We start from the raw sequence: 48528 nt of genomic DNA, 5'->3' as shown, positions 1-48528 counted from the left end.
CAGCCCCACACCCACTCAGCCCGCCCCAACGGGGCTTGGTCATCTGTCATCCATTCCCTATTTTTGATCCATGAATGAGGTGATTTTGACATTGGTTGTGTAGTATTTTTGGTGCTAGTCTGTCTTAAGGGATCGTTCGATGCAACAGCTCCTCAACCAATTACTTGGAATTAAAAAACACATTATCCGGTTTATTCTACCGCTGCTAATCGCTATTGTAGGTTCCTCGCTGTTGGCTTTACCTGCATTCGCTACAGGCGTGTATCAAATGCCAAGTCTCGTAGCTGGCAATACCACTTGGGTATTGGATGAAGGTGACGTTATCAGCCGCTTGAATGAAGGTAAAATTAGCAGTGCCTTGGATGACTTGGCAAAAAAAACTGGCAACGAAGTCAGATTTGTTACTGTTCGCCGCCTCGACTATGGAGAAACACCAGAAAGTTTTACTAAAGCGTTGTTTAAAAAATGGTTTCCGACAAAAGAAGCGCAAGCCAATCAAACTTTGTTAGTCCTGGTTACAGTAACTAACGGTACTGACATAATTACCGGGGATAAAGTCAAGTCTGTGTTAACAGACTCGATTGCCGAGAGTGTGGCTTCTGAAACATTGGGTGCACCTTTACGGGATGGAAACAAATACAATCAAGCATTTCTAGATGCAAGCGATCGCTTAGTTGCTGTTCTCTCTGGAGAACCCGACCCCGGCCCACCCGAAATTGTTGACAAAGTGCAAGTAGAAGGCACATTCAAAAAAGCAGAAGAAACCGACCAAGGTAATGCCACTGCTTGGGTAGTAGGACTTTTAATTGCCGCCACCATTATCCCGATGGCGACTTACTACATTTACCAAATCAATCAACCATCATCTGGTGGATAAATTTAACTGTTGACTGTTGACTGTTGACTGTTATAGCAAAGTGCTGAGTGCTGAGTGCTGAGTGCTGAGTGAAAACCCAGTTGCTTGGTGGCTTTGAGCTATCAATACTGTCCTAATCTATATGACTACGGCTATATCAGTCATCAGTCATCACTCTTAACTTTAATCTTGAACATACTCTTGTCCTGTTACTAAAGCTACCTCAGCGCGGACAAATTCCCGACCTAAATAAGCTGCGTGGTCTAACTGAGTAACTACACAAGACCGATCTTCAAAGATTTTTACGCACAGTTCCTTTGCCGTCCTCCCACTAAAAATTGTTGTGTGAGTGCGTTCTACTTTTCCCTTTGCAGGAATCACCTTTCCTGTCTCTGGATCTACAGCCAAACCACGTTCGTCAATCACATTTGTGAAATGTTTGGCATAAATTAAACCAGCTGCTCGATCCAGGTAGATAATGAAATATCCACTCGGATCGAGGTCTATATGGCGCTGAGAAAGTTCGCGATCGATTTTTGCTAAATCTTTAACCATCAAATCCATAAGCATTATAAAAAGTAAATTTCTTTCTTCAGGATTTTTACACTCTATATCAAGTGTAATTCCTATATTCTTAGCTTTATTTATATATTGAAGATTTTTCTGATTACTTATAAGAAAAGGGGTAAGGATACTTTTTAAGTATTTATCCTTACCCATTAAAATCAATATTGGTGTAGTTATACCAACAGCTCGACCTACAAAGAATTCATAAATAACTGTACCTTTTCTAGCAGTGTCTCATATTCAATTTCTCCAGCTAATTCTTGGGCGTTTTGATAGCACGATCGCGCTAACTTTTTGCGTTTTGTTGTAGCGTAAAGGCTTCCCATATTCAGCAATGTTGAAATTTCTCCCAGCCGATCGCCCAGTTCTCGATGAATGGCAATAGCTTTTTTGTAGAACTTCAGTGCTTGTCTGTGCTGCGCGAGGTGACTGTAAGTGTAACCGATGTTGTTCAGGGTTGTTGCTTCACCAGAGCGATCGCTTAATGCCCGACGCGTCAACAGAACTTGATGATAGAGTAATAGCGCTTGTTGAGGTTGTCCTATATCGCTATAGATAGAGGCTATGTTGTTCAGGGTTGTTGCTTCACCAATCAAATTCCTGACAGCTCGTTGAATTGGTAGCGCATCTTCAAGAAATTGTAGAGCTTTCTCAAATTGGCCTAGGGTGCTGTATGCAAATCCAATGCCATTTAACGTTGTGGCTTCACCAGAAAAGTCTCCTAAAAATCGCCGCATTGCCAAAATTTGATGATGTAATAGCAATGCTCGTTTTGGTTCTCCCAGTTTGGTATAAATTAGTGCTACATCGTTGAGAGTAGAAACTTCGCCTTGAGTGTCCTTTAATTGCCTGAAGATTTTGGCGGCTTTGTCAAAATACTCTAACGCTTGCGAAAATTGTCCTAGTCGGCTGTAAGTAGAACCTAGATTGCTAAGTGTTGTAGCCTGCGCTATTGCGTTATCAAGTTCAATAGCAACTATCAGCGCCTGATGAAAACATTCTAGTGCTGTTTGAAGTTCCCAGCAACCGAGGTAAGCTAAACCAATGTCGTTTAATGTATGACCTTCTCTAGCTCGATCTGGAATAGCTCTAGCTAACTGTAGGTTCTTTGTTGCTAGCTCTAAAGATTCTTGAAATTTTCCACGCTGGTAGTAGCGATTGGCTTCATAACGACGTTGTTCCCACACTTTGACTTGATTTGAAGGTTGCGTCATTTGACCTCGGTTGCACTAGAGATAAATAGCTATCTTCTTGGGAATGAACCCTTTTATGGTTTCCCAAATTTGAATTAAACATTATTTTCTACCTTTAGATAGAAGATGTAAATAGTTAAACCTACCGTTGGATATAAGACCCAGATAAAATATTATGGTAAAAATTTTACTCAAAATTTGAGATATCTCACCTCAAAACAATATGAGATGTCAAGCAGTCTGCTAACCCAAAATTGCTGAGTGAGGGGAAGCTGGGGGAGAAAAGAATTGGATTTTTTAGCATTAACCTAGCAAAGTAGTCTAACAGGGCAACTTTGCTAGTGGTCTATCGCATTAATTTTGCTAGCTTTAAAATTCTCCGCGTCCCCGCGTCCCCGTATCAGCCCTAACCATTTCCTGGCAGCAGCTACGACTAATGACTAATTTGCCACATTCTAATGGTTTTATCAGAACTGCCACTAGCGAGAAACTTCCCGTTTGGGCTAAGGGCAACAGAATTTACTGTTTGTGAATGTCCGGTGAGGGTTTGCAGCAGTTCACCTGTAGAAAGCTGCCAAATTTTGATGGTTTTATCGGCACTGCCACTAATGAGGGTTTGTCCGTTGGGACTAACAGCTAAAGATTTCACTTCGTTGACGTGCCCAGTCAGAGTATAAAGAAGTTTACCTGTAATTAGATGCCAAATTTTGATGGTTGTGTCAGCACTGCCGCTAAAGAGGAGTTGTCCATCAGGACTTATGGCAATTGATTTTATCTCTCCATCGTGACCGTTGAGCGTGCGTAATGGATCGCCACTGCGTGGGTTCCACAATCGAATTTTGGTATCAGAACTACCACTAGCAAGAATGGTTGCATCGGGGTTGATAGCTACAGCATGAACGGCCGATGAATGCCACAGAGTACAAATGCGATCGCCTTTATAAAGATGCCAAATTTTAATTTTATTACTGCCACTAGCGAGAATCTGTCCGTCTGGGCTGATTGCTACAACGTTGACTGGTTTTTGATGTCCTAGGAGTGTGTGGAGTAGTTTACCTGTTTTCAAATGCCAGACTTGAACATTACTTTTGGGGTGTTCGCAACTACCAACGACGAGGAAATTGCCATCGGGACTAACGGCAACGGATGAAACTTCTCCTACATTCCCTGTCAAAGTACGAATGAGTTTACCAGTGTTAATATTCCATACATTGATAGTTTTATCTGCACATCCACTGACTAAAATCTCACTATCAGGACTAATGGCAACAGATACAACTGCATCTAAATGTCCAGTTATGGTGTAGCTGACATCTGGAGATTCTAGGGTACGTTTGTATTTGAGAATGGCGATCGCATCTAAAAGTTTTTCTACATTCAGAATATTTTGGCGATCGCCTACTATCAGAAAATATTCTTTTAATTTTTGAATATATTCTTCATCTTCTATTTTGATGGCTGATTGCATCGCCTCTAAAGGGTTAGCAAATTCTTGTGCAGAGATTTGACGCAGTTCCAACCATGTGGATAGAGAGTATTCTATTTGTTCGTTTGCCCAAGCGCGATCGGCTAAATTAGATAAACTTTGAGCTAACTGCAAAGCTAACTCTGGAATCCAGTAACGTCGCTCGTTTTCTAAAGCTTGGTAGACTTGTTTGTAACCTGTAACAATTGCTTGCACTGATTGTAAATCAAGTGCATTTTTGAGCATACTTGGTAGCAACTTTGGCAGCAAGGGAGGCACATCATAATGCACTAAATGATATGTATCCGCTACCCAGGCTGCAACTAGACAGTGACAGGCAATTAATACTTGGCAAAGTTTTTCAAAATCTTGACGATCTACTTGGTATTGTAAAGACAGTTTACTAACATCAATACCTTGATGCTGCCATTTTTCTAATTTTTCTAAAATTGCCAAATTATAGACATTATCTCTACCTAATAAATTAATTTCTTCTAAGTTTTCTCCTAGTGCTAAGAGTTCATCTCTAATTTTCTTCCATTCTAAAGCGCGAGTTTTCGCAGATTCTTGAATTATTTCTTTATAAGGTAAACGAGCAATAGTTTGGTAGTAATATTTGTCCTGTCCCAATCCCCAATAAGCAATACGGAAATTGAAATAATCTCCATCATTTTCTGATTCTAAAATTAAAACAGGCTCTGTCTTCAATGCGCCAAACAAAGCTTTTATACTAGATTCGCTATGAAAACGCTTACTATCCCAAGCTCCTGCTAATAATTCTGTTGGTCTGCTTGGAGATTGCAGCGAATAATACTTGTTAATAAATTCTCGTATACCTTCAGCCAATATTAACTCTATTTCCGAAGCTCCTTCAGTCCTGCAAGCGAATTGGTCAAAATGCACTTGCGGAGGAGCAAGAAAAATTTTTAGCGGGGTGCGGTCAGAACTAGCGCTATCTAAAATTTGTGAAGGATATAATCTTAAAGGCCAGCTATCAAGAATTTTGTGAACTTCTGGTAACTTGAGTGCCGTATCTCTTTTTTGGTTGACTATTTGTAATTGTGTTTCCCGGTGGTAGATTGCTAATTGCTTTTGTAAGAGTTTTTCTTGTTCAAATCCTCCGGACAGATAATTATTGATATTAGTTGAGATATTTACAGATTGGGCAAATTCTTTGATTGCTTTGGGAAATTGGTAATTAGTTGTAGCTAAACTTTCTTCCGTTCTCTTTTGGATGAGAGATACAATTACAGGAGTGAACTCTAACACCAGTTGAAGAAGTAATCTTAACCCTTGCTCCATAAGGAGATTCCTGTTAAATAACACTAATACTACGCCACAAAGATAAATAGGAATTTATCGCTAGCCACTACTTAGACTATTCCCTTGTAACTTGTTTACCTTTGCAGTTCATTAATAAAATTACTAAACATTGCTCATGGTACTACTTTAAGGGTACATCTTTGGGGAGAAAAAAATAGTCAATATAGGAAGTATGCTAAACAAAAGTATAAAAGTTAGCATCTAACAATGTTCTTAATTAACTCTATTGCTTACCTTACACTTAATTGCACAATATTATATAGCAATCCTAAGTCATTCATGAGAAATCTGGAAATAATTAGCCAATATAGAATTCGTTACTACACAAGTAAAATTTACCTACGGAGACTTCATTAAATAACCCACGCAGGCGGTGAGTCCACTATTGCAAAGAGAAGTTGCTACAAAAAGCTAGTTGCTGGGGGTTGTTCCAATTGCAAGCGAGACACCTTCGCACAGTGTATAAAGTGGCATAAAGCAACTTGCAATCTTTGCAATGTTAGTATTTATAAAACCTCATACAAAGAAGTTTTGCCTGTATAGCTGCAATTACTAATTACCTCGTACAAAATCTCTTTTTTTGCTTTAAGTACATTAACTTATTGACAAAATCTGTAATTTCTTAGAAATTTTGGCATTAATTGGTTTCGCTCTAACCGCTCATCTGAATTAATTTTAAATAGTGAATATTCTCCTAAGCTAAAATAAATACATTCCAGCTTTATCAAAGCTTATTACATATATTTATACAAGATTTAACTATTTTTAATATTTATTTAATAATATCTATCTAATAGTTGTAGTTTTGGTGGTAAAACTCTATCTAATAGTTGTGGTTGAGATAGTAAAGCTCTATCTAATAGTTGTGGTTTAGGTAGTAAAACTCTATCTAATAGTTGTGGTTGAGATAGTGAAATTCTATCTAATAGTCCTATTTTAGGTAGTAAAACTACCCTAAATTTAAGTAAATCCTGATGCTAACAACTGAATTATTACCATTGCGAAAGTTCTGATAGAACTGGAGAATCACTCACCATGTCCTTACCAACAGAGCCTAATTTTGTTGATTATGCAACTGCTGAAAGTCTGAAATCGAACAGCCCTGAGTTAGAACTTGACGATGTCGATAGTAAAGACAGTTCATTAGTAACTGCTATTTTTTCGGAAAGAGACTATTTAGAATTTGATGATGCCAATATTAAAGATATTTCATCATTAACTACTATTTTTTCGGAAAGAGACTATGAAGATGTTTACTATTTCAAAGACATTTCGATTGAAGGAAAAATCAAGCGAATAAAATTCGGTGATGCTGTCAGCAAACATGTCGTTAATCATCCAATATTTTTAGAAAATTTAAAACGAGGAACTAAAAATTGGACAAAAATTAACTATGCGACAAGTCTAGAGATTGCCGCTTATATGAGTGCCGAATCTATTAACAAAGGTGAATCGATTGATGTAATTGCAAGTGTTCTAACTCCAGGAGACATCAAAATCGAAGTTTATAGGTTGGGGTATTACGGAGGTGTAGGTGCAAGATTGGTCAGCACAGTTGATAATATTGCAGCAATCAATCAACCAACATCTAACGAGAAAGTTGACGATAAAACCAAGCTAGTTCGTTATGACTGGGTGAAAACTTATAGCCTTGCAACCGATGATACTTGGGTTACTGGTTGTTATATGGTTAAACTCACCGATAAAATAACAACTAAACAATGTTTAGCATTCTTTATTCTGCGAGACGATTATCTCAAATCTGATATTCTTTATAAGTTTGGGTTTGCAACTCACCTTGCTTACAACAGCTTTGCATACGATAAAGCCAACAGAAAATCAACATATTCAATCGAAGAAAGGGCACTACAAATTACCCACGATCGCCCGTGGGAAGGTAACTGTTATAATCCCAAAATGGTGAATAGCAATCCCCTACGCTGGGAAGCTAATACTATTCGTTGGTTAGAAAAGAATTGCTATCGAGTTTCTTACTGTTCTGGTCAAGATATCGATAAAAAAGGCTCAGATTTTGTCAAAAAATATCGCGTTTTTATGAATAGCGGTCATGATGAATACTGGAGCTTCAAAGAATATAAGGCAATAAAAGAAGCAGTAGAAGGTGGCGTACATATCCTTTCATTGTCAGCGAACACTTGTTACTGGAATATCAAATGGCATGATGACTATAGAACCGCCGATCTTTATAAACTGAACGATCCAATGGCCGGCGGTGTTATCTCTAACTATGTAGAAGACACAGTTAATTTTCCCCCTACTTACCGTTTTCGCGACCCAGATTTACTTGGCCAAACATTCGATGGATGCAAAATAACAGGTGAGTGTGGTTTATTTGGTGTTGGTTATATCGGGGATATTGGAAATGCTTTTGGAGGCTACGATCTCACGGTCAAAAAAGACCATGATGTTTTCAGGGGAACTGGCTTAACGGCAGGTTCTAAATTGACTCAATTACTTGGTTATGAATGGGATCATGTCGATCCAGATCCTCGCGCACAGCCTCTAACCAAACCAGGTACGCCCAAATTTTTGGACTGTATTATTTTTGAATCAAATATCCCTAATCCTATTCCTGCGACTTCTAATGTTTCTCAATCATTTGTCGGTACTCTACCGATGAACGCAGTGCAAACATCGCATGGTGTATATTTTACGGCTCCTAGTGGTGCTAGAGTTTTCGCTGTTGGTTCAATTCAATCAGTTTGGGGGTTGGATTCATGGAATGTATTGCCTGCTAGGGAATCGAAGCCTTATCAGCGATTAATTTACAACGTACTTGAGGATATGGGAGTATGGGGAGGATATGACCCTATATCTGTTCGTGTTACACAAAGTGATGTGTTGAAATCAGGCTGGAATCATTTAGTCTATTTGAGTAGTTCGGTTAATACTTCCAGCAAGGCATTTGGCTATCGTCTGTTAAATTATCTAATCAGACATATTCGACCTCAAAAAGTCAGAATTTAGGAGTTAGAGTCCAGAATCTAGACCACTTCTAACTCCTAATTTATGCTTTCATAACTAGGTAGGCGTGTAACAGAAAATTCAATATTAAATTATTACTCCCTTGACTATAAAACAAGTAAAGGGAGTAACATAATTCTTTGTGAGTAAATTTAGCCGATCGCTTGTTGCAATGTCGCAGTGAAGTTGGGATAGGAAATGGCTGCTGCTTCTGCGCGGTGAATTGTCGTAATTCCCGTGGCAACTAAAGCAGCGATCGCTAGACTCATGGCAATGCGATGATCTGTATGGCTATCAACATCAGTACCCGCTAAAGGAGTCCCGCCAGTAATTTCCATACCGTCGGGTAATTCAGTCACTTTCGCTCCCATTTTATGCAGTTGTTGTGCCATTACGGCGATGCGATCGCTTTCTTTAACTCGCAACTCTTCTGCATCCCGAATAATTGTTGTACCTTCGGCAAACACCGCCGCCACTGCCAAAATGGGAATTTCATCAATCAATCTCGGTATGATCTCCCCCGCAATCGTGCAGCTTTTTAAGCGACTAGAACGTACTCGCAGATCGGCCACTGGTTCGCCAGCAACTTCTCGCTGATTTTCCAGTTGGATATCTGCTCCCATTAAATCCAAAGCTTCTAAAATGCCTGTACGGGTAGGATTCACGCCGACATTCTCAATTACCAACTCCGAACCTGGGACAATTGCCCCAGCCACTAACCAAAAGGCAGCGGAACTGATATCGCCTGGTACAATTACCTTTTGCCCGAACAGTTGAGCGGGGCCATTAATAGTAACGCTTTTGGCTTCTGGGTCTGTGGTCAGGTCTGCACCAAACGCCCTCAGCATCCGTTCGCTGTGGTCGCGGGAAATAGCAGGCTCTATAACAGTGGTTTGTCCCTCAGTCAATAGACCTGCAAGTAATATACAGGATTTAACTTGGGCTGAGGCAATGGGGGAATTGTAGTGAGTGGGTTTAAGAACTTGTCCTTGAATTGCAAGTGGTGCTAAAGAATTGCCTTTACGTCCCCAAATTTGCGCCCCCATTTGTTGCAAAGGTTTCACGACACGGGACATCGGACGCGATCGCAAAGAACTATCGCCTGTGACTGTAAAAAAGCGCCCCGAATGAGATGCCAAAATTCCTAACATCAGCCGCAGCGTTGTACCAGAGTTACCAGCATTCAACACATCAACTGGTTCTTGCAAATTCCCCAAACCAATGCCTTTAATCCGCACTAATTCTGTATTTAATTCAGAAATTTCCGCGCCCAAAGCTTGAAAACAGCTAGCAGTGCTGCGGGGGTCTTCTCCTAACAGCAGACCTTGGATCTCAGTTTCCCCTTGAGCCAAAGCACCCAACATCAGAGCGCGATGAGAGATAGATTTATCTCCCGGTACTCGGATGCTGCCTTGTAAAGATAGCCCAACAGCGGGTTGTTGGATAATTAACTTGTGAGAAAGGTCTTCTTGAGTTTCTACGGTTATAACAGAAGCCGACATTAGGATACACTGACTTTTAAATATACTGATTTTTGATATATCGGGAGTTCATTAGTGAGTTATGCAGCCACCGATGACTTCCTCTCTAGTATGGTATCGCTTTTCATTCTATGAAATTTCATCAAATCTATTAAAAGTGATTCTGATGTTCGGTTATTCTTTCATAAGACACTATTTTAGGTGTCTTATGCTTCTCCAAAGACTTCTGCTGTCTTGATGCTCTCATCTGAATTATTCACAAAAATTTAAGTATTCACTAGCTTTACTTATAGCTTTACTCTCCGTAGAAAAAGTATCGTTTTTACTGTTTATTTATTAATATTTTACTTTTCATTTGTATCTATCTAGCTTACTAAATAAGCATATTCAGTTAATATTAAGCATGTTTTACTATTTAATTGCTTACCATGACCTGCTAGAGATACTTGTGTTGAGTTAACTTGTTCATTAGCTTTTAGCCCTTATCGCTCCCATGCTGACCCATCACCGCAAGCCCGTGTGCTTATCACTTATTTCTACCGATCTGCCATTCTGGTCTGTTGTTGAAACGGCCGGGACGCTGTATCAAAAAGACGTTGACCGATTTCATTTACTGTTGACTGCACCTCCTCTAATTACCTGCGAAGTGGGTAGTTCCTTCAATTGCGAGGATGAGAAGACTCTGACTCCAAAAATCAGCAAAGCTTATGCGCCTAACAGTCCCAGAATCTTATGGCTGGAAATTTCCCCTTACCGGGTAATCATGACTATGCAAGGTAACGGTCAAGTCAGTTACCGTCACTTCTGGGAACAAGGCGTTTATGGCGTTAGCCGCTACTGGTTGCCAACTGAGTCATTGCAACCTAGCGATCCGATTCGCTTACGCAATTTTACAACTAACTTGTCGCTAAACGGACATTCATTACCAGAGCATCTACGGCTGGAATACGAATTATGGGGAGAAAAAGTCCAACTCGGATGTTACATCCTCAATTTAGAAATTAAACATTAATAGATAGCAATTTAAATTCTCCCCTACCCATCATCTATGTTGAGTGGGGGAGAATTTTAATTTTGTTATCAAAATAGAATTCAGGAGTCAGAAGCCAGAATTCAGTATGAATTGGAGTGCGAAGCTGCGGATGAATAAATGGTGAAACACTACACCAAATTGAAAGTATAGATATAATATCAACCAAAATAACTGGGTGCGTTCTCAGGTTTCCATTTAATATTGCAACCAACACTTGGCTTTTGTTCGTCCGTCACGGGTTTATTCGCTAACACTGCGTCAATAGCGGCACGTAAATCTGCACCTGTTACGGGTTTACCATTACTGGGGCGACTATCATCCAATTGTCCGCGATAGACAAGTTTTCGTTCTGCATCAAAGACAAAAAAATCAGGCGTGCAAGCTGCTGTATAAGCTTTCGCTGTTTCCTGAGTTTCGTCGTAGCATAAGGTAAAAGTAAATCCTTGTTCTGTGGCAAATGCCTTTAATGACTCTGGCGCATCATCGGGATAATTTTTAGCATCATTAGCACTGATGGCAACGATCGCTAAATCGCTTGTGAAATAATCTTTACCTAACTGCGCTAATTCTTGTTGCACGTGCTTTACAAACGGACAATGCCGACAAATGAACATTACCAACAGTGCTTTTTTGTCTGCAAAAGTAGCAAGTGTAGTTGTTCTCCCAGATACTACTTCTGGTAGATTAAAATCTGGGGCTTTTGTGCCTAACGGCAACATAGTTGAAGTTGTTAAAGCCATGATTCACCCTATATCTAGACTCGGAAAACGGCTTTTATTATTACTATGTTTTCAACATATCACTAAAAATTTGATAAATTAACGTAAGTTTGATGTTTTAGGCATGAGTGCCTATACTTCTAAGCAGTTGATAGTTTAGGTATTTTTCACTGAATTATACTTGAAGCGCCAGTATCTGATTTTTGCGATCGCTTTGTGTACCTCTGTGTGATTATATCAATAATTTTTCAACCGCAGAGGCACAGAGAGCGCAGAGAAGAAAGTAAAAAGCTAGTCTTCTATACAAACTCTTTTTCTCTCCGTACCAGCATTTTGATAAGTTAGTACATAGTCTGAAACAATAGCAGTTAACGCAAACAGAAGAGGGGATTTACGTTGAGTCACCATCCAGATGCCATTGCACCGCACGGTGGACAGTTAATTAATTGCATCGCCACACCCGAACAAAGGGAAGAATTTCTCTCAAAAGCCGAGTTTTTGCCGCGAGTGCAACTTGACGAACGAGCGGTTTCGGATTTAGAAATGATTGCGATCGGCGGTTTTAGTCCACTCACGGGTTTTATGAACCAAGCAGACTACGAGCGCGTGGTTACAGAAATGCGACTGGCCAACGGTTTTGTGTGGTCAATTCCGATTACACTTTCGGTAGCAGAAGAAGTTGCTGCTTCCCTAAAAGAAGGTAGCTTAATCCGTCTAGATAACCCCAAAGGTCGGTATATCGGAGTTTTGCAACTCACGCAAAAGTATAGTTACGATAAGACCAAAGAAGCAATCAATGTCTATCGCACCGATGATGCTAATCATCCAGGCGTGCAAGTCGTTTATAACCAATGTTCTGTACATCTTGCTGGTGATATCTGGCTACTGCAACGCGATCCCCATCCCCAGTTTCCTGCCTACCAAATAGATCCAGCCGCCTCCCGCCAGATATTCCGCGAAAATGGCTGGAAAACCATTGTTGGTTTCCAAACCCGTAATCCCATCCATCGCGCCCATGAATATATCCAAAAGTGTGCCTTGGAAACAGTTGATGCTTTATTTTTGCACCCGTTGGTAGGGGCAACCAAAGATGATGACATTCCCGCCGATGTGCGGATGCGCTGCTATGAAATTTTGCTGGAACACTATTATCCCCACGATCGCGTGATTTTAGCAATTAATCCGTCGGCAATGCGTTACGCTGGGCCTCGTGAGGCAATTTTCCATGCTTTAATCCGCAAAAATTACGGTTGTACTCACTTTATTGTCGGGCGGGATCATGCAGGTGTTGGTAACTACTACGGCACTTACGATGCACAGTACATCTTTGATGAGTTTGAGCCTGCTGAATTGGGGATCGTGCCCATGAAATTTGAACACGCTTTCTACTGCACGCGCACCAAACAAATGGCGACAACCAAAACTAGTCCCAGCAAACCAGAAGAACGCATTCACCTGTCGGGAACAAAAGTTAGAGAAATGCTGCGTCGTGGTGAATTGCCACCACCAGAATTTTCCCGTCCGGAAGTGGCAGCAGAACTGGCGCGGGCAATGCAAATACCAGTCTTGGTTTAGGATAGTCTATGAGGAGGAGTCAGTATTCAGAATAACCCCAAAAATTCAGGGGTTTCAATTTAGTTAAGTTTTAAGGCTTGTCTTCTTCTCAATAGATAAATCCCCTTTCTTTGCCACCAATCACATAGAATTCATCCTGAATTCTTCTTAGTCAATAGGCAATAAGTATAAATTTGAACTTTACACACAGATTTCAGCCCTTTCAGCTGTTAGCTGACGGGCTAATAACTGATGGCTAATTATGAAGCGTCGGACTTTTTTACAACGGATTGGCTCGATACTCGCGGTGTTGGGTGTAACTGAGGCTGAGTGGTTAACTTTAGGCGATCGCTATTACCAAGCTTTAGCACAACCTAATCCGCGCAAATTAGCATTACTAGTAGGCATCAATCAATACCAAAAAAGTCCATCTTTGAGTGGCTGTCTCACCGATGTGGAACTGCAAAAAGAATTGTTGATTCATCGGTTTGGCTTCCAAGCCTCAGATATTTTGACTTTAACAGAGGAACAAGCTAGCAGAGACTTTATTGAGGCAGCTTTTTTAGATCGTCTGGGTAAGCAAGCAAAATCCGACGATGTAGTTGTTTTCCACTTTAGCGGCTGCGGTACTCGCATCCAGTTAGAATCTTCAGATACACTGCAAAATGCTTTAGTTCCAGCCAATGAAAATCAAGACGAGAAAATAGTTGACTATTTGTTGGAAGAAACTTTGCTGCTGTTGTTGCGATCGCTCCCCACGGAACGCGTTACAGCAGTATTAGATACTAGCTACTATACTCCCGATCCAGTCCCGCTAGCAGGATTGAAAATTCGTTCCCGCCCAGAACTATTAGCAGCACAGCTAGCAACAACAGAACTCGAATTCCTCCAAAAACTGCAAACTCAGAATTTATCCAGCAATCCGATTGTGCTGTATGCTACTTCCAACCCGAAGCAGTTCGCCAGAGAATTACAATTTTCGGGTTTTAGTGCGGGGTTATTTACCTACGCCTTAACGCAATACCTTTGGGAAACTACGCCAGCAAGGACAATTCAAGTTAGTCTATCCCATGTGGGAAGTTCGATGTCCAAGCTGGGTAGCAAACAGCAGCCAGGTTTGTTGACTAGTAAGAAAAATCAACAAGAAGTAGAGACGTTACCTGTCACTTCTCTATTTTTAGACAATAGCGTTAGTTCAGAAGGCACGGCGATCGCTATTGAAGAAGAAAAAACAGCTACTCTGTGGTTGGGGGGGCTACCTCCCCAAGTACTGGAACACTACGGAGTCAATTCCCAACTGAGTTTATTAACAGGAGAGCGGTTAGTATTGCGATCGCGTACTGGGTTAACAGCTAAAGCTCGAATTTCTAAAGTTGAAGGCGCAAATCCTCCACAAATCGGACAATGCCAAGAAGCAGTTCGCGTGTTACCTCGAAATATTAATTTAATAGTTGCCCTAGATACCGGACTCGAAAGAATTGAGCGAGTAGACGCGACAAGTGTCTTTGCTGGAATTGCCCGCGTTTCTACTGTAGTAGCGGGAGAACAAGCAGCTGATTACGTGTTTGGCAAACTTCCCCAAACTACCAGTCGCTATGGTTTATTTACATTGGGCGGCGAACTAATTTCCAATACTGCTGGGGAAGTTGGAGAAGCAGTAAAAGTCGCAGTACAACGATTAGTGCCAAAATTGCCAACCCTGCAAGCAGCCAAGTTATGGCGACTCACAGAAAATGAAGGTTCTTCCCACTTACAAGTTAAAGGAACCCTAGAGATAATTAGCGGTATATCGCCTCGCGTAGTCATGCAACGCGAAACAGGGCGAATTACTACTGAAAGGACAACTAAAAAACTCAGTACTCAGCACTCAGCACTCAGCACTCCCATTGTGCCTATCGGCAGCCGGATGCAATATCGAGTGCAGAATAATGGCGATCGCCCAGTATATTTAATGCTAGTGGGATTAAAGAACAATAGGACAGCGATCGCATTTTATCCTTGGCAAACTCCCCAAGAACCAAACAATTCAGAAACGAAACCTTTGCTCAAGCAAGTAGTCATCGCCCCTCAAGAAACCCTCACCTTACCACAAACTATTACCGCATCTGAATGGATGATTTCAGGGCCAGCTTACGATTGCGAACATCAATTGATCTTCAGCACTAACCCTTTCAGCGAAACTTTCAAAGCTTTAGAAACTGCTAAGTATCCTACAGGAGAACAACAGCCTATTGCCCCTTTAATCAACCCTTTAGAAGTTGCCCAAGCTGTGCTGCAAGATTTGCATAATGCCAGTGCAGTCCAAGCTGAAATCAATAGTACGGCAGTTGAATCCTATGTGTTGGATGTGAATAATTGGGCAAGTCTCTATTTTAGTTTTCAAGTAGTGTAAGCAGCCAATCTGGTAAGATTCCCCCACCTGCGGCGACCCCTTAAAAAGGGGTAGATGAATTGTTTGTAAGGGCGAACGTAACAGCGCCCCTACCAAGATGTCTGTTGCATTCTTTTTTCAAATTGGTTAGGACTTACGCAAAAAACCTCTCAATCCCTCATTAAAGTGAGTTCGACAAACCCTTTTTTGACCTCTCCCCCAACCCCTCTCCGACGCGGAGAGGGGAGCCAAAACCCTAATTTCTCATTGCTCCTCTCTTTCCCCGTGGGAGAGGGAGGTTGGGAGGGAGAGGTTCATCGAACTTACGTAAAATTATGAGCAAGTCTACAAATACTTCTGCAACAATAACTTTAACTTTTCCTTTGTTGCTGCTGGTGCTTTGTCCAATTGCGTCAAAATTGCATACTTCAAAGCCGAATGAGCATCGCTAGGCGGAGGATTTTCACTCAACTGCCGCACAGTTTCTTGAATTACCTTTTGAGCGTTGACTGCATTTCGCTGCAAATTACCAATCACCATCTCCACGGTGACACTATCGTGGTCGGGATGCCAACAGTCGTAATCAGTCACCAGCGCTAAAGTTGCATAGGCAATTTCTGCTTCTCTTGCTAATTTCGCTTCTGGTAAATTTGTCATACCAATGATTGTTGCACCCCAACTGCGGTAAAGATTCGATTCTGCCTTGGTTGAAAATGCCGGGCCTTCCATGCACACATAGATCCCACCGCGATGCAAAGAAACTTCTGGTAAATTTAGAGAAGCGATCGCATCCGCCAGCACTTTCGAGAGATTTTGACAAATCGGTTCGGCAAAAGCTATGTGAGCCACAATTCCTTCACCGAAAAAGGTTGAAACCCGATTTTTCGTCCGGTCGATAAACTGGTCTGGTACTACCATATCCAGTGGTTTTGCTTCTTCCTTCAAGGAACCCACAGCACTAGCTGAGATTAAATACTTTACGCCTAGTTGCTTCATCGCATGAATGTTGGCACGAAACGGTAACTCAGAAGGCAATAAAGTATGATTGCGACCATGACGAGCTAAAAAAGCTACTTGCGTACCGTCAAGTGTTCCCAAAATCAAAGCATCAGAAGGCGAACCGAACGGTGTTTGGACTTGCACCTCTTCTACATCTTTGAGGGCATCCATTTTGTATAGACCGCTACCACCAATAATCCCAATACTAGCTTGAGCCACGATCCTAACTGTTCCTTGCTGAGTAACTAAGTTATTTTACCGAAAAGCAGAGTCAAGCAAGCGATCGCTTTTCTCGTTAAGAAAGTAGAGGGCAGAGGGCAGAAGGGAATCCCCTGATATACCACTACCCCAATCCCCAGTCCCTTTTACTAATGCATAATTTTGACAAACGGTCAATATTGTGATTTATTAGTGAGAGTTTTTGCTGAATCCTCCTCACACACAAACCGATCGCTAAATGTTAGTCACACCTAAAGTAAACATTGCCAAAGCCAGCTGGTTGTTATCCAGCTTTTTAAGTGTTTTTCTGCTTGGTTCTAGCGTCAAAGCTGCTACAATCGCCAATTGGCATTTTGATAGCAATCGCAATAATTTGAACTTCACCACAGATGAGAATGTTCAACCTCAAGTACAAATGTTTGCTAACCCGACTCGTTTGGTAATCGATCTGCCAGGAGTTAGCTTAAAATATCCACTCAGTCAAAAAGTGGGATTAATAACCAGAGAAGTTCGCATCCAACAATTGACCGCAAATACCACGCGCATCTCAATTAGCCTCGCACCTGGTTATACCTTCGATCCAGCACAAGTAAAGCTGCAAGAACAATCACCCAACTCTTGGTCTTTGCAGTTACCTCAGCCGATACGATTGGCTATAAGTCAACCAAATCCCCCAGAAATTGCGACGAAACCAAGTACGGAACCAACAGTTACTAATAGTAATTTGTTTGCTGGTGTGGTTCCGATGCATTCATCAATGAAGGTGCTGGAACCTCAAATTAAAGCTTTGATGGCGCGGTACAGTTTTCTGCAAACAGGAATGTTTTTTCTGGATTTGGATACTGGAAATTATCTAGATATTGGAGGCGATCGCGTCTTCCCCGCTGCTAGTACAATCAAACTGCCAATTCTCATTGCCTTTTTTCAGGACTTAGATGCTGGTAAAGTCACACTCGATGAAATGCTAACGATGCGGGGTGACTTAGTAACCAATGGTTCTGGAATCATGCAGTATCAGCGAGTTGGTAAGAAGTACACTGCTTTGGAAACCATTAACAAGATGGTGACTATTAGCGACAATACAGCCACCAACATGATTATCGATCGCTTGGGCGGTGCAGCACGACTCAATCAGCGTTTTCGTAGTTGGGGACTGAAAGACACGGTGATTCGGCATCTTTTAGCCGATCTCCGAGGAACCAATACCACAAGTTCGCAAGATATGGCGCGGGTGTTGGCTTTGTTGGTGAATGACAAACTTGTGACTCCAACTAGTAAAGAGCAAGCTTTGGATATTCTGCGTCGCACCACCATTCACACACTGTTACCAGCTGGTTTAGGGAAAGGTGCAGTCATTGCCAACAAAACAGGAGATATCGGTTTTCTCATCGGTGATGCCGGATTTATTACTATGCCTAGTGGCAAGCATTATCTGGCTGCAATCTTCGTCAAACGTCCTTATAAAGATGTCAGGGGAAGAGACTTTATCCGCCAAGTTTCTCACCTTGTCTACGATTATCTAAATCAGCCTAACCCAGTTGCTACGGTTGATTCTCCTGACAGTGCTACGAGGTAAAAACAGTCTCGCTTAATGTATGCTGGCTGTGGCAGCGCAACTGCCACAGCAGCTTATAATTGTCAGCTTTTTTACAAATTACCTCTTAGTTGTCGAGGTATCATAATTACAAATTCTGTACCTATACCAGGAGTGGAGTTATATTCTAGTTTACCTTGATGGTTTTCAACAATGATTTGATAGCTAATAAATAGACCTAAACCCATACCTTTACCTACAGGTTTAGTAGTGAAAAATGCGTTAAATATTTGTTGAGTTACCTGCTCATCCATTCCCCAACCATTGTCACTAATATAAATTTTTACCCAGCTATCTACTAACTCTGTAATAATGTGAATTGTCGGAATTAAATGTGATGAGCAGAAAGTAGATTGTAAACAATCTATACCCGGTTTTTGGTAAAATTTCTGTTCATTATCTAATTTCTGCTCTAAAGCATCAATTGCATTTTTAATAATATTTAAAAATACTTGATTGAGCTTACCTGCATAACACTCTATTAAAGGAATACTGCCGTATTCTTGAATAACTGTAATTTCTGGACGGTTTGGTTGAGATTTTAGCCGACTTTGCAAAATCATCAGAGTGCTATTAATACCTTCATGGATATCAACAGCTTTAAACTCTGCCTCATCCAAATGAGAGAATGTGCGTAAAGACTGGACAATTTCTTGGATGCGTTGAGTACCATATTGCATAGACTTCATAAGTCGAATAAAGTCTTCTCTAATAAAATCAAAATCATTAATTTTAATTTTTTTTGCTATTACTTGATGAGAACTACAAGAAGTTTCTTGATAGCACTGTAATAAATCTAAAATATCACGAGCATATTCAGCAGCATATTGAAGATTGCCATGAATAAAATTAACAGGATTATTTATTTCGTGAGCAATTCCAGCCACTAATAGACCCAAAGCTGACATTTTTTCAGATTCTACTAGTTTGCTTTGCATGGCTTGTAGCTTTTTTAAAGCTTGTTCTAAATCGTAACTTCGCTCCTCTAATGTTTTTTGTGATTCTCTGAGTTCATTAATAACATTTAGAAACAAGTTTTCTTTTTTATCATTACTTTTTTCTAGTAAAATACGATTATTTTCAGAACGTTCTAGTTTTTTTTGGAGAATTCTATTTGCTTTTTCTAGCTCCTTAATTTTTTGCTCATAGTCTAATTCTGTCATTGTTTAATGCATTCCTATTAGAAGAGTCACAAATGTTTCGTGATGCAATCGAGTTTCTCCTCCATGAGTTAAAGGTGAAATTTCACCATGAGTATAAAAACCACAACCAGGTATTGTTGTGTTTAAACATTCTTGAGCAAGCTGATACTCTTCGATAGTGCGCGTGCCCAGCAATTGCCGCCGAGCTGCACAGGAAAAAAATATGGCTGCATCCGGCTTTGTTCCCGGATAATTTTCTAAAGCATTTGTAATTGAGGTTTTAGCAGCACCGAGAATATCTTCTCGACTCGCTTGGGCAATTTGGACAAAAGCGTTTTCGGGAATTTCTCCTAAAAATGTAATGCTTCCCTCTAGAGCGTTATGACTACTAGGGGCGCGCATATAAAACCCCTGCTCTTGTTCATCAAATACTGCTAAAGGATATTCTCCAGAAGGAGGCAGACCGCCGAGATAATGATAATAAAAATCTAATGCTGGCTTTCCATCAATTTCATAAAGAAGATTTTGATTAACCTTAGTAACTTTTCCTTTATTTCCAATAGGATGCCAACCACTAGCTACTCCTTGAGAAAACAAAAAGTTACCTGAAAATAGCAAGATAGGAACAGAATCAGACAAAACTTCACTTTGAAAAAATTGATATGTATTTTCAAATTTCCATTGATCTGCGGTCAATCCACCAAAAATAGGAATATGTTTTCCTAGTGCCTGCTTTAATCCATCTACAATTGAGACTCCATCAACTGTTAAACTTTCTGGAATTGTTAAGCACAATTGAGACGCAAATTTATTAATAATTTTTGATTGTGCTTGTTCGACAGCTTGTTTAGTAGCGGCAATTGAGTTTTTTGATAACCCTCGACCCAAGCCTGCACAAATCTCAATTTCTTCTGACGAAAATAGCATTAAGGTTACAGAGTCTTGCTGAAACTTTAACACTGAAGAAATTTCGGCATCGGTTGTCCCACCGATTAACTCAATTCCTGTAAAGGCTCGATCAATTTCTTGCAACATAAGTGCATGATCGAAGTCAATTGCTGCAAACAAAATACCAGCTTGAGGAACTTTCCCAGCTAAAGCATTATGGCATTGCTCTATAACTTCAGTAATCGCTGACATAGAATCTGGATCGTTACTATGACCAACTACTGCGTTCAACATATATATTTGTTACTAGCTTTACGGTAAGGTTATTATTCCCAAAATTGGCAACCTTTTTATATCAGCTAGAGGATATTTATAAAGTAATACCAATTTGAAAAAAGAATGCAACAAATGGGTAGGGACACGGTACTACCGTGCCTCTACGAAGAATTTATGTGTCGCAAGCATTATTTAAATTGGTATAAATTTAAATGAAAATATCTGTTTAAAGACTATAAAGTAGGATGCATTTAGTCAGTATATATACCGCTAAATTATATATCTTAAGCCATGTGTTGACTGGAAAATCCTGATATGCAACTTAAACGTATCGCTATTTATTGATAATTTGAATTTTACTTGCTGCTTTTGTAGCCTTTTCTCGTGCTTCTTGGACATTCGCAGCTTTTGCTAACGCCACTCCCATACGTCGATAAGGATGAGCTGTGGGTTTACCAAATAACCTAATATCTACATCTTTTTCTGATAAAGCTTCAGCTACACCTATAAAAGCAATTGCATCTGATTTTTTGGAAGCTAAAATCACGGCGCTAGCTGACGAACCCAACTGTTCTATATTGGGAATGGGTAAGCCTAAAATTGCTCGCAAATGTAGTTCAAATTCATTGAGGTTTTGTGAGATTAATGTCACCATTCCTGTATCGTGGGGTCTGGGCGAAAGTTCGGAAAAAATTACTTCATCTTTGGTGATGAAAAATTCAACGCCAAAAATTCCGGCTCCTCCCAAAGCATCAGTGACTTTTGTGGCTATTTCTTGGGCTTGCAATAGCTTTTCTTCAGAAATACCTGCTGGTTGCCAAGACTCTTGATAATCTCCTCGTTCTTGGCGATGACCGATAGGAGGACAGTAAATTGTTGGTGCATTCCACTGTTTAATTGTCAGTAAAGTTATTTCGATTTCAAAGTTGATGAATTCTTCAACTATAACTTTTTGGCTGTCACCTCTAGAGTTGGCGATCGCATAATTCCAAGCTTTCTCAACTTCGCTTTTATCTGATACTACAGACTGTCCTTTACCAGAGGATGACATTACTGGTTTGACAACATTGGGAAATCCAATTTCATTAGAAATAGCAATCAATTCTTCTAAAGTTAATGCATAGCCATATTTAGCAGTTCTAATGCCTAATTCTTGATGCGCTAGTTCCCTAATTCGGTCGCGATTCATTGTGTAGTTAGTTGCCGCCGCAGTCGGAATAACAGTAATGCCTCGTTGTTCAAATTCCAATAGTTTTTCTGTTCTAATCGCTTCGATTTCTGGTACTATAAAATCAGGCTGATGTTTCTTAACTACAGCTTCTAATTCATCAGCACTCAGCATAGAAATCACTTCATTACAGTCTGCGACTTGCATCGCTGGAGCGTTGGCATAGCGGTCAACGGCGATTACGTAATTACCAAGGCGTTGAGCAGCAATTACAAATTCTTTGCCTAGTTCTCCCGAACCCAGAAGCATTAATTTTTGGGGCAGTTTAATCGAATTATTCATAAATTTCTGCTATATAACTTTTTATCTTTTAGTTATCTTCTATTGAAGAGTTAAACTTAGCGCCACGCAGTTGTAAATCTTTACGTTGTAGTTCGGTTAATCCAGTTTTGCTACTAAACTGACATCCTTCTACTAAAGCATCCAACCAAATGGTTTCATTAAGAGTTGCGCCTCTTAAATCTGCATTTCTTAAATCAGCTTTTGTAAAATTGGCAAATAGTAAGTCTGCATTTACCAAGCTACTGCCTTGGAGGTTGCTTCTTGATAAATTACCCCTAATAAAATTTACTTCATCTAAAACTAAATTAGATAAATCTGCCTCAACTAAATTGGGAAACTTTAGCTCATTAGGATTTTTCAAAAATCGCATTACACAAGTTATGTTTGCCTCATTAAGACGCATCTTAGTTAAAAAATCATAACGACCTAGACCTAGCACTTGAAGAGTTTCTAAACGTTTAATGGGGCTTTGTTCTAAAAATTGAATAGCTGAGTGGTGGAGAGATTGAATAGAAATATTTATCATTTTTTTAGCTAATATTTTTATAAATGATTTATCAAGTAAATCTTTGTTTTGTAGGGTGTGTTACGGCGTGAAGCGACTCAGGGTAAAGCGATAATCATATTTTTGCCGTAACGCACCGAGATATATGGTGCGTTGCGCTTCGCCATAACGCACCCTACTTTAAGTAGCGCCAGTACGTTCTTATTTATCGCCTATTTTATTAGGAATCCATCTCAGCTAATTCTAACCAGCGTTCAGTTGCCATATCAATGGCTTGCTTAAGCTTTTCCACTTGTTCGTAGAGTTTTTGCACTTGGGTGTAATTTCCAGGCGACACTTTCGTTAATTCTTTCTCAGTTTCTGCTTTTTCGTCTTCTAACTGAGCAATTTTACCTTCCAATTGCTCGAATTCCTGCTTCTCCCAATTTGATAATCTGCGTCGCTTTTTATTTTCTGTATTTTGCGATGAAGAGGTAGCTTTTTGAGTTTCTACATCTTTTGATTTTTCCTTTGTGTTAGCAACTTGCTGTTCTTCTTCGGCTTTTTTGTAGTCTAGATAAACAGAGTAATTACCTGGATATTGCCGTAAATTTCCACCTGCTTCTAAGGCAAAAATTGTGTCTACAGCGCGGTCGAGAAAGTAGCGGTCGTGAGAAACTGCAATGACACAGCCAGAAAAGTCTTCTAAATAATCTTCTAGGACTGCTAATGTCTGGACATCTAAATCATTTGTTGGTTCGTCTAAAATCAAAACATTCGGCGCGCTAATAAGAATACGCAATAAAAATAACCGCCTTTTTTCTCCTCCTGAGAGTTTGTGAATGGGAGCATATTGCTGGTTTCCAGGAAACAGAAACCGCTCTAACATTTGCGATGCAGTAATTTTAGTACCGTCGGCTATTTTGATAAATTCTCCTTCTTCTTTGATGTAATCAATTACGCGCTGATTTTCATCTAAGGCTGTGAGTAATTCTTCAGAATGTTGGTCAAAATAACCGATATGAATGGTAGTGCCAATTTCCACACTACCTGAGTCTGGCTGAACGCGTCCGGTAATGATATCCATAAGGGTGGATTTACCTGCACCGTTACCGCCTATAATACCAATGCGGTCTTCTGGACTAAATTCGTAACTAAAATTATTAATTAAGGTGCGATCGCTATAAGCTTTCGATATATTATTCAGTTCAACAACTTTCTTGCCAATACGACGACTAACTGTGGAAATATCGACTTTACCCTGAGCTTGTTTAAACTCGGTTTCTCGCATCGCGTGAACGCGTTCAATTCTCGCTTTTTGTTTTGTACTCCTAGCTTTTGGGCCGCGTTTTAACCATTCGAGTTCGCGTCGCAATACACCTTGATGTTTGCGTTGACTGCTAACAGCAGATTCTTCCGCCAAAGCTTTCTTTTCCAGGTAATACGAATAGTTACCCGTGTAAGTGAAAATATCGCCTCGGTCAATTTCAATAATACGATTGGTAACTTTATCCAAAAAGTAGCGATCGTGGGTTATTAATAAAAGTGCGCCGCGAAAGCGGTTCAAATAACTTTGCAACCATTCCACAGAAAGAGCATCAAGATGGTTTGTTGGCTCATCCATGAGTAAAACGTCTGGTTCTGATAGCAAAGCTGTTGCTAGGGCAATACGCTTACGATAGCCTCCTGATAAAGTTCCTATTTTGGCATTAAAGTCAGAAATTCCTAACTTACTCAGGATGATTTTGGCATTGGTTTCCAATTCCCAAGCCCCACTTGCATCCATACGCTGCATTACCACAGAAAGCCGAGACATTAATTGGCTATCCTCTGGGTAATGAGCCAGCTTATCAGTCAGTTCTTCGTATTCACGTACTAAAATCATGTGTTCGCCACTATCAGCGAAAACTTGCTCTAAAACTGTACGGTTTTCGTCTAATTCTGGCTGCTGAGGTAAGTAAATGATTTTAGAACCAGAACTGAAAAGAATTTGACCGCTATCAACTGATTCTAGCCCCGCAATCATCTTTAATAAGGTTGATTTACCAGAACCATTTGTACCGATTAAGCCAACTTTATCAGTAGCATCCAGACTAAAATTAGCATCTTTTAAAATTTCTTTGATGCCAAAGTCTTTTTTTACTGACTGTAGTGTAATAATACTCATAAGATTTAGTCATTAGTCAGTTGTCAGTTGTCAGTTGTGAGTCAGTGTGGTCTTGGGGGTTTCCCCCATGAACAACTGACGAACCCGAAGGGTCAGAAGGCAATAGGTAAGAGTAGTTATTATTTCTCCCCTACTCTCTTGTCCTCGCGTCCCCGCGTCTCCCAGTCTCCGCGTCTCCCAGTCTCCGCGTCTCCCAGTCTCCGCGTCCCCGCGTCTTGATGATGCTAGTTAAAGGAACATTAGCTTACCTACTGACATTGCCACATGTTACACAAATAAATCGAGGGGTAAATGTCCATACAATTCATTGATTCCCTCTTCGTCGTAAGACTGACAAGATACTAAGACTCCGCGATGATGTCCTGAGTAGGAATCGAGATGACAGAGACCATTTTTGCCATTTAACTTGATATAAACAGGCCCTTCTACTGTAGGTAAATTGCTTGGGGCTTCATAACCAAAAGCATGAGAATAAGTTTTCATAGCAAGTATGCCTTCTTCTGCTGTATCAGCACAAATTCCTAATATTTGGTAATCAGAAAGGCTAGCAAGCAAAATTAGAGCACGACGAGTTAAGGCTTTTTCTGATGGCTTGAGGATAGGTGCAATATCTAAACAGTTGAATTTAATCAGAATTTTTTTTGCTTCTGAGGTTGTGAAATTGTCGCGATCGGAAGTTGACATATACTTGGTTTATTATTCTTGAATTTGCTTTGGTGTCTGAGGTAGGCACAGCCCACTATACTTGATATTATTTACTCAAATTAGGGTTGGTTTGGCATATTCCCTAGGTTGAAAATAAAGGGGACACTGCCTTTTGATTCATCACCCATAACAAGCACTTTTGGCATTTGCGCGCCGCCAGTCTTCCAAGCTTCAATTGCTTCTTTTTGGAGAACTAACTGGCCGCCTTGAGCTTTAAGTGTCTCTGCTAAGAGTCTTTGAGCTTCTGCTTTTCCTTTAGCGCGGTTAATTTCTGCTTGTGCTTCTTGTTCGGCTTCTCGTGCTATGTAAACGGCTCTTTGCGCTCGCTGTTCGGCGATTTGTTTTTCTTCTACAGCTCTGGCAAATTCTGGGGAGAAAGTTAAGTCAACTACGCTAGTATCTAATACAATTATCCCATATTTATCTAAGCGATCGCCTAAAGCATTATCAAAGTCTTCTTTCAATTCGCTGCGTTTGGTAATTGCTTCTTCTACAGTTCTTTTAGCAGCAGCAATTTTAAATGCTTCCTGGGTTTGAGGAGCGATAATTTTCGAGACAATATTTTCTAAAGTTCCTTGTTTCCTTCTCACTTCAACTACCTGGGTGGGATCGAGGCGAAAGTTAATCGCAAATCTCGCTGTTAAATTTTGCAAATCTTTTGTGGAACTTTCCGCTGGCACTTCAAACTTTTGCACCGTCAAATCGTACACATCTATTACTGAAATAATCGGTGGTTTTAAGTGAATTCCCTCCAGTAAAGCGCCATCTCTAGCTTTACCCAAAATGCTAATTACTCCTGCTTGTCCTGGATTGATAATAATAAAAGAATTGAAGCTGATAATCGCAATTATTGCCAATACAATTCCTAAAACTGTAGTTTGCCAATTTGCCAATTGCTGATTTTTCAAATTCTCCCTCCTGTATCTACAAGCAACTCTTGTATTATGTTGGCATGTCTGACTACTACTGTAGGTAGGGTCAAGACTACAAAAGTGCGACGTTTCCCGATCTCGTGGTAATATCAATTGCACGCAACTGCAAAAGGCTGTGGCTAGAGTATTAAAATCTCATCGTTTATCAAGAAGGCGTAATTCAGCGCATCCACTCCAGCGTCTGCTTGAGTATGGACACCAGTATCGGAAACAAATTTGGCTAGCGATTGGTTGTTCCATCCTAAATAAACTCTTTGATTTGGCTCCACCTGCATTAATTGGAATTGCGGTGGATGTCGTGGTAAAACAGCAGGATTCTATCATTGCTCAACTAGGAATACGCGATGTTTTTGGGCAATTTTTAATTATTTCCCTGCTCACTGTCATCATTTGGATACTAGAATCGGTTTTTGAGTATGCATACGCTCGAATTTGGCGCAATTTAGCACAAAATATTCAACACAACCTCCGTCTGGATGCATACAACCATTTACAAGATTTGGAATTAGCTTATTTTGAAGAACGCAGCACTGGCGGTTTGATGTCCATCCTTAGTGATGATATCAATCAATTAGAGCGTTTTCTGGATATCGGAGCTAATGACATCATCCAAGTTGTCACAACAGTAATCATTATCGGTGGAGCTTTCTTTGTTTTGGCTCCTAGTGTAGCGTGGATGTCGCTGTCGCCGATGCCATTTATCCTCTGGGGTTCTTTTGCTTATCAACGTCTCTTAGCACCTCGCTACGCTAAGGTACGGGAAAAAGTAGGTTTTCTGAATGCGCGGCTGGTAAATAATTTAAGCGGGATTGCTACTATTAAAAGTTTTACCGCTGAAAAATACGAGACTTCACGTTTAACAGAAGACAGCGAAGCTTACAGGCAAAGTAACGCCAAAGCAATTAGACTTTCGGCTGCATTCGTCCCCTTAATTCGGATGTTGATTTTGGTGGGTTTTACCGCATTACTGCTGTATGGCGGGATGGCAGCGGTTGCTGGAAAAATGTCTGTAGGTACTTATAGTGTGTTGGTATTTTTAATCCAGCGCTTGCTCTGGCCTTTAACCAGATTAGGCGATACCTTTGACCAATATCAACGAGCGATGGCTTCTACCAATCGCGTCATGGATTTATTGGATACTCCGATCGCAATCCATCCAGGTAACATAGCTTTACCAGTAGATAGTGTACGCGGCGAACTTCAATTTAAAGATGTGACCTTTGCTTATCAAGATAGGTTTCCAGTGGTAAAAAATCTATCTTTGGATATTCCCGCTACCAAAACGATCGCAATTGTTGGTTCTACTGGTTCCGGTAAAAGCACTTTAGTCAAACTTTTATTGCGGTTGTATGAAATAAAAACTGGGAGAATTACTCTCGATGGTATAGATTTGCAAGATTTGAAATTGCAAGATTTACGCCGCTGCATCGGTTTAGTCAGTCAAGATGTATTTTTATTTCATGGCACGGTAGCCGAGAATATTGCTTACGGTACTTTTGATGCCACAGAACCAGAAATCATCACGGCTGCTAAGGTAGCTGAGGCGCACGACTTTATTCTCAGCTTGCCCCAAGGTTATGAGACAATCGTCGGAGAAAGAGGACAAAAATTATCTGGCGGACAAAGACAAAGAATTGCGATCGCTCGTGCAGTATTGAAAAATCCGCCCATCTTGATTTTAGATGAAGCGACCTCAGCAGTAGATAATGAAACAGAAGCCGCAATTCAGCGATCGCTCGAACGAATTACAGTCAATAGAACGACCATTGCGATCGCGCATCGTCTTTCCACCATCCGCAATGCCCATTGTATTTATGTCATGGAACACGGACAATTAGTAGAGTCAGGAACCCACGAACAATTGCTAGATAAAAACGGTATTTACGCCAGTCTTTGGCGCGTACAAAGTGGATTGAGATAAATCCCACACAAAGGCGCAAATAAATTACGAATTACGAATTACGAATTAATTATGTTGTTTGGTACTACCCAGCCGGAATCAGGAGATAGCAAGTGGCGTAGCCAGTTGGATAAATTTGTTAAACAAAATCAGCGAGAATTGGCGGCGGTGTTTTGGGGATTGTGGTTAGAAAACGGCAATAGCCAAGGTACTATCGGCATTGATTTACAACCGACTCCGCATTTTGTTTATTGTCCTCAAGAGGCGATAGAAAAACTGAATGATAAAGTTGAAAATCGACTGCAAGAGATTTTAGGAATAGTCGAGAATCATCAACCCGAAGTGGAAGTTGTGATGATTGGCATTGGTAAAGGTGAAATTAAGCTAATTCAGTTTGCACCCGAACCAGCACCGCCAAATTGCTTTGAGCAAGTTGGTAAAGATGTGGATGGATTGTTGGAACTGCTGGAACAGCAGATGAAAGAGCAGTTGAAGTACTAATTAATACTCTTGTCAATTATATAATTATGTAAATTCTTGCAAAAAGACACTGAATTAGTAGTAATTTAATTCGGAATAGTACGAACGTAATAATAGTTACTAGTACATTACGAGGTAAATTATGAACATTAACACTACTGTCAAATCTTTTTTTAGTTATTTTGGTTATGACATCAAAAGAGTACAGAGGGGCTGGGGAGATATTTTCTCTATACAAAAATTTTTATTAGAGAGTCAAGATGTGAAAGTTATCTTCGACTTGGGTGCTAATGTAGGCCGTACAGTTGGAAGATATAAAGATATATTTCCTCAAGCTACAATTTTTGGATTTGAGCCTTTTATTGAGCCTTTCTCTCAAATGGAAAATACCTTTCAAAATGTTGAGAAAATTCGGCTATATAATATGGCAGTATCTAATATTAATAGTAACATTAATTTCTTCCTGAATAAAGCTAATGAAACCAATTCATTGCTACCTATTACTAAGGAATGGGACAAGTATTTTGGTGAAGATATAGCTACTCAGGCAGGCACTGTAGAGGTAAAGACAACGACACTAGATACTTTTTGCAAGCAAGCGGGTGTAGATAAAATTCAAATACTGAAAATGGATATTCAGGGAGCGGAATTGATGGCATTAGAAGGTGCAATAAATTTACTAGCTAATCAATCAATCAATTTAATTTACACGGAAGTAATGTTTGCAAAATTTTATGAAAATCAGGCTAGTTTTTATAAAATATACGAATTACTAGAAAAACATAACTTTGTTTTATATGGACTTTATGATTTAAGATTTGGTAAAAATGGCTCTTTAGGGCAGTGTGATGCTATTTTCCTTCACCGCAGAATCGAAGAAAAACTTCCTATTAGATTCTAGTAAAAGTGGTGTAAAAAACTCTGCTAGTTGGCGAATGCAGCTTACTACAGGAGATTGGAGACAAATTGTTAAAACTTTTAGAACAGTATATGAAAGAGCAGTTGAAGTACTAATTAATTAAATTTTTACTTAGCACTTTGCTGTCAAAGCCCATCGGCAGCTATAAAACATTGCACAATAGCTGCCGATGAACACTTCGTTATTCATTCTTTATTGCTACATAATTGGTTGTTCTAAATTGCTCGAATACTTCCTTATACGATTTGATAGGATACAAGTAACCAGCAGGAATAATACGAAATAAGCTCATATTTATATCCTTGAAAAAATAGTAGAAGTCTTGAAAATAAGTTCGAGTATCAATATTACATCCCCCAAACTCAAAACTAACTATATTAATTGCTTGTTTACTAAACATTTCAGATGCACCTGCAAGCACATCTAGCTCATGCCCTTCAACATCCAGCTTCAGCAAATTTATCTGCTGAACATTATTTTTATTAGAATAGTTATCAACCGTATCGACTTTTACAACTTCAGAACTGTCGAAATTGATACCAAAATGCTCGAGTCTGCGCTTAGTGAGAGAAGCTAAACCTGAACCTGCTTTGTTGTAATGCAATGTTAATTCGCCTTGTGTCTTTCCGAAAGCTAAATTGTTTAACTTAACCTTACTCTGTGCTTTTGGCTCTACACTAGATTCAAGAATTTCAAATGTGTAAGAACTCGGCTCAAAACAATGAACCGAAAGGTTGTCTTCTGGAAAATTTTGTAATATAAGTCTTAGATACTGTCCTTGATTAGAACCTACATCAAAAATGCAGTAAGGAGCTTTTTGCTTTTGATGTACAAAATTAAACACCGCGCTCTCACCACTCGATTCAACACTAGTTCCAGAACCAAATCCCATCAAGAATTGAGCGCCAGTAACACCTTTCTCCAACAGCTCTTGTGTAAAACGGTTTCCTGCAACTTTGGCAACAGTTTTTCTTAGCGTCGACATTTTCTAGCCTCCTTATTTTCCATGGTCAAAGGCGCAACTTACAGTCGAAAACGCTCTTGGTAAGAGCTCGACCTTTTTACCGCCCTATGCAGTCAGTTGTTGTACTAGGTTATTTAATCTACTTAGAACACTAGACTCTAAACCAAGACCAGCAGAAATAGGGAAAATCGTAACTGTATACGGACAAAGCTAATACTCGCTATCACCGGAACATCGCCATCTGCTGATGGCAAAATGTTTATTCAGCCACACTTATGCGGTTAAATTTACGGAATAATTTTATTACAGTTTTATGGTGTTGTACTTAAATTTTTGTAACTTTTACTGAAAAACCATTTTTACTAAAAAGATAGGTTGATGACTAGAATCATCGTTTTTTCGTACTTTACAATAAAGTAAATTCAACAACCAAACTTAGAAGCGATCGCTCCTTGTTTTACCCTTTCAGAAGGAGCGATCGCTAGGTGATTATTGTATTAAAATCTGACGGATTAAAATACTCATCACCTCATCTGGGTTAGCGGTTGGGAGTAGCGGACTCCAATCTCCAGTGCTGGCGTAACCAACCAAGTGCAAACGATGGATGGTACTCGTGACAGCTTTCGGAGAACCAATCAGTAGATGTTTTAGCGGTTCTCTTTTGGGCGATAGATTTTCAGGAAAATTCAGAGTAGGTGTATTGAAATTTTCGCCACGCAAGTATTGTTGCCGCTTGAATTGGACGAAATTTTGATACTCTACAATTGTACTTGTGTCATCATTATAGTCATCTCCCATTGTGGAGGTCTAGTGAAAGGCGATCGTGAACTCTTGGCGGAGGGCGATCGCCTTTCTTTTATATCTTCTATTAAAGTAGAAAATAATACTAGTTTCAATACCCTATGCAAAAAAAATTAAATTGAAAAATAGGCGATCGCTCTCTACAATTTACAAATAAGAAAAGCGATCGCTGTCTTGATTTGCCAAGAAACGTTATATTCAAATAGAGAATTTATGTAAGGAAAGTGTGTAATGGCTAGCGTTACCATCACCACCAAAGGAGAAGTAATTATTCCTAAAGAAATTCGGGATTATCTTAATCTTGATATAGGTAGTAAGGTCGATTTTGTCATTGATGAAAATGGCACAGTCAAACTAATTCCACTTAATATTCCCGTTCAAAGCTTGTCCGGCATTTTACATCGTGCCGCAATAAAAAGTGCGACTTTAGAAGAAATGGAAGCATCAATCCAAAAGGCGATCGCCACTCGTTCTATAATTTAGGTGGAGCGATCGCCCTTTAATTCATCTCTGATTTTATAGCTATAGGTTTGATTCTGGAGATTGTTTACTATCTTTATCTTGATATTCTTTAATTTTGTCATATAAACTGGCAACTGTTTCTTCAGCAAACAGTTTTTCTTTAAGTTGCAAATAGTCACCTTCACTTAGTTTACAGGTTGCCCAAAACTTCATGACCTTCGATGGTTCTAAGTGGGTGAGTAAAACCTTTATTACTTCTTGTAAATTTTCTTGTTCATTGATAACTTTAATTTCCATTTTCTATTTTTCGAGTATTAGCCTCAATTCTTCTAGAGTTTCAGATGTGAGAATAGAACGTTGAATTACTTTTAATTCATCGATATCAGATATTTAAGAAATTTTTGGCATGAAATTCAATCCTTCATTGCCGAATTTGACTTCTAAGGTTAATTCGATGCTCGATAGCCTATCTTCTCGCTGTCCGCGTTGGAATATTTCTTCATACCAGGGCGATGAGCGTAATACTGTCATATCCCACCTCATAATTTGTTGGACTAAGGCACTATCTAATACAAACGTAGCAAAAAATGCTAAGACTGTTTCAAATAGTAGTTTGCTGATTCTTCTCTAATTTAAAGAGAAGAATCGCCCTCAGAACACCATCATTCCACCTCGGAACAAGAACATTCTCGTTTAAAACAGGAAAGTTCTCGTTTGGAACAGAAACATTCTTGTTTGAAACGAGAACGTTCTCACTTGAAACAGCAACGTTCTTGTTCAGAACACGAAACTTGGAGTTCAGAACATGAAACTTCGACTTCAGAACACGAAACTTGGAGATAAAAGCTTGATTGATGAAGCTGAGAACTTGAATTTTACTGTTGTGAGTTGAGGCGATCGCCTAAATCTGCTAAATTTTTACGCACAGTCACAGTATTAGGATGATTTATTCCTAACCGTTGCTCAAAAATATCTAAAGCTTGGATGAATAGGGGTTCAGCTTCGCTGTATCTGCCTTGAAAGTTGTAGAGTCCCGCTAGGCCGTTGAGACTTTGTGCGACATCTGGATGTTCTTCTCCCAACAGTTTGCGCCTGAGTTCCAAAGCTTGGATGTGAAGGTCTTCGGCTTCGCTGTATCTGTCTTGGTCACGGTAGAGATACGCTAGGTTGTTGAGACAAGCAGCAACATCTGGATGTCCTTCTCCTAGCAGCTTGCGCGTGAGTGCCAAAGCTTCGATGTAAAGGGGTTCGGCTTCGCTGTATCTGCCTTGGTAGTTGTAGAGTAACGCTAGGTTGTTGAGGCTTTGTGCGACATCTCGATGTTCATCTCCCAGCAGCTTGCACGTGAGTGCCAAAGCTTCGATGTAAAGGGGTTCGGCTTCGCTGTATCTGTTTTGGAAGTCGTAGACTGCCGCTAAGTTGTTGAGGGTTTGTGCGACAAATGGATGTTCTTCTCCCAGCAGTTTACGGTAGAGTGCCAAAGCTTGGATGCAAAGGTGTTCAGCTTCGCTGTATCTGCCTTGGGAACGGTAGAGATATGCTAGGTTGTGGAGGCTTTGTGCGACATCTAGATGTTCTTCTCCTAGCAGCTTGCGCCTGAGTGCCAAAGCCTGGATGTAAAGGGGTTCGGCTTCGCTGTATTTTCCTTGGCCATAGTAAAGTACCGCTAGGTTATTGAAGCTTTGTGCGACATCTAGATGTTCTTCTCCTAGCAGCTTGCGCCTGAGTGCCAAAGCTTGCGTGTAAAGGGGTTCGGCTTCGCTGTATCTGCCTTGCAAACGGTAGAGTACCGCTAGGTTGTTGAGGCTAGTGGCGACATCTAGATGTTCATCTCCCAGCAGCTTGTGCCCAAGTGTCAAAGCTTGGATGTAAAGAGGTTCGGCTTCGCTGTATCTACCTTGGGAACGGTAGAGTTCCGCAAGGTTGTTGAGGCTAGTGGCGACATCTGGATGTTCTTCTCCCAAAAGTTTTTTAGTAGCTTCTAGACACTGCTGATACCAAGGTTCAGCCTGAGTATATAATCCTTGACCATTGTAAAATCGAGCGTTGCCAACAAATGCCCAAATCAAATCATCATCGCTGATATATTCAATGAGATTATTCGCTACTTCAGCTATATGAGGTATGGCGAAGGAGACGGCGTTGATTTGCTCAAGGATGGGTTCTTGAGGAATATCTTTAGCAACTGCTACCATTACTCGGCAAAGCGATCGCTTAAATTCCTCTGCCTGTTCTAAACCTGTAAGCTTATCTTGAAAGAACTCCCGCAGCAGAGGATGTAATTGATAGATTCCCTCACCTTTGCGCTGGAGTAGATGTAACTGTAACAAATCCCGTCTAGCTTTTTTCCAATTTTGAGCCTCATTATTTATTGTTATACCCTCCACCAATTCCCAAGGGATCGGAGCTAAAGCAAATAAACTCAGAAGACAGCCTAAAAGTGGAGCATTTTCTTGCAAACTTCGCCAACTCAATTCAAAAGCAGCAGCGACACCCTCCGTAGCAGTCATTTCTGATTGAGCTTTTTTTAAAGCCTTATTCTTCAAACGCTCTTTTTCCAAATCTTGCAACATTTCTGTTAGGGATAACTCCTCATCACCTAACAAATAACGCCCAACTAATTCTAAACCCAAGGGCAAATATCCCAACCACTTACAAAGTCTTCTCGCAACCAAAGGTTCGCGTCGCAGTCGTTCTCTACCCACTATAGATTTTAATAACTGCATTGCCGCTAGTGGTGTCAGCACATCTAAATCTAATCGCACTATTGGCAACTGTAATTTTTCCCGTGTGGTAATTAACTGCTTAAACCGGGAAGGAACAGACTCCAGATAACACCTAACTTCTTCTCTATAGTTAGTGACGTTATCAATTACTAGTAAAACTTCACCCTGATGCCATTTTGTGAGGCAATATTGAACTCTTCCAACTAAACCTAAATCTTCTGGTGGGTTTAATTCCAGCTTATTACGAGCAAAGTCCACCAATTGCACTCCTACATCCTGCGATGCAGACAACCAGCAAATCCCGCCTTGATAAGTGACGCTGTGCGAATTGGCATATTGCAAAGCTAGTTCTGTTTTGCCGACTCCACCCATCCCCGCAATAGCCGCAATTGCTATCTGTTGATTTTCTTGCAACAGCCAATGGAGGTTTTGCAACTCCGCTTCACGTCCGACAAACTCCACCACACCACTTAAGGGAATATTCTCGTAACGCGTAGGTGTGGGTTTAGCTTTTCTACCTTCAGCACGCTGCACGCCAGGTAATTCTTCTCTACGGCGTTGCCATTCTGCATCAAATTTTCTCAAATTTCCGTCTTTGTCGCCTTTGTCATCCCAAAGCGTCAGCCGAAAGTACCATTCTTCCGAACCTTGCTTGTGTACGCGCAAATCTTCGAGAATGCCTAAAAAATCTTTAAGTGCATTTAGTGAGTTTCTGACTTTTTCTTTGTTTAAACTGCTAAGTTCCGCCAGAATTCTTAGCTGTGTTCTCACTATTACTTGCTGCGACGTTTCCCAATTAAGAGCAATTTTGAAGCGTTCGCCGTTTTCTATCTCATCATTGGCATAAGCCAAAAACCTTTCTAACAGCGTCCTTACTCGCGCTTTGACCTCATCACCGTAGCTAACACGCGCCATCAGTTATTCTTGCCCAAATTTGCGACAAAGTTTCGGGATTCCCCAAACTTAAATCTAGCATCCCCAAACTTGCAGCACCGCAAATTCACGCATGACAGCCAACAGACAACGGCTTTTGCTTTCACCTACTACCCCAAATTTACCTTTGCTTCAGCGTTTGAGGTAAAGCGAATGAAAACTAAGAAGCTGATGGCGGTTGTGTTATTTCTGATTCCCTTAATTGCTGACTGGTTCATCCCCGGTTCGGGTATTGTGATTGAGTTAGCCTTCCTGATTTGGGAATTGCTGGAACAGCAGGAAACAGAGGAGTGATAATTAATTCTGCGTTGTCCAAAATCCTTAGTAGGGGCGCTGTTACGTTCGCCCTTACATCATTTCTGGATAATGTCTATTAAAGAAACTGTGGGTGGATCGATACACCCTTCAGTTTTAGAATGATTCAACGTTTCGAGACTAACAGCTAGGGAGACGATTCCCTAGCTTAGTATCATAATTAGATGTGCGATCGCTGTAATTTTTTACTCAGCACTTGTCAATGGCTTCGCCTTATTTCTTTTTCAGATCGCGGGCCATGTTGAGGTAGTAGTCCATTTTAGTATTAGGACGGCGGCGGGAGTTGGAAGGAGTTTCAGCAGAAGTATCATCCTGCTTAACCTCAGTTGGCTGTTGAGCCGCAGCTTGCTTGGCATTTTGCGTCTCATAAGATTCTAAAAAATATCCAGAGCTATTAAATCCAAAGAGGTTAGTAAAAAAACCAAAGAAATTTTTGATAAAACGCCAGAAAGTGTTGAAAATAACAGAGAAAAAACCTTCAACACGAAGAAATAAGTTCTGAAGAATTTGAGGTAAACGAAACATAGTAGCACCTTACTATGGTTGCTTATTATTATTGTGCCTGAAGAAAGGGGCAGAGGAGCAGAGGCGCGAGGAAGAACTTATATCATGTTTGGATGAATGCTTATTAATTAGGGCTGACGCGGGGACACGGGGAAGCGGAGAATTTTGAATTAAAGTTTTTCTCCCTCATCCCCCTCATCCCCCTCATCTCCCCTATCCCTCAGTTACTCTCTCTAAAGAAAGTCAGTATTAATCTTCATCCAGCGCTGGAAAAGCTTCCTCAAACTGCCACAATTCATCTTTATGGTTGAGAAACCAGATACGAGTTTCTGGAGTTAATTGACTCCAAATAACATCGCCAGGAACGTGAGGAGATGCATATTGATATTGCTCGCCAAGCGATTTCAGATTTTCTGCCACTTCACGGGGAACACCGAAATCCTGCCAGTCTACATCTATATGTCTTCCTGAGAGTCCCGCAGCTGGGTCGAAAATTATTTGTGCAGCTCTAACTAAATCAGCGAAGTGTTTTGGTTTGAGACTAGCTAGCTGCTGAATTTGGAGTGATTCGTTATGCTCTTGAGACATTTTCACTGGAGTGGTAAAAATTAGTAATCTATTTGAACTTACTGCCAGAGATTTTTATCCCAATATGCCTAGTTTAGCGTAGAGTCGGTTGCTAGTGACTAATAACCGTCAACCGTCAACGACTATTTAGACTGCATTAGCTTACTAGCAAATTACTTCTTCTGTTTGATGTATGAGTAGAGAAGTTCGCGATCGCTTTGAAGATATTCTTTTTTATTGAGGTTCTCTCACACAAGACGGTTTATCGCCACTAGAAGGGGGATCGGCGTAGATTGCTAAAGTATGGTAATCAGGGGCAGCTTTTTCGTATAGCAATCTAAAGGTATACAGTTTGGTTTTACCTTGCCCTTCAGTAATCACTGTTAAAAGTGTATTGTCGGTATTGGGCAACCCAGGAATTTTTAATTTTTGAATGCGTCTGAGTTGAATTACATTTGCTGCGGAGTTTTTACAATCTCCCGTATTCATATTTTGTTGTGCCCCAAATTGCATACACATTGGGCCGTCAAAGTCCATAGTTACCTGCGAGGGGTCATTTAACCAAACTTTTTTGATTACTTCTCCAGAAGGAATAAAGCTTAAGTTTATACCTTGCTGATAGGAAACTGGGAGAGTAGGTACTACTCCCCCTAAACCTTGTGCTTGGCAGGAAAACATGGAACGGAGGACAGCATTAGCCAAGACGCGATCGCCCAAAAGTAACATTGCAGCTGCAAAAATGAAGGAAGCCAGAGTAAAGAAATGAGAAGAATCTGGTTTTTTTCTGAGATTAATGTATTTCATAGCTGCAACAAACGCGTAGAAAGTCAAGCAATTTGGGATTGATAATCTTTGAAGGTCAATCAATACCGACTTCTAAAACTGTATTGATTGATTGACATATATTTCAACTTCTTTGCCAGCTGGCATAAACCAAACATTAGTTTGTTGCATCATTTGGGCGATCGCCTGCTGATTGCGTTGCGAGATTTGCGGAACTAAAGAGTTTAAACCACCTTCCAGAACTCCAGCCGGAATGTCGCGTCTGTTGTCAGTAACCTGAAAGCAAGAAGTATAAGTACTATTATCAGAACCAGGATTACTATTCGTAATCGTATTTTGACCGCATTCTACTCTGGTGTCGGGACGATTAAACAATTCTGCTGCTTTCCCAATACCTCCCAAAACGAATAATCCTGCATCCATACCAGCTATAGAGCGAGATGAATTAGGAAATTTACTTGCCATTAAAGGTTTACCTTGAGTCCCGCGAATAATAATTGCATTGCTGGGTAAGCTGGTCTCTGAAATGTTGCCATTATTTTGGGAGACAATTTTAGTTACTTCTAGCTGCAACAAGCCTTGTTCGGAGATTGCACCAACTTGAGTTAATAACTCTGTATTTGCGGGTAAAGCGATCGAACCATCTACAGCTTTTAGTGGCTGCTTCAACTTCACAACAAAGACATTTTTGGCTTCGTCTGTGTCTTTGTCGTTATTTCTTGACCTAGTAGTTTCTCCAAATATAGCTGTTGCCAACACAGCTTTAGCACTACTTCCTACTCTTACGGATTTTGAGTTTTGTGATTGTGCTTGGCTGACTACAGAATTTTGCTGTACTGGAGGTTGTGGAGATTGTGGCGGTTGATTAGGATTGGGATTTATTGTCTGTGAAGGCACATTAGCATTGTTTTGAGGTTGAGAACTAGATTGATTAACGGCAGATATTTCACCATAGCTACCCAACTTCGCTAACCTTGCCCACTCCTGAAGGGGGTCGGGTGGAGATACTTTTGCCTCCGAAACAACTGGCACTGATGGTGCTGGTGGTATAGCAGCAAGAGGATTTTGTTGAGAAATAACTGGTTGAGAGGATGGGCTTTCAACTCTACGCTCAACTGTGACTATCCGAGGTACATAAACTGTTCGTACAGGTGTTGGTACTGTTTGCTGTGCTATCCTGAATCGATTTCTGTCTGCTGCTGAGGTTTCTACTGTTGGAGTCGAGCGAGCTACAAATTGAGAAGCTGTCGCTCCGGTTCTGAGATTTTGTTGAGCTACTGTCATTGCCTGTGTTTGTTCGGCAAGGGCTAATTTCGTTTTGAGATTTTCTACTTCTAGTTCTAAAGCTTGCTGTTGGGATAAAGTTGTTGATTGCGATGGGGCTGCTGAGGAAACTAAAGGATTTTTGATTGGCTTTTGATTGCTGGTACTACTCATCATTTGTGATAAGAATAAGCCAGCTAACATAACTATAGTCAAGGTACCGCTGCCCACCAAGGCTAACTTTGCAAAGGGGTTAGATGAGAGGGGTTGCTCAGTTTGAATTTCTTGGGGCTGAGAAATTGGTGACTGCAAACTAGCTGATTCAGCCGATTCTTCAGTTGCAATATCGATAGTTGGCGATTCTTCTTGCAAGCCTACTAATCTTGCCATCTTAGATTCCCAATCTTCTATCTGGGAATTTTTAGTGGTTAATGGATCTAAACTTTTGGGAGTAACTTCGGAAGAAATTGAATATGAAGTCATGGTGTATAGCTTGGTTTAAATTTCAAGAACAATTTTTATCTGTTATTGCACATATATTGTAGATTTTTAGTCTAGCCTCGCCAAGACGATAAGCTGCAAAATGCCAAGGAAGTGGTGCAACATCAGGCAATAAAGCTGCTTGTTCGTCTACTGCTTCAACTAAAATTTGTTTATTAAAGGGAGTTGAAGTTCCTAGATTGTCGTAGTTGCTAAAAGTTAATTGATTTGCAAGCATCTCTACTTTCCACCTCCCATTACCTATTGCAATTGGTTGAGAAATTTTTTGGACTACTAATACATATTCAGTTCCTCGGTTGATATTAATATTTTCAAACTGTGCGGCTGAAGTTAAATTAGTAATTTCTGCTTGTAATTTTGGCTGTAAATCATTGGTTAATAGTTGCGAACTAATTGCCCATATTGTTTTTGGTGGCTGTTGCTGCGACCAAGTAAGCATCAGGGTCATAGTTTCACCCACAAAGTGACGAATTGTTTCTGGATTTCGCTCAAAACTTGGTTTTGGGTCTACGGTTATTGCTCTACCATCAACAAGTTGTACTAAACTTTGAGGTGTCAATTGGCGACTTAAATTTTGTAGCAAAGACCCATGAAACATCAGTAATATTAAGGTAAATATATGTAAGCCAAATGTTCCTACAGCTAATAGTGGTAATATGCTACTTTTTTTATTATTTTCGGGTTTTAGTAATTGCATAAATACTTAAATTGTCAGTTGTCAGTTGTCAGTTGTCAGTTGTTATTAATATTTAGGTAGTTTTTTTAGTATTGTTTAAGATAAAAATATTCTTTTTTATAGATATAGTGACAAAATCCAAATAATATTTATCTGAAGAAACTCCCAGAATTTTGTCTATTAGTACATTGCTTTAATTGTTCTTCAGTCAGGTTGCTATATTCATCTAGCAAGCACAGATTCCGCATTTCATAAATTTCTAATTTATCGATGCGGTTGCTATAAATTGCTTTTTGCAGGTCGGTACTATTCCGATCTAAGGGATAAGGGAAATAATCTACTGCTTGAACTAATAAATCTTTATTAAAAGTGGTTATTTTAGTTCTATTATCACTTCGTTTTTTTTGAATTATGTCAGCAACCATTCCTACTCGCCACTTACCTGGGGCAATTTGTTTGGGAGGATAAACCCGCTTGATAATCAACTGCGCTGACATAGCTTGGTTGGGGTTAGTAGCAAAAATTTCTGGAGGTGTGATTTGGGCGATCGCACTTAAAAAACCTTTACGAAAATCTTCTGATAGGGCAAAACTTGCTACCCAACTACTAGTAGTAACTTTTTGACTGCCGCCTTGTGATGTTCTAACGAGTATTCCTTGATCTGGTTGAGGTTTTGCGACTTCTTCAAAGTTTTTAGGTGGGAGATTTCCAGACCAGTTAAACATTGATGTCATCGTTTTACTAACGAATTGACGAATTGCTTCTGGATCTCTTGCTAAATCATCAGTAGCAGCTATCGGTTTACCGTCTATCATCTGCACAAAACTAGGCGGCTTTCTCAGACTAAGTTGCCAAATTTTCAACCCTTGAGTGATGAATAAAAGTAACACCAATAGATGCAAACTGAAGGTAGCGATCGCAAACGTTGTCAAAACACTTCCGCTTCGTTGTTGTCTTTTCTTGAGTAAATTTACCATTTTCTCATCCCACAACTAAAACTTATTGCTGACTACTTATCTACTGTACTACCAACTAAGTAAGTACATATATTTTTTTAAACATAATCAAGTCTCATAAACTATCTATATCAATCCTTTTACTGTGTGTCTTAATTACAAATTACGAATTACGAATTAGTACTAGATTCTCTCCCTCACTAACGAAGCTGTGCTACTAATGGCACTGAATACTGCAAATCCTCCTGCACCAGCAACTATCAAAGATAAAAGCGGTGCTAAAATTCCCAGAAAAATGATGAACCACGTTAAGTCTGGATTGGAATTATAATCTTGTCCTGGGCCATTCACAATTACCGTGGCAGTCAACACAGCAACAATATTGAATGAAATCTTGGCAATCCCAGCAGCTAAAAACCCCGTCAGCCAAGCAAAAATTGGTTTTCCAGCTACGGGAAGCAAAGATCCACCTACAGCAAGTGGTCCTAAAGCTGCTATCAGCAACATAGTTGCTTCTATTAAGTTTTGAAAAGCATATTGCAATGAAAAGAAAAAGTTTTTGATAGTAGTTTGTACAGTATTACCTAAAAAAGCATTAAATGTAGTGTCTGAGATAATTCCCGTACCAAACCTAATTTGATTTACCTGATTTTCTAGTCTATCTATCCAAATTTTATTTCCATATAAACTTCTATATTCCTGCCAGAGATCGTTAATCTGTTCGCTGGCTTTGGCAAAGCATTGAGTTTGTTGTTCGCCAGTAAGTGACTGACAAGGACGAAGCAAGGAACCAGCTACTTCTTCCGCAACACTCATACTTACCGCTTGCTGATAAGTTTGATTGGCATCAGCTGTAGTTACTACTTGTTGGTTGACACTATTGATAAAGTTCCTTACTCCTAATGTCAGATTAGAAAGTATACTACCATTTCCAGAATTGCTTAATAACAATACAACTACAAAAGGCCAAATAAAAGCTGAGATAGGACGAGAATATTCACTGTCTATTAAATCTCTCAGCCATTGAACCATAAAAAACAGTAGAGTTCCTACTGCAAAAAACACACCAAGATTTGTTAAAGAGCCATATAAATTATTACTGGTGTTAGTTTGTAATAAATTTAGCCATTGATTATCCCAACTTGCAGCAATACTTCTGGCAGTTCTTGCACCATTATTCACAGTATCGTTAATGCCAAGTTGAGGAGAGATTTGCAAAATATAAATCTGCATTTTGAGTTATCCGGCTTTCTCTAACAAGAAAGGTAGATTGAAAAATAGATAAATGTTATCTGTCAAGGTTTCTGCCAAACAAATCTATTTGAGAAGTAGTGCGTAAAAGTCGTGCTGCTTCTGTTGCTGAATCTACTCTGCGCGCCCGATTCGCCTCTTCCATCTGCTGAGAAATATTTGCTAAATTTAAGTTAGAGTATTGCAGAGATTGATTTGTTTGTACTGTCTGAGCAAGCGTTTCGCTGAGAATTTTTGATTGATCCCGTTGAATTTTAATACTTTGCAATAGTAAAGTAGGCTGAATAGCATTTGATTGTCCTGATAAATAATCACCAATCTTTGTAGGATCGGGTTTGAGAGAGCCAGCTTGTGCTAAAAGGTTATCAATTAATGATTGATTTTGTTCAGCATTTCTAACAGCTTCCTCAATATTTTTCAGGGTTGTCTCAGTATTTTGCAACTTAGCTTTCAATCTTACTTGTCCATTTGCACCCATTAAACCTACTACAGAACCACGGGTAAGCAACCGATTTATTTCATTACTAACTGATATTCCTCTCACCGCTGAATTATTCTCAAATTTGTCTGATAAGGAGTAGAGCGTTATATCATCCCGAATTTGTTCGCCAGCAGCAACAGGGTTAGGTATATTCACCTCTCCTCTAGCACCATTAAGAGAACCTTGCGTCCTAATCTCTAGAGGCTTGAAACTATCGCTAAGATTACTGCTCAGATAGTTTTGCAAATCTGTAGAGTAAGATTCAAAATCAGTCCAAACTTGACCTAATTCTGCCATTGCTGGTAGAACTACTAAGAATGACAAAGTAATTGTCAAAAAGGTAGTTTTTCGCATAAATTTGTACCTGAAATAACGCGATCGACATTGTGTATCATTGGGAAATTTTATTCACTATTAACTATTTATCTCCTTTCTCAACTACCTCGCAGCGAAGCTACTAACTGACGTGCAAACGTAGAAATAGCTTCGTATTTATCGCTACAACGCTGCATTGCTTGTTTGCGTGCAGCTTGTTCGTTAGGATTGTTCGCAACTACTGCCAATTGTTCGTAACCTGGATAATAGCGGCAAAAAGTATAAATGCCATTGTCATCTAGTAGCCATTGGCTGTAAACGCCTTCTTTACGAGGAAAAAAGCTTTCTGTGGCATTTCGAGAAATAACTTGGCGGGGATATTTCAAGATATTGATAAAACTATCCACAGCAACTGGCTGAATACGCCCAATCAAGCGAGTTGTTAAGTTTTGTAAAATTTTAGATGCTGCTTTAGATTTCGCAATAGTGTCGGGGTCTTGCGCTGATAAAATAACCCTGATCCCAGCTTTGGCACCGTTCGCACAAATTCTGCCAACTAAGTCCGAAATTTGATCGAATTCAAATAAAATTGGTGCTTCATCGATGAAGAATATAGAAGCTGGACTGCTTAATGCACGTCGTAATGCTGCTGAATAGGCACTTAAAGATAGCACTGCTGCATCTTCGTTATCTGCTAAGTTTCTCAGAGCAAAAACCAAAAGTTGTGCGTCGGTAGGAAAGCTAGATGGTGCAGAAATTGATTGTCCTACGCGACTAGAAAGCCAAAACTGCAAGCGGAGGTGAATTTGACTGAGAGCATCTTCAACTCTGCCACTCATAGAATCTAACAGCAGATGTTCTGGCGAGCAAAAATAGAGAAAGTCTCTTAAAGTTGGGGTTTTCTGCCAAGCTTCGCTACCAAAGCCTGCTGTTATTGCTTTGCGGTATCGCTCTTTAATACCTTCATCAGCAAAAAAGGCTCTTAAAGCTAAGTTAAGCAGGGAACGCACAGTTTGCGCCAGTAGTTGATTTTCACTAGATGAGCCTAAAACCATAGTCATTAAGGCTGATTCTAGGAAAGCAGTATAATCCAGCAAGCGATCGCGTTGTTCTTCTGGAGAGAGCGACCTTAAATCTGGCTGTTCAAATAAGTTATTTGATTGTTTGGAAATATCAAAATACGCACCATTTCCTTCCATAAACTCTGTATAGTCGGTAAATGTAGACGTACCGTCTGGCTTAGGAAAGTCCAATGCTACTACGGGAATGCCATGAGCTAAAGCTTGAGTTAAAATTCCTGACACCAATACTGATTTACCAGCACGAGTTGTTGCAAACAGCGCTAAATTTTTGTGTTGGTTAAACAAATCTAAATGTACGGGTGTTCCTCCTTCTTCAGAAATCAATTCAAAACCGTGGCTATCACCCGCTTTAGTTAGCACTAAAGGCATTAGTCCTGGAACTTCACTAGTTAAATACAACTGTCGTCGATTAAAGGGTTTAACCATCAAACCCTCCCAGACTATTGGTAAGGATTGCAACCAAATCTTCCAAGTATACTCTGTTTCCCTAATTACTTGTGCTGGCCGTTGAAAACAATTTTCAATATATCTTGTAGCTTCATCTAATTTTTCGACACTAGGACGATGGACAAAAATAGCAATACCCGCATAAATAGGTACTGCACCTTCATATAATTGTTCTTGTGCTGCTACTGATTTTTTTAACTTTAATTGAGCGTTAACATCAATAGTTCTACTTTTTTCTTGAGCCAGAATCGCTGTCATATTTGACTGCTTCAGCACTCTTTGCAAAGTAGTTTTCACTAAGGCTGGATTTGCCGCAGTTAACTGACAAAAAATCTCCGTATCGACTACTGTTTCTCTAGCCAGCAGTTCCCAAAAATAACGCAGTTGAGCAAATTTATTCGGCCAACCACCGGGTTTTTCTAGAAATGTGAGTGCGCCAATGTAGTTATTTTTAACATTAATCCAGCGGCGATCGGCAGTAGGTACATTCGACTCCATCAGTAAAGTCGTACTGTGGATATTTTCTATGAGTAATTTAGTACTAGCTAGGTCTGAGGAAACTTGTTCGTGTATTCCATCTTCATCTAAATGAATTAATTGGGGAATCTCTATTGGCTGTGTATCATTAAATCTGCGCCAAATGTGCCCCCAGAGATCGTTAGCAGTCAAAGGCTTAATATCTAATCCCATTTTGTTAGATAATAACTGTTCCCAACGTGCAAAACCTTGCTGGTAAGCATTTGTAATAATAGTTTCAACACGCTGGTTTTCAATTTCTGCCAGTTCACCTTTGAATTTTAACCACCACAATTCTGCTCTAGCTAATAGTTTTTCTATCCAATCATCAGCATTTGTAGAATTTGGTTCAATAGTATAGGTAACATAAATTCGCAAAAATTTTGGTTTGCGAATACCTGAAATACTAAGTTCTTTTGCTCTAGCTCTTTCTGCCATCAATAAATACTTAATATCTCGTGATGGAGTACGCTTTACTAAATCAGCTAGTTCTTGTTGGCGTTGTTTATCTGAACTAAAAGACCCCATATGCAATGTCAGTCTTTCACCTTCAGGAATATCTTTTAAACCAGATTCAATATTATTAAAAATAGTATCTATTTGCTCATCTCTTAAGGTAGTATGAATACCTCGACATTCAAAACCAAAAACGAAGCAAAACCTATCTCTTTGAGTTCCTCTGGTCAAAATGTAAGCACCAATATCTCGCCCATTGAGTGAGATGCGTAGCATTGTTGCCAAATGGAGAGCATCTTCAAATGGTGTTAATCTTGTTTCTTGACCTGCGATGCCTATGCTTTTTTTTCCGATTTTTTGCTTCATGGTTAACTTCCAGCAAGCTTTGATAACGAGCAAAGCCTCTAGTCCAAGTGGGAACTCCAATAAATTTACTTAAAAAGCGCCAACTCCTACCACCAGTTAATATCCACCAAGTAGCAATTCCCCAACCAGCCATTAGTATTGTCCATAACCATCTTTGAAAATCGTCTGAAAAAAGTCCTCCAAAAATTCCATTGATGATGAAGTACGAAGTCAAAGCTATTACTATCCAGGGAAAAATTTGATCGGCCGGAAGTGGTCCTAAAGATGGTTGACTCCCTAATATTTGATTAACTGGACGAAATTCCTGTTCCTGTTTGTCAGACATCATAACTTTCTCAATTTTTGCCTGAGTAGAACTTACTTACTACTATCACCAATAACAAAACCTGTGAGTACATCAGCAACAGTAACAGCAACTACAACTAACAGAGGAACTCTAGCAACACTTTGCCAATCTTCATCTTTACGCACTGCGTTGATCACACCAATCAAGGAAATTGCAATGTAGAGTAAATAAATTGCTCGCAACACATTGAAAATTAAACTAACAGCGGCTTGAGTACCACTAGTATTTGTCGTTGTGCCTTGTGTTAAATTATTTTTAAAAAAATCTTCAGCTCTCTTAAAAAATTGCGCTTGTACAGGGACTGCAAAATGGTCTAACCAAAACAAACTGAGAACTATAGCAACTGCCAATATTTGTAATGCTATCAACCATTGCTTAGGTAAATTCACTTGTCGCCCAATTTTATGTATAACTATTGCTATGAGACTACCAAATAGCAAACAAAAAAGCAGTATAGGGCTTTTTAGACTAATTACACTTAAAAATACAGCGCACGCTATCAAAAAAGGTACAGATTCAACTAGATTCACATACCAAAATCTGACAATTTCTATCAATTTATAATATGTGTTAGTAGTACTAACCTTTAAAACATGGTAAAAATTTTTTACCTGATAACTATCTTTAGACATTTGCTGATTTCCTGATTGTTTATTACGAACTTATACCTCTGATAATTTAGCATCAACTTATAATCTTTTTTAAGGAATTTCATTGAAATATAGTAACTATTTAACCTGTTACATGTTATTAAGATTTCGTTAATCAAATTTAAATATTCAGTTAAATCAATATTTTTGAACAATTCTTTGTGGCTTTCAATAACTCCTATAAAAATTTAACGCTTTTGCTATACTAATATTTAGAGTTTAATTAATCTAGTGTTAATGCCAAAAAATTCCTCATACATACTATCTAAATAGATTCCTTTCAAAATTAGATAATTTACTAAATAATATGATATTTCTTCTTAATCTACTTTCTAATCTAATTATTGTTTGATAGCCTCCTTAGCTTGGCTATAGGGCGTTGCATATTAGCGGGATAAATCAAACTGAAAGGGGTACAGTACCATTATTGAGATAGTGCAGTAGCAATTTTATTTAAAACCTCAGCATTTCTTCTGGTTTTGAATAACATAATCTCTTACGATGAAGCTGGGCTAAATAAACTGCAACTTGCTTGATGTCAAAAGATAAAGCATTTCTACCTTTTTATTATAAAACTTGAATTTGTTAAGTAATTCCATCAAGTTTAGCACAATTCTATCTAATTTTTTTATACATAAAAAATATTCAAGTCGAATTATTCTCATTCGACCCACATCGGTATATTTTAATAACCAAAAGTACCTTGTCTAGAGCTTATATCGTGTCTGGTTAAAGTTTTATCATTAAAACCGCAGAGGTTATACCAATTTAATATGAAGCTGCATAGAATACATGGTTCTGTTAACCTACCAAGTTTGCTTCTCCCCATTATATGCAGCTTCATTTTTAATTGGTATTAGCCCTCTTCTGTTACTATCCGGGAGGGCAATCGCTATAAGCCTCATGAGGCAATCAATACAAGCTATACTATTAGAAAAAAATTGGTCTTAGATTTGTTATTAGAAAATAATCGCGCGATCGCTTGCTATACAAAAGCTCTAGAATTCACAAATGGTAAATGTTTTCGGAGACTGAGAGAAGAGGGATTAGGGTAGGTGTTTTCAGGCTTTCTGCATAGATTCCGGAATCATAACTAATTTATCTGGACTTGACTTGATCTCAAATATAAGAAGTTTTTTGTTTTTTCAAAACCGAAAGCCTCCTTTAGAACTAAAGGAGGCTTTGGGAGAAATAAAAACCTGGCACAGAGCTATTGTGGCAGAGGGCAACCCCTAAACTATCGTGGCCGCAGCAGCGTTTCACCTCTGAGTTCGGGAAGGAATCAGCGTGGTTCCACCGCGCAATCAGCACCAGGAAAACTTGTTTGGTTGGGTCAAAACCCTGAAGACTGCAAGCAACGCGAATAGAGGACCAATGTTGTTGTGAGGTCAAGCCCTCGGTCTAT

General features: G+C 39.7%; 39 protein-coding genes, 1 rRNA gene and 1 pseudogene. 11 read left to right on the top strand and 30 right to left on the bottom strand.

Annotation, left to right across the window (positions count from 1 at the left end; translation table 11 throughout):
* The first annotated feature begins 139 nt into the window (after positions 1 to 139).
* A complete protein-coding gene (psb32, locus tag I8752_RS08790; RefSeq protein WP_214431929.1) occupies positions 140 to 877 on the top strand; it encodes a photosystem II repair protein Psb32 in 738 nt (245 codons plus the stop codon).
* 162 nt (positions 878 to 1039) lie between these two features.
* Here psb32 and I8752_RS08785 read toward each other — a convergent pair whose 3' ends face one another.
* The 3 genes from I8752_RS08785 to I8752_RS08775 form a co-directional block, all read right to left on the bottom strand.
* Positions 1040 to 1420: a DUF4346 domain-containing protein gene (locus I8752_RS08785; protein WP_214431928.1), complete on the bottom strand. Its 381-nt coding sequence runs from the start codon at positions 1418 to 1420 to the stop codon at positions 1040 to 1042.
* Positions 1421 to 1614: 194 nt separating this feature from the next.
* The gene (locus I8752_RS08780) at positions 1615 to 2637 is read right to left on the bottom strand and encodes a tetratricopeptide repeat protein (protein ID WP_214431927.1); all 1023 of its coding nucleotides are present in this window, start codon (positions 2635 to 2637) and stop codon (positions 1615 to 1617) included.
* 412 nt (positions 2638 to 3049) lie between these two features.
* Positions 3050 to 5383 (bottom strand): WD40 repeat domain-containing protein, encoded by a 2334-nt coding sequence (locus I8752_RS08775; protein WP_214431926.1) that lies wholly within the window; start codon positions 5381 to 5383, stop codon positions 3050 to 3052.
* A 1056-nt stretch (positions 5384 to 6439) separates the two neighbouring features.
* Between I8752_RS08775 and I8752_RS08770 the strand changes: the two genes are divergently transcribed.
* Positions 6440 to 8392: a N,N-dimethylformamidase beta subunit family domain-containing protein gene (locus I8752_RS08770; RefSeq protein ID WP_214431925.1), complete on the top strand. Its 1953-nt coding sequence runs from the start codon at positions 6440 to 6442 to the stop codon at positions 8390 to 8392.
* Between the two features lie 149 nt (positions 8393 to 8541).
* Here I8752_RS08770 and aroA read toward each other — a convergent pair whose 3' ends face one another.
* Positions 8542 to 9891 carry a 3-phosphoshikimate 1-carboxyvinyltransferase gene (aroA, locus tag I8752_RS08765; RefSeq protein ID WP_214431924.1) on the bottom strand — a complete coding sequence of 450 codons (1350 nt, stop codon included), beginning with the start codon at positions 9889 to 9891 and terminating at the stop codon, positions 8542 to 8544.
* Positions 9892 to 10363: 472 nt separating this feature from the next.
* On the opposite strand from aroA, the gene I8752_RS08760 reads away from it, so the two are divergent.
* Positions 10364 to 10882: a hypothetical protein gene (locus I8752_RS08760; RefSeq protein WP_214431923.1), complete on the top strand. Its 519-nt coding sequence runs from the start codon at positions 10364 to 10366 to the stop codon at positions 10880 to 10882.
* Between the two features lie 179 nt (positions 10883 to 11061).
* On the opposite strand, the gene I8752_RS08755 is transcribed toward I8752_RS08760, so the two are convergent.
* Positions 11062 to 11643 carry a thioredoxin family protein gene (locus tag I8752_RS08755; protein ID WP_214431922.1) on the bottom strand — a complete coding sequence of 194 codons (582 nt, stop codon included), beginning with the start codon at positions 11641 to 11643 and terminating at the stop codon, positions 11062 to 11064.
* Between the two features lie 375 nt (positions 11644 to 12018).
* Between I8752_RS08755 and sat the strand changes: the two genes are divergently transcribed.
* Entirely contained in the window at positions 12019 to 13197 is a 1179-nt protein-coding gene (sat, locus tag I8752_RS08750; protein ID WP_214431921.1) for a sulfate adenylyltransferase, read from the top strand.
* A 241-nt stretch (positions 13198 to 13438) separates the two neighbouring features.
* A complete protein-coding gene (locus I8752_RS08745; RefSeq protein ID WP_214431920.1) occupies positions 13439 to 15568 on the top strand; it encodes a caspase family protein in 2130 nt (709 codons plus the stop codon).
* Between the two features lie 324 nt (positions 15569 to 15892).
* Here I8752_RS08745 and I8752_RS08740 read toward each other — a convergent pair whose 3' ends face one another.
* Entirely contained in the window at positions 15893 to 16765 is an 873-nt protein-coding gene (locus I8752_RS08740) for an S-methyl-5'-thioadenosine phosphorylase (protein ID WP_214431919.1), read from the bottom strand.
* Positions 16766 to 17003: 238 nt separating this feature from the next.
* Here I8752_RS08740 and I8752_RS08735 point away from each other — a divergent pair, with 238 nt between their 5' ends.
* Positions 17004 to 18341, top strand: a complete 1338-nt coding sequence (locus I8752_RS08735) for a serine hydrolase (protein ID WP_214431918.1) — start codon at positions 17004 to 17006, stop codon at positions 18339 to 18341.
* A gap of 71 nt (positions 18342 to 18412) precedes the next feature.
* Here I8752_RS08735 and I8752_RS08730 read toward each other — a convergent pair whose 3' ends face one another.
* From I8752_RS08730 to I8752_RS08700, 7 genes are all read right to left on the bottom strand, one after another.
* On the bottom strand, positions 18413 to 19522 hold the full coding sequence (locus I8752_RS08730; RefSeq protein WP_214431917.1) for a sensor histidine kinase: 1110 nt from the start codon (positions 19520 to 19522) through the stop codon (positions 18413 to 18415).
* Between the two features lie 3 nt (positions 19523 to 19525).
* Positions 19526 to 20683 carry an FIST signal transduction protein gene (locus I8752_RS08725; protein ID WP_214431916.1) on the bottom strand — a complete coding sequence of 386 codons (1158 nt, stop codon included), beginning with the start codon at positions 20681 to 20683 and terminating at the stop codon, positions 19526 to 19528.
* A gap of 316 nt (positions 20684 to 20999) precedes the next feature.
* Positions 21000 to 22175 carry a formate-dependent phosphoribosylglycinamide formyltransferase gene (gene purT / locus I8752_RS08720; RefSeq protein ID WP_214431915.1) on the bottom strand — a complete coding sequence of 392 codons (1176 nt, stop codon included), beginning with the start codon at positions 22173 to 22175 and terminating at the stop codon, positions 21000 to 21002.
* A 28-nt stretch (positions 22176 to 22203) separates the two neighbouring features.
* The gene (locus I8752_RS08715; protein ID WP_214431914.1) at positions 22204 to 22701 is read right to left on the bottom strand and encodes a pentapeptide repeat-containing protein; all 498 of its coding nucleotides are present in this window, start codon (positions 22699 to 22701) and stop codon (positions 22204 to 22206) included.
* 199 nt (positions 22702 to 22900) lie between these two features.
* Positions 22901 to 24826, bottom strand: a complete 1926-nt coding sequence (locus I8752_RS08710; RefSeq protein ID WP_214431913.1) for an ABC-F family ATP-binding cassette domain-containing protein — start codon at positions 24824 to 24826, stop codon at positions 22901 to 22903.
* 267 nt (positions 24827 to 25093) lie between these two features.
* The gene (locus tag I8752_RS08705; protein WP_214431912.1) at positions 25094 to 25510 is read right to left on the bottom strand and encodes a DUF1824 family protein; all 417 of its coding nucleotides are present in this window, start codon (positions 25508 to 25510) and stop codon (positions 25094 to 25096) included.
* Positions 25511 to 25590: 80 nt separating this feature from the next.
* Positions 25591 to 26439: a prohibitin family protein gene (locus I8752_RS08700; protein ID WP_214431911.1), complete on the bottom strand. Its 849-nt coding sequence runs from the start codon at positions 26437 to 26439 to the stop codon at positions 25591 to 25593.
* A 139-nt stretch (positions 26440 to 26578) separates the two neighbouring features.
* On the opposite strand from I8752_RS08700, the gene I8752_RS08695 reads away from it, so the two are divergent.
* The 3 genes from I8752_RS08695 to I8752_RS08685 all read left to right on the top strand — a co-directional run bounded on the left by I8752_RS08695 (position 26579) and on the right by I8752_RS08685 (position 29744).
* Positions 26579 to 28384, top strand: a complete 1806-nt coding sequence (locus tag I8752_RS08695; protein ID WP_214431910.1) for an ABC transporter ATP-binding protein — start codon at positions 26579 to 26581, stop codon at positions 28382 to 28384.
* Between the two features lie 51 nt (positions 28385 to 28435).
* Positions 28436 to 28864, top strand: coding sequence for a beta-carboxysome assembly chaperone CcmS (gene ccmS, locus I8752_RS08690; RefSeq protein ID WP_214431909.1), 429 nt, complete (start codon positions 28436 to 28438; stop codon positions 28862 to 28864).
* 121 nt (positions 28865 to 28985) lie between these two features.
* The gene (locus tag I8752_RS08685; protein WP_214431908.1) at positions 28986 to 29744 is read left to right on the top strand and encodes an FkbM family methyltransferase; all 759 of its coding nucleotides are present in this window, start codon (positions 28986 to 28988) and stop codon (positions 29742 to 29744) included.
* Between the two features lie 199 nt (positions 29745 to 29943).
* Here I8752_RS08685 and I8752_RS08680 read toward each other — a convergent pair whose 3' ends face one another.
* Both I8752_RS08680 and I8752_RS08675 read right to left on the bottom strand, forming a co-directional pair.
* Entirely contained in the window at positions 29944 to 30747 is an 804-nt protein-coding gene (locus I8752_RS08680; RefSeq protein WP_214431907.1) for an FkbM family methyltransferase, read from the bottom strand.
* 468 nt (positions 30748 to 31215) lie between these two features.
* Positions 31216 to 31524 (bottom strand): hypothetical protein, encoded by a 309-nt coding sequence (locus tag I8752_RS08675; protein WP_214431906.1) that lies wholly within the window; start codon positions 31522 to 31524, stop codon positions 31216 to 31218.
* 234 nt (positions 31525 to 31758) lie between these two features.
* Between I8752_RS08675 and I8752_RS08670 the strand changes: the two genes are divergently transcribed.
* A complete protein-coding gene (locus I8752_RS08670) occupies positions 31759 to 32010 on the top strand; it encodes an AbrB/MazE/SpoVT family DNA-binding domain-containing protein (RefSeq protein ID WP_214431905.1) in 252 nt (83 codons plus the stop codon).
* Between the two features lie 39 nt (positions 32011 to 32049).
* On the opposite strand, the gene I8752_RS08665 is transcribed toward I8752_RS08670, so the two are convergent.
* The 3 genes and pseudogenes from I8752_RS08665 to I8752_RS08655 all read right to left on the bottom strand — a co-directional run bounded on the left by I8752_RS08665 (position 32050) and on the right by I8752_RS08655 (position 35630).
* Positions 32050 to 32286, bottom strand: a complete 237-nt coding sequence (locus I8752_RS08665; RefSeq protein ID WP_214431904.1) for a hypothetical protein — start codon at positions 32284 to 32286, stop codon at positions 32050 to 32052.
* Between the two features lie 3 nt (positions 32287 to 32289).
* Positions 32290 to 32592: pseudogene (locus I8752_RS38570) on the bottom strand (transposase); the annotation flags it as partial.
* Positions 32593 to 32864: 272 nt separating this feature from the next.
* Complete coding sequence (locus tag I8752_RS08655) at positions 32865 to 35630, bottom strand: tetratricopeptide repeat protein (RefSeq protein WP_225895529.1); 2766 nt, start codon at positions 35628 to 35630, stop codon at positions 32865 to 32867.
* Between the two features lie 171 nt (positions 35631 to 35801).
* Between I8752_RS08655 and I8752_RS08650 the strand changes: the two genes are divergently transcribed.
* Positions 35802 to 35942 (top strand): hypothetical protein, encoded by a 141-nt coding sequence (locus I8752_RS08650; protein ID WP_214431903.1) that lies wholly within the window; start codon positions 35802 to 35804, stop codon positions 35940 to 35942.
* 234 nt (positions 35943 to 36176) lie between these two features.
* Here I8752_RS08650 and I8752_RS08645 read toward each other — a convergent pair whose 3' ends face one another.
* The 12 genes from I8752_RS08645 to rrf all read right to left on the bottom strand — a co-directional run bounded on the left by I8752_RS08645 (position 36177) and on the right by rrf (position 48438).
* A complete protein-coding gene (locus tag I8752_RS08645) occupies positions 36177 to 36488 on the bottom strand; it encodes a threonine dehydratase (protein WP_214431902.1) in 312 nt (103 codons plus the stop codon).
* A 228-nt stretch (positions 36489 to 36716) separates the two neighbouring features.
* A complete protein-coding gene (locus I8752_RS08640) occupies positions 36717 to 37055 on the bottom strand; it encodes a hypothetical protein (RefSeq protein ID WP_214431901.1) in 339 nt (112 codons plus the stop codon).
* A gap of 213 nt (positions 37056 to 37268) precedes the next feature.
* Positions 37269 to 37838, bottom strand: a complete 570-nt coding sequence (locus tag I8752_RS08635; protein ID WP_214431900.1) for a hypothetical protein — start codon at positions 37836 to 37838, stop codon at positions 37269 to 37271.
* Between the two features lie 72 nt (positions 37839 to 37910).
* Positions 37911 to 39563, bottom strand: coding sequence for a TrbI/VirB10 family protein (locus I8752_RS08630; RefSeq protein WP_214431899.1), 1653 nt, complete (start codon positions 39561 to 39563; stop codon positions 37911 to 37913).
* Between the two features lie 22 nt (positions 39564 to 39585).
* On the bottom strand, positions 39586 to 40278 hold the full coding sequence (locus I8752_RS08625; protein ID WP_214431898.1) for a hypothetical protein: 693 nt from the start codon (positions 40276 to 40278) through the stop codon (positions 39586 to 39588).
* 128 nt (positions 40279 to 40406) lie between these two features.
* Complete coding sequence (locus I8752_RS08620; RefSeq protein ID WP_214431897.1) at positions 40407 to 41234, bottom strand: hypothetical protein; 828 nt, start codon at positions 41232 to 41234, stop codon at positions 40407 to 40409.
* 162 nt (positions 41235 to 41396) lie between these two features.
* Complete coding sequence (locus tag I8752_RS08615) at positions 41397 to 42446, bottom strand: hypothetical protein (protein ID WP_214431896.1); 1050 nt, start codon at positions 42444 to 42446, stop codon at positions 41397 to 41399.
* A 55-nt stretch (positions 42447 to 42501) separates the two neighbouring features.
* Positions 42502 to 43299 (bottom strand): hypothetical protein, encoded by a 798-nt coding sequence (locus I8752_RS08610; protein ID WP_214431895.1) that lies wholly within the window; start codon positions 43297 to 43299, stop codon positions 42502 to 42504.
* A gap of 80 nt (positions 43300 to 43379) precedes the next feature.
* A complete protein-coding gene (locus I8752_RS08605) occupies positions 43380 to 46127 on the bottom strand; it encodes a hypothetical protein (RefSeq protein ID WP_214431894.1) in 2748 nt (915 codons plus the stop codon).
* Entirely contained in the window at positions 46060 to 46452 is a 393-nt protein-coding gene (locus I8752_RS08600; protein ID WP_214431930.1) for a hypothetical protein, read from the bottom strand. The genes I8752_RS08605 and I8752_RS08600 overlap by 68 nt, the downstream gene beginning before the upstream one ends.
* 32 nt (positions 46453 to 46484) lie before the next feature.
* A complete protein-coding gene (locus I8752_RS08595) occupies positions 46485 to 47105 on the bottom strand; it encodes a hypothetical protein (RefSeq protein WP_214431893.1) in 621 nt (206 codons plus the stop codon).
* 1215 nt (positions 47106 to 48320) lie between these two features.
* Positions 48321 to 48438, bottom strand: a 5S ribosomal RNA gene (rrf, locus tag I8752_RS08590).
* Between the last annotated feature and the right edge of the window lie 90 nt (positions 48439 to 48528).

The organism is Dendronalium phyllosphericum CENA369, from assembly GCF_016056275.1.
GTDB lineage: Bacteria > Cyanobacteriota > Cyanobacteriia > Cyanobacteriales > Nostocaceae > Dendronalium > Dendronalium phyllosphericum.
Note: the sequence above shows the minus strand (reverse complement) of the source record. Positions and strands in the feature narration are given on the sequence as shown.

Coding starts and splice junctions, on each gene's coding strand:
- aroA (WP_214431924.1), bottom strand. CDS start 9,891: ATGTCGGCTTCTGTTATAACCGTAGAAACTCAAGAAGACCTTTCTCAC.
- I8752_RS08775 (WP_214431926.1), bottom strand. CDS start 5,383: ATGGAGCAAGGGTTAAGATTACTTCTTCAACTGGTGTTAGAGTTCACT.
- I8752_RS08705 (WP_214431912.1), bottom strand. CDS start 25,510: ATGTCAACTTCCGATCGCGACAATTTCACAACCTCAGAAGCAAAAAAA.
- I8752_RS08770 (WP_214431925.1), top strand. CDS start 6,440: ATGTCCTTACCAACAGAGCCTAATTTTGTTGATTATGCAACTGCTGAA.
- psb32 (WP_214431929.1), top strand. CDS start 140: ATGCAACAGCTCCTCAACCAATTACTTGGAATTAAAAAACACATTATC.
- I8752_RS08625 (WP_214431898.1), bottom strand. CDS start 40,278: ATGCAATTACTAAAACCCGAAAATAATAAAAAAAGTAGCATATTACCA.
- I8752_RS08730 (WP_214431917.1), bottom strand. CDS start 19,522: ATGACAGAATTAGACTATGAGCAAAAAATTAAGGAGCTAGAAAAAGCA.
- I8752_RS08600 (WP_214431930.1), bottom strand. CDS start 46,452: ATGTCTGACAAACAGGAACAGGAATTTCGTCCAGTTAATCAAATATTA.
- I8752_RS08615 (WP_214431896.1), bottom strand. CDS start 42,446: ATGCAGATTTATATTTTGCAAATCTCTCCTCAACTTGGCATTAACGAT.
- I8752_RS08785 (WP_214431928.1), bottom strand. CDS start 1,420: ATGGATTTGATGGTTAAAGATTTAGCAAAAATCGATCGCGAACTTTCT.
- I8752_RS08725 (WP_214431916.1), bottom strand. CDS start 20,683: ATGTTGAACGCAGTAGTTGGTCATAGTAACGATCCAGATTCTATGTCA.
- ccmS (WP_214431909.1), top strand. CDS start 28,436: ATGTTGTTTGGTACTACCCAGCCGGAATCAGGAGATAGCAAGTGGCGT.
- I8752_RS08665 (WP_214431904.1), bottom strand. CDS start 32,286: ATGGAAATTAAAGTTATCAATGAACAAGAAAATTTACAAGAAGTAATA.
- I8752_RS08620 (WP_214431897.1), bottom strand. CDS start 41,234: ATGGTAAATTTACTCAAGAAAAGACAACAACGAAGCGGAAGTGTTTTG.
- I8752_RS08670 (WP_214431905.1), top strand. CDS start 31,759: ATGGCTAGCGTTACCATCACCACCAAAGGAGAAGTAATTATTCCTAAA.
- I8752_RS08605 (WP_214431894.1), bottom strand. CDS start 46,127: ATGAAGCAAAAAATCGGAAAAAAAAGCATAGGCATCGCAGGTCAAGAA.
- I8752_RS08680 (WP_214431907.1), bottom strand. CDS start 30,747: ATGTCGACGCTAAGAAAAACTGTTGCCAAAGTTGCAGGAAACCGTTTT.
- I8752_RS08780 (WP_214431927.1), bottom strand. CDS start 2,637: ATGACGCAACCTTCAAATCAAGTCAAAGTGTGGGAACAACGTCGTTAT.
- I8752_RS08760 (WP_214431923.1), top strand. CDS start 10,364: ATGCTGACCCATCACCGCAAGCCCGTGTGCTTATCACTTATTTCTACC.
- I8752_RS08745 (WP_214431920.1), top strand. CDS start 13,439: ATGAAGCGTCGGACTTTTTTACAACGGATTGGCTCGATACTCGCGGTG.
- I8752_RS08755 (WP_214431922.1), bottom strand. CDS start 11,643: ATGGCTTTAACAACTTCAACTATGTTGCCGTTAGGCACAAAAGCCCCA.
- I8752_RS08655 (WP_225895529.1), bottom strand. CDS start 35,630: ATGGCGCGTGTTAGCTACGGTGATGAGGTCAAAGCGCGAGTAAGGACG.
- I8752_RS08595 (WP_214431893.1), bottom strand. CDS start 47,105: ATGTCTAAAGATAGTTATCAGGTAAAAAATTTTTACCATGTTTTAAAG.
- I8752_RS08650 (WP_214431903.1), top strand. CDS start 35,802: ATGAAAACTAAGAAGCTGATGGCGGTTGTGTTATTTCTGATTCCCTTA.
- purT (WP_214431915.1), bottom strand. CDS start 22,175: ATGAATAATTCGATTAAACTGCCCCAAAAATTAATGCTTCTGGGTTCG.
- I8752_RS08630 (WP_214431899.1), bottom strand. CDS start 39,563: ATGACTTCATATTCAATTTCTTCCGAAGTTACTCCCAAAAGTTTAGAT.
- I8752_RS08715 (WP_214431914.1), bottom strand. CDS start 22,701: ATGATAAATATTTCTATTCAATCTCTCCACCACTCAGCTATTCAATTT.
- I8752_RS08710 (WP_214431913.1), bottom strand. CDS start 24,826: ATGAGTATTATTACACTACAGTCAGTAAAAAAAGACTTTGGCATCAAA.
- I8752_RS08675 (WP_214431906.1), bottom strand. CDS start 31,524: ATGGGAGATGACTATAATGATGACACAAGTACAATTGTAGAGTATCAA.
- I8752_RS08640 (WP_214431901.1), bottom strand. CDS start 37,055: ATGTCTCAAGAGCATAACGAATCACTCCAAATTCAGCAGCTAGCTAGT.
- I8752_RS08610 (WP_214431895.1), bottom strand. CDS start 43,299: ATGCGAAAAACTACCTTTTTGACAATTACTTTGTCATTCTTAGTAGTT.
- I8752_RS08685 (WP_214431908.1), top strand. CDS start 28,986: ATGAACATTAACACTACTGTCAAATCTTTTTTTAGTTATTTTGGTTAT.
- I8752_RS08735 (WP_214431918.1), top strand. CDS start 17,004: ATGTTAGTCACACCTAAAGTAAACATTGCCAAAGCCAGCTGGTTGTTA.
- I8752_RS08645 (WP_214431902.1), bottom strand. CDS start 36,488: ATGTTTCGTTTACCTCAAATTCTTCAGAACTTATTTCTTCGTGTTGAA.
- I8752_RS08635 (WP_214431900.1), bottom strand. CDS start 37,838: ATGAAATACATTAATCTCAGAAAAAAACCAGATTCTTCTCATTTCTTT.